The sequence below is a fragment of the Arcicella sp. GW821-FHT09D11 genome (assembly GCF_059416265.1).
In genome coordinates this window covers 1-57671 of the sequence record NZ_JBWKOV010000003.1, presented here as the reverse complement: position 1 = coordinate 57671, position 57671 = coordinate 1, and the positions used below count along the sequence as shown (strand labels likewise).

Genomic DNA, 57671 nt, shown 5'->3' with positions numbered 1-57671 from the left:
GAAGTGTATACGTTTTTTTTAGTTATGCCCATGCTCGTCTTTAATATTGCTCTCGGTTTTTGAATAGCCCAAGCGTTAGCACGTATTAATTCGCTCTGTCGGGTTTGTTCAAAACAGGTATTTTATTCCAAATTTTTAATCTTAAAAAGTTTATGAAATTTAAAAACTACTTATGTTTATTATTGCTGAGTATGTGTACTCTTTCTGTCTTTGGGCAGTCGACAGAGATACGAGGAAAAGTAATTGATGCTAATTCAAATGTACCTATATCAGGGGTTTCCATCAAGGTAAAGAACTCTACAAAAGGTACAACTACCAATGCAACAGGAGAATACCAAATCAACGCAACGCCCAATGATATTTTAATTTTTAGCTTTATTGGGTACAAGCCTCTTGAAAAAGCAGTGGGTAATACTACTTTGGTGAATGTGAAATTAGAAGAAGACATCAAAGATTTGAATGAGGTGGTTGTGATTGGTTATGGTACACAAAAGAAAAGTGTTGTGACAGGTGCCATTTCTAGCGTAAAAGCGAAAGACCTTGAAAATGTTCCAAGTGGACGTATCGAAACGGCTCTTCAAGGACGTGTATCTGGTGTAACGATTGCTGCCAATGCTGGTCAGCCAGGTTCTGCTTCTACGGTTCGTGTACGTGGACTTACTACTTTTGATACTTACGGAGGAAACAACCCTCTTTGGGTAATCGATGGTGTAATTATCGATAATGGCGGTATTGGTTTTATCAACCAGTCAGACATTGAATCAATTGAAGTATTGAAAGATGCTGCTTCATTGGCAATTTATGGTGCTAGAGCAGCCTCAGGCGTAATCTTGGTATCAACAAAAAGAGGAAAGTCGGGTAAACTAAGCGTGAATTATACAGGTTTTGTGGGTTCTTCAGAGCCAGCTAAGCAGTTAAAATTATTGAATGCTTCGGAATATGGACTTATTATGAATGAAAAGTCTGTTGCTGCTGGTGGAAGTGTACTTTTCCCTAATCCCTCATCATTAGGAACAGGAACAGATTGGCAAGCGGCTATTTTTAATAACAGTGCTAAGCGTTCAAACCATGAGTTGAGTATTAGCGGTGGAAATGATGTATCAAGCTTTTTCCTTTCAGCAGGCACTCAAAGCCAAGAAGGGATTGTGTTAAAAGACATTTCTTCATACAGAAGAGATAACATTCGTCTGAATTCAAACCATAAGCTATCTAAATATATTTCAATAGGTCAAACCTTGGCATACTCTCACCAAAAAACGGTTGGTTTAGGTAATACCAACAGTGAATTTGGTGGCCCTTTGAGTTCGGCAATCAATTTAGACCCTATCACTCCTTTAGTTGTAACAGACCCAACAGCGACAGCTTCAACAATTTATACGACGAACCCAGTATTGAGAGACAGCGAAGGTAGACCTTACGGAATATCTTCAATTGTAGGTCAGGAAATGACAAACCCAATTGCTTATCAGCAAGTAAGACTAGGCAATTTTGATTCGTCTGATGATTTTGTCGGAAATGCTTTTCTTGAAGTTACGCCAGTTTCAAACTTGAAATTTAAAAGTACGATTGGTGCAAAACTTTCTTATTGGGGAGGCGACTTTTTTACACCAAAATACTATTTAAGTGCTACTTCGGGTGCAATAAAGAATACTTTTAGCCGAGGAACGAATAATGGCTTAGGCTGGAATGTTGAAAATACAGTGATGTATAATAAAAAAGTTAGCAGTCATAACATCGGTGTTTTGTTAGGTCAAGGGCTTTATATTGATAACATTACTACAGGGACAAGCATCACTTATTCTGATTTACCAGTGAATACTTATCCTGATGCTTCATTTAACTTTTCATTGCCAGCAGCCCAAAGAACGGGTAGTGCGTATACAGGAACCGAACACCGTGTAACATCTTTATTTGGTCGTTTGACATATGATTTCAACGAAAAATATTTGTTCACAGGTATTATTCGTAGAGACGGTTCATCAAGATTTGGAGGTAATAACAAATACGGTATATTCCCTTCATTCTCTGCTGGTTGGGTCGTTTCAAACGAAAATTTCTGGAAAGAAGATGGTATCGTTAAAACGTTGAAAATCAGAAGTGGATATGGTGTAACAGGTAATGATGCCATTCTAAACTTTGGTTATTTATCTACTATTGTTGGTGGTAGAAACTATACTTATGGAACAGGCGGAGTAGATATTATCACAGGCTTTAGCCCAAGTGCTCCTTCAAACCCAGATTTGAAATGGGAAGAAACAGCACAAACTAACATTGGTATCGATGCTACGTTGTTGAATAACCTTACGTTGACATTAGAGGTTTACCGCAAAAAGACTTCTGGAATTTTGCAAACCATTACTTTACCAGGTTATGTAGGTGCAACAAGTAGCCCTGTGGGTAACGTGGCTGATATGGAAAACAAAGGTATTGAACTTGAACTTGGCTATAGAAAACGCTTTGGTGATTTCAATTTTGCTGCCAATGGTAATGTTTCTTACTTGAAAAATGAAGTTACTTTCTTAGGAAATGGTATTTCATTTATTACGTCGGGTGCTGCTGGTTTTCAATCAATGGGGTCGATAACCCGTACACAAGTTGGTCAACCATATAATTCATTTTTCGGATTCCAAACGGCTGGCATATTCCAGAACGCTGCTGAAGTGAGCGCCTACAAAAATGCAGAAGGCAACGTAATTCAGCCAAATGCAAAACCTGGTGATTTCAGATGGGTTGATACAGATGGAAACGGGACGATTAATGATGATGATAAGAAATTTCTTGGAAGTGGATTACCTAAATATACCATCGGCTTAACTGTCAATATGGATTATAAAGGCTTTGATTGTATGATTTTCGCGCAAGCTTCAGGTGGCAACAAAGTTTTCCAAGGACTTCGTCGCTTAGATATTCTTAATGCAAACTACCAAACACAAGTTTTAAACCGCTGGACAGGAGAGGGGACATCTAACAGTTACCCAAGATTAACCAATAATGATACAAACGGAAACTTTGGAAAGCCTTCTGATTTCTATTTAGAAGATGGTGATTTTGTAAGATTCAAAATTATTCAATTGGGTTATACCCTTCCTAGTAGCATTACTAATAAAATTGGAGCACAAAAATTAAGATTATTCTTAACAGCAGAAAACCTCCTGACAATTACAAAATATACTGGTTATGACCCAGAAATTGGAGGTAATGTTTTTGGTATCGACAGAGGATATTATCCTCAGGCCCGCTCAATCCAATTTGGTCTTAATTTAAAATTTTAATGTAAAAATTATCAAAGATGAAAAGTAATAAATTCAAATATTCTCTTATCGCAATAGCAACCTCTGTACTTGCTTCTTGTAGCTCAAGCTATTTAGAAGTACTTCCGAAAGGCAGTAGCTTAGAAGCAAGTTATTATACCAATCAATCTGAAGCATTTGCAGGATTGGTGGCAGTGTATGATGTCATGAGAAAAAACTCTGGTGGTTTTGAAAACATGATTACCATGCTGAATGCTGGTTCAGATGACCACGTAGCAGGGGGTGGTAGTGCTACAGATGGACTAGGTTTGCAAACATTTTCAAACTATACGCTTAGCCCAACAACTATCCCAGCTAGTTTTTGGAGCGACTATTATCAAGGCGTTTTTAGAGCCAACTTTTTGCTATCAAAATTACCTACTATCCCAATGGATGCGTCGTTAAAGGCACGATACGTAGGCGAGGCACAAGCATTAAGAGCCTTGTATTATTTCAATTTGGTGAGAATGTTTAAAAATATTCCACTTATTACTACGCCGCTTCCTTCGTCTGAAATTTACAATGTTGTTCAGGCTGACCGTGCTGCGGTGTATACACAAATTGAAAAAGATTTGAATGATGCCATTGCCGTATTGCCTACTACTGTTCCTGCTGCCGATGCTGGACGATTGACAAAAGGTGCGGCTCAAGCTTTATTGGGAAAAGTGTATTTGTACGATAACAAATTGACGGAAGCAGCCGCACAATTAGCTATCGTTAACGGAACACCGGGAGGAACGAATCCTTATGGATACAAATTGCTTAGTAATTTTGCTGATTTGTGGGTTTTCGCAAATAAGTTCAATACTGAATCTATTTTAGAGGTTGCGCATACAAGTGCAAGTAATGCAGGTTGGGGTAACTGGGGTGCTGGTACTGACGAAGGAAATAGCGTAGTACAAATGGTTGGTCCAAGAACCTTGACTCGTCCAGCGGGTTCTACTGCACCAGCCTATTATTCAGGTGGTTGGGCATTCAATCCTATCACACAAGATTTATACGATGCTTTGAAAGATGACCCTAGATTTGCCGCTACTATTTTGGATGCTAAGGCCTTGAAAGCGGCTAAACAAATCAGTTATATCTCTGCTTATCAGGATACTGGCTATTTTATCAATAAGTTTATGCCAAAGCAATCTGACGTTTCTACAGGTTTAGGGAATGTTGAGCTGAACTTTAGACAAAATTCATATATTATCAGACTTGCAGATAGCTATTTGATGGAAGCAGAGGCTTTAGGCGGAACAGGTGCAAGAGCTCAAGCATTATTAGATGCTGTTCGCTCAAGAGTTGGATTGCCTTCTATCCCAGTTTCGTTAAATGCTATTGCTAACGAACGTCGCTTAGAACTTGCTTGCGAAGGACACCGTTGGTTTGATTTAGTAAGAACTGGCAAAGCAGCTACTGTTTTAGCGAGCAGAGGTTTCAAGGCTGGTAAAAACGAAGTATTCCCAATTCCTTTCAAAGAATTAGAAAATACTAAAATCAAACAAAATCCTAATTACTAATAATTAAGAGGTTGTCTCAAAAAAGATAAACCAAATATTCTTTATTTTAAAACCTCACCCACAGCCCCTCTCTGAAGGAGAGGGGAGCTTTAAGTCCCATGGTTTGCTCCCCTTCTCTGAAGGAGAAGGGGCTGGGGGATGAGGTTTTGGGAAGACTATTATTGGGTGAACTTCCATTTGAAACATCATCAACTATTATCACTGCCAAGTCGATTCGTTTTACAGAATCGATTTGGCAGTATATCTCTTCACTTGTCTCAGACAATTATCCCAGAAATATGCGCGCTGTTTTTCAATCTGTTATTTTATTCATGATTTGGGCATGCAATGGCAAATCGCTCAATCCTACTATTACGCCACAACAACCTGTGGTTACTACGCCAGTAACACAAAATAATCCAGTACTGAGTTATTGGCTTACTACCTCTGACCAATCTGTTTTGTTACAAAAACAAGACGATGTACAATTCTTAAAAAGTGTTAGCACTAATCCAACCATCGAGGTGGATACTACGCAGGAGTTCCAGAGTATTGATGGATTTGGCTTTACCTTAACAGGCGGAAGTGCGAAATTAATTGGGCTTTTGAATGCTACGGATAGAAATAATTTATTAAACGAATTGTTTGGCAAGGATGCTAAATCAATAGGCATTAGTTATTTAAGAATAAGCGTTGGTGCTTCTGACTTAGACGAAAAAGTATTTAGCTATAACGATTTAGCAACTGGCGAGAAAGATGAAAGCCTTGCTAAATTCAGCTTAGCACCTGATAAAGAATACCTTATCCCCATCTTAAAAGAGATTATCAAAATTAATCCTTCTATTAAAATTATGGGAAGTCCATGGTCGGCACCAGTTTGGATGAAGACCAACGGGAAATCTATCGGAGGAAATTTGTCGCCAGAGTATTACCAAGTTTATGCAAAATATTTAGCGAAATATATTGTGGAAATGAAGAAGGAAGGCATAACGATTGATGCCTTAACGCTTCAAAACGAACCTCAGCACGGAGGTAATAATCCGAGTATGGTAATGAGTTCTTCAGACCAAGCTAATTTTGTAAAGAATAATTTAGGCCCGCTTTTCCGTACTGAAAACATTAAAACTAAAATTGTGGTTTGGGACCATAATTGTGATAATCCAGATTACCCAATAAATGTCTTAAACGATATTGATGCTAATCAATACATCGATGGTTCGGCATTTCACCTTTATGCAGGAGACATCAGTGCGCTTTCAAAAGTACAGACACTTCATCCCAATAAAAACCTGTATTTTACTGAACAATGGACATCATCAAAAGGAGCTTTCGCGGGAGACTTACAATGGCATATCAAAAATGTAATCATTGGTTCAGTAAAAAACTGGAGTAAGGTTGCCTTGGAATGGAATTTGGCGAATGATGCTAGTTTTCAGCCCCATACGCCTGGAGGATGTACGGAATGCAAAGGCGCATTAACGATTACTGGCTCAAGCATTACCCGTAATGTGAGTTATTATATCGTAGGTCACGCTTCAAAATTTGTACCTACTGGTTCAAAAAGAATCCAGAGTACTACTAACAGTAATTTACCCAATGCGGCTTTTATGACACCTTCTGGCAAGAAAGTCGTGATTATTGAAAATGACAAAACAGTAGCTGTTGATATTAATGTTAAACAATCAGACAAACTAGCTACGGTTTCTTTACCTGCTGGTGCTGTTGCAACCATTGTTTGGTAAGATTATGCAAAGAGTAATCAAACCGATTGATTTTTAAAAGAAGACAATAAATGAGGAAAATATTAATAATCGCGTTTTTTCAATTAATAAGTTTTTATACTTTTTCTCAAAAGTATTTGTCTGAAATACAGGCATTTGAGAAAAAAGATTCGATTGATATGCCTCCAATGGGCAAAATCGTTTTAGCGGGAAGTTCAACGTTTCGCCTTTGGACTACCTACAAAGAAGATTTAAAAGAGTTCCCTGTAATTAATAGGGGCTTTGGTGGGTCACAGATGAGCGATTTAAACTTTTTCTTGGAGAGAATCGTGACCAAATACAAACCGAAAATAGTGTTGGTTTACGAAGGAGATAATGATTTGAGTGCAGGCGAAAGTCCGGATTCTATTTTCAGGGAATTTAAGGAGTTTGTCCAGAAAGTAAAAACACAATTGCCTAATACTAAAATCGGTTTTTGTTCTGCTCGCCCTAGTTTGGCAAGAACTCATCTGTTAGACAAACAGAAAGCCTTGAACGAAGCAGTAAAGCAATTTTGTAAGAAGAACAAGAATGTTTATTTCTTAGATATTCAAAAAGCATTTTATTTGCCCAATGGTGAGCTCATGACCGATATTTTTGTAGCAGACAAACTGCACATGAATGCGAAAGGATATGAAATTTGGGCGGAGGAAACCCGAAAGTTTTTACGAAAACATTATAAGTAGAGTGGTATTTGAGGCTTTCTATTAGCCGTTGACTTAAGTCAACGGCTAATAGAAAGCCTTTGAAATTATTTTCTTAAAAAATGTTAATTCTCTCTAACATTCCTTTTCAACACATATTTAAAAGCCGTACCGCTTAAAATATAACCAGACGTAGTAGCTGTTGAAAATACTTTATAATTTACATTCATCAGTCCGCTAGCGCCTAAGTCTTGGGCTTGTGCCACCATTCTAGCTAAGATTGCTTCTTTTTCTTGTTGATCATTTCCTCTTTTCAGCATTCTTCCTTTGTACTCCTGATTGGCTGTCAATGGAAATTCCTCCGAAATGGTCAATTTCTCCATTTCTTCAAAGTTTTCTTTAGGCTTTTCATCACCCTGCAATACGTCAATAGCATATTTGTCAGGAATTTTGAAGCCTAAACCTGTATGTTGGTCATAACCACCACTTTGGTAGTTGGGACTATAGTAAGAAGTAGGCTGAAAGGTTTTGGTTGGCTGACAATTAGTCAATAAAAATGTCAAACAAACAAAACCTAGCGTTAACTTAGTCCACTTAGATACTTTCTGAATCATAAATTAATACCTTTTCCCAAAGATGTTTACAATCATCTATAAACTTTAGATGGAGGGGATGTACTTGATATTCGTCGTGTCCTGCTTCATCATCGAAAACCGTTAGTTCGCAAAAATCATAACTACGGTCAATTACTGGACGGTCTGTAGCAGCAGGAGGACCTACACTAAACGTTTTAATACTTTCGATATTGCCAAGAGACTTTACGCCCTCTACGAATTTTTGACGGTCAGCTTCTGACAAGTCTTTCTTTAACCAAAAATTTACTACGTGAACAAACATAAGTGATTTTAATTTTGAGTAAAAATAAGATTTAGTAACCCTAAAAGTGAATAAATTATAAATTATCTTTTTCTAAAATAACAGTCATTCTTTCGCGTAGCTCATCAGATGCCTTCATTAATGGCAAACGAACATCTGAGCCACTGATTCCTTTCAATTCAAGGATTTTCTTAACACCCACTGGATTACCTTCTTCATATAAAAGAGGGTCAATTGCTAAGAAATGCCCTAAAAGCTTACGAGCAGTCGCGAAATCACCATCCAAAGCAGCATGAATCATCGTAGTGAATTGAGCAGGAATAGCATTCGCAATTACCGACATAACGCCTACGCCTCCGCAAGCAATAATAGGTACAGCCTGCACATCGTCGCCAGAGATTAATAAAAAGTCTTCAGGCTTGTCTTTATAAATTTCCATGCATTGTTCGATGATACAAGATGCCTCTTTCACACCAATAATGTTTGGATGTTCTGCTAATTTCAACGTAGTTGTAGCCGACATATTAATCCCCGAACGCCCAGGAATATTGTACATGATCACTGGCACTGGCGAGGCATCAGCAATGGCTGAATAATGAGCAATCACTCCACGAGCCCCCGGTTTATTATAATATGGACATACAGAAAGGATCGCATCTATACCAGCAAAATCAGTAGCTTGAATGGCCTTGATTACCTCTGGGGTATTATTTCCACCAAGCCCATACACGATTGGCAAATTCTTTGAATTATGCTCCTTGATAAATTCTAATATTGCTATCTTCTCTTTTGTGCTTGTTGTAGCAGACTCTCCTGTGGTTCCTTGTACTACCAAGTAATCTACACCACCGTCGCTTACGTGTTGTACTAATCTTTTTAACCCTTCATAATCAATACTTCCATCTTCAAACATTGGGGTTACTAAAGCTGGAGCTACGCCGTGGAATTTTGGTCTCATTTTTGGATTTTTTACGATTATACAATCGTCTATATTTAAAAAATTATTGGTCTGTGTGGTAATTTGAAAATTTGAAAGTGTGATAATTTGAAAATGAGGAATGTTTATTAATAAATAGTCAATGGATTAATTAATAAAAAATCTCAAATCTCATAGCTTACTGCTCACCATCTCTAAAAACTCATCTTCCGAAATAATTTGAACACCCAATTTCTGGGCTTTCTGCAATTTTGAAGGACCAGCTTCTGAACCAGCTACTAGAAAATTCAATTTTCCAGAAACACCGCTTAATACTTTTCCACCATTTGCTTCAATTTTTATCTTCAAATCATCCCGTTCGAAATGTTGAAAAGTTCCCGAAATTACAAAAGTTTTTCCTTCTAAACTGTTCCCTTCCACAACAATTTCGGTAGTTTCATGGATAAATTGTAAACCTGCGGCTTGTAAACGCGCAATATACCGCTGATTATCCTCGTCTTGGAAGAACGCCACAACACTTTGTGCGATTCTATCTCCAATCTCAGGAACCTGCAAAAGCTCTTCATAACTAGCCTTAGTGATGGCATCAATGTTATTAAAATACACTGCCAACTTTTCCGCCACTGTCGCACCCACAAAGCGGATGCCGATACCAAACAGTACTTGTTTAAAAGGAATTTCCTTTGATTTTTCAACACCCGAAAGAATATTATTAATAGATTTTTCCTTGAAACCATCTAAATTGGCTAAATCTTCTTTCGTTAAATCATACAAATCAGCTGGACTTTTGATGATGCCTTTCTGATAAAACAAATCGATAGATTCAGTTCCTAAGTTTTCAATATTCAAGGCCTTCCGTTGAATAAAATGCTCTATCTTCCCTTTAATTTGCGGAGGGCAACCTTTTTCATTCGGGCAATAATGATTAGCCTCTCCGTCTTTTCTCACTAACGGCGTACCGCATTCTGGGCAAGTAGTAGGAAACTGTACTTTCTCAAAATCCAAAGCTCTTTTACTAACATCAACACCTGTAATCTTAGGAATAATTTCTCCACCCTTTTCTACAAAGAGTGTATCACCAATGTGTAAATCTAGTCGCTCTATTTCATTTGCATTATGAATACTCGCACGTTTTACCACTGTCCCTGCCAATAATACAGGCTTTAAATTAGCAACGGGCGTAACGTTCCCCGTTCTACCAACCTGATAACTTACGGATTCTAACGTTGTCGAAGCCGACTCTGATTTGTATTTATAAGCAATAGCCCAGCGCGGAGATTTAGCCGTGTAGCCTAATGTTTCTCGTTGAGCAAAAGAGTTTATTTTAATAACAATACCATCTGTATTGAGGGGTAAATCAAAGCGTGCTTTATCCCAACGTTCTATAAAGGCAAATACTTCTTGAATATTACTGCATTTTTTCCATGTAGGTGAAACATTGAATCCTGCACTTGTCATCCAATGCAGACTTTCTTCATGGCTTTTAAAAACCTCGTCATAGGCCAAAAATTGATAGAGATAGCAATCCATTTTTCTTTTGGCTACTACCGAAGAATCTTGCATTTTAAACGTCCCAGAGGCCGCATTTCTTGGGTTCGCTAAAAGGGCTTCGCCAATATCCTCTCGTTCTTTGTTCAACGATTCAAAAGAAGTTAAAGGCATAAAACCTTCGCCTCGCACCTCAAAAACAGCAGGCATATTTTCAGCCTTTACGCTAAGGGGTAAAGTACGAAGGGTTTTGATATTTGAAGTAATATCGTCGCCTCTTACACCATCTCCACGGGTAACACCTCTTACTAATTTGCCATTTTCATACCAAACAGAAAGCGCCACGCCATCGAATTTTAATTCACAAATATATTCATAAGGCTCGTTGTCAAGTCCTTTTCTTACTCTTTCATCAAAATCAATCAGTTCTCCCTCATTATAGGTATTGCCCAATGAAAGCATCGGGAAACGGTGAGTTACTGCTTCAAATTCTTTAGAAATAGCTCCACCCACACGGTGCGTAGGAGAGTCGTTACGAACAAAATCAGGAAACGCTTTTTCTAAAGACTGTAATTTTTCAAGAAGTTTATCAAATTCAAAATCAGATACTTCTGAATCGGCAGTGACGTAATATCGATAGTTCAGTTCATTCAACCTGTCTGTTAATTGGTTGATTTCTTCCTGTGGGTTCATTCAAATAAGCTTTTAAAAATTTACCGAATTTACCGCCAAAATATAAGTTATTTTAAATTTTCGAACTAAAATTATCTTTTTTGTTCATCAATGTTTCCAAGGCTTTTTGCTTTTGTCTTTGTGTCTGAGTAGAATAAGTGGTAATTTTGCCATGAAGATTTCAAGAAATTAATAAATTTACTCTTCTGATGACAAATACTTCTAAATCGTTTACTATTGTTCAACTATTTATTCTTATTAGTATTCTTTCGACTGCATTAGTTTTACGAGTAATAAATCTTGATAAACACGGAATTTTTTTTGATGAAAAAGCATCGCTATTAGTAAGTCAGGGAATAGCGATAGAAGGAAGCACACAAAAAAACTGTTTTGCAACACCCGGAAAAACAACTTTTACGCCTAAAGAATTTTGGGCAGAAAAAGGAATACAAGATTACTTTGAAGCCAACAGACGAAGCGATATTGGCAATAGCCCTGCCTATTATGTCGTATTGCATCAGTGGACAAAACTTTTTGGATTGAGCGATTTCTCAATTCGCTTTCTTTCGGTAGTGTGGGGACTAGCCACCATATTATTATTAGCTTTTTTTGTAAAGGAGCATTTTAAGCAAACTGCCTTAGCATTGATTTGTGCCGCTTTGATGGCAATAGAACCCTTTTTTATTGCTACTAGTCAACAAGCACGAAACTACTCAATGAGTTTTTTCTTTACTTTATTGGCTACACACATTTTCTTGAAAATTATTCAACGGGAAGAAAAAGGAGTGAGCCCTATTAAGTTATACCTGTTTTATGGTTTACTATCAGGCATTTGTTTATTGTCTCATTTCCTCACGGCTACAGTTTTTATAGCGCATGGATTGTATGTGTTAATCTATGTTAGGAGACTAAAACCTTGGCTTTTCTTGCCCTTGAGTTTATTGATTGGCTTTGCCCTTTTTGGTTATTGGATTACTTATGGCGGAGGCGATTACACGTTTAGAACACTAGCCTATCAGGCAAAGGTATATTATCAAGAAGCCAGATTAGTGCCTAATCCACATGCAGGAACGATTGACCCTGCTACGCCCAAGAATGTGTTTAAGAAAGCATTGCCCATTTTTACAGATTTGTTCATTATCAGCAATGGTTTAACAAGCAAACTTGTGGGTTTCAAAAATATATTGATAGCCATCTTGATAGCTGGCTTTTCGATATTTTCAATCAGAAAATTCACCTTGAGTGGAGACAAAAAATGGTTGTGGTTTGTTATTATAGCAAATATCGTTTCGTTTTTTGTGTATACCATTGCAAAGTTTCAATATTTAGAACTAATCAACTGTATTATAATAGCATACCTGTTCTTTCATAATTTGAATAATAAAACAGCAGGATATGCTAAGCAACTATTGGTGTTTTTAGCAATTTTGGGCTTTTTCCCAAGCATTTTTTTAGTACTTGTTTCATTTAAGAATGGACATACTTTTGGACTAACCCAGCGTTATTCGGGTTTCTCGTTTCCTTATACCATTATATTTGTAGGCATAGCACTTTCACAAGTAAAATGGCGTTTAAAGCCCTTGAATATTTTTATTGGTGTGGTGCTGTTATCTCATTTATTTTTTGTGGGTCAAACCATCAAAGATTTACTGAACGATGTATCTATTAAATATAATTATAGAGTAGTAGCCAGAGATAAAAATCCTTATCCTGTAATAGCAAAATCGCTAGAAGAACGTTATCAAACAGGAGATACTATTTTGTATCCCTCTTTTATCGAAACAGTGTATGTGGCTGATACGATTGGTAAAGTAGAAGGACAGTCGAATGCTGATGCTCAATATGTAAATATGTATTTGCCAAAAGATGCGGAATACATCCAAAAAATTAATACTAAAGAACGAAATAAAATAATCTTAAAGAAAAAAGACGGACGTTTGATTGAAATTTTTGATTTAAAAGAAAAAACGTACCGCTATTAATGCATGAATAATATTTTAATTGCCCCTTCGTTGCTTGCAGCAGACTTTGCAAATCTCCAGAGAGATATTGAAATGATAAATGCCTCTGAGGCTGATTGGTTCCACGTTGATGTAATGGACGGACACTTTGTGCCGAACATTTCTTTTGGAATGCCCGTTATCGAAGCCATTAATCGCCATGCTACCAAGCCACTGGACGTACATTTGATGATTGAAAAACCAGAGCGTTATCTGGCTGAATTCAAACGATTAGGTGCTGAAAATATTACTGTTCATTATGAAGCCTGTACTCATTTGCATCGTACTATTCAACAAATCAAAGACTTAGGGTGCTTGGCTGGTGTCGTATTGAACCCTGCTACGCCAGTATCAGTATTAGAAGAAATCTTGCCAGACTGCGAAATGGTACTGTTGATGTCGGTAAATCCTGGTTATGGTGGTCAAAAATTTATTGAAGCTACCTATGATAAAGTACGTAAACTTCGTAGAATGATTGAAGAAAAAGGCTTAAAAACTATCATTGAAATTGACGGTGGCGTAAACCAAGAAACGGGACAGAAATTGGTAGATGCAGGAGCCGATGCGCTAGTGGCAGGTAGCTATGTTTTTGGTGCGCAAGACCCACTGCAAACGATAGCTAATCTTAAAAAAATCAAATAATAGGTTGGTTTAAAGTGGAAATTTTAGAAAGAGTAATAATAAAAAACAATTTTCGTTTAAATTTATCAGTTAAAATCATAATCGCTTTATTAAACCATTGATAATGAGAATATTCTTTTTGTTATTATTCTTTCTCATTTCCTTTATTGCTACTGCCCAAAAAACCTTTTGGGCTAGTAAAGTAGTTGCTTTTTCTTCTGAGTATTCAGATGCAAAAACTACTAAAGAGAATCGTGCTATACAAGCTTTAGGAAAGCCAAGCAAATTACCTCAAGTAGGCATTTCAGCCTGTGCTTGGCAACCTCTCACGCAAAATAATACCCAAGAAGAGTTCCTGATTGTAAGTTTTGATACCCTTATGCCCATTCAGCAAGTGGCTATAGCTGAGAATTATGGACAGGGAAGTATTATTCGTGTGGAAGCTTTTGATGAGTTTGATATCCTAAAAACTTTATGGACCAATAGAAGCTCACCAAGTAATGAAATTGGTAAAATGCTGAATTTGGTACTGTCAAAACCTACTCCTTATAAAGTCAGAAGCATTAAAGTAGTGCTGAACACTACCCGCACAAAAGGATGGACTCAAATAGATGCGATTGGTATTTCACAAGCAACTACCCCCATTAGGGCAGTGGTGAATGTGGCTAAAAATTTACCCGCAGCCGTTCTCAAAGAAAATCTGGGTAGTAATATCAATTCAGCTTATCGTGAAATTGCCCCTGTGATTTCGCCCGATGGCAAAACGCTATATTATACCCGATGGGAACATCCCGAAAACTTAGGGAAAGATAAAAACCAAGACATTTGGTATTCAGAACTACAGAACGATAGAAAATGGAGTATGGCTCGTCCGATGGCTGCTCCAATCAATAATACCGAGCACAATGCTATTTGTGCCATTTCGCCTGATGGAAAAACCATTCTATTGAATAATGTTTACTTAAAAGATGGTTCAATGTTGAAAGGCGTATCAATGTCTACCAAAAATGATAGAGGTTGGGATTTTCCGAAAGCCTTGGCTATTAAAAACTTTAATAATAAATCTGATTACGCCGAATATAGCTTTTCGCCCAATGGCAGGGTCTTGATTCTAACAGGACAATTCAAAGAAACCAATGGAGGGAAAGACATCTATTTGTCGTTTCAACAACCAGATGGCACTTGGTCTGAGCCAGTTAATGCAGGAAAAGTAATTAATACTGCTGAAGACGAAGGCACACCATTTATTGCTGCAGATGGCAAGACCCTATATTATTCAACAAGGGGTTTGAGTGGCTATGGAAGCAGTGATATTTTTGTGACACGCCGTTTGGATGACACTTGGCTGAAATGGTCGGAGCCAGAAAATTTAGGTGCGGGGATTAATACGCCTGAATGGGATGGATATTTTTCCGTTTCAGCCTTAGGAGATTACGCCTATTATAGCTCTCAAGAAAATTCTATTGGCGATGAAGATATTTTTAAATTTAAAGTGCCTGAGTCAATTAAGCCCGAAACCGTTATTCAATTAACGGGTGGCGTATATAATTTTGCAGATAGAAAACTCATTGATGCTAAAATAAAGGTTCAGTCGTTGACCGATGCAGATACTGTTTGTGTTTCCTTCGACCCACAAACGGGCGACTATAAATTGATGTTACCTGCCAAAAAAACGTACTCTATTTCTGCTTCCAAAAAAGGATTTATGCCATTCTCTGAAATATTAGATTTTTCAAAGGAGAATACATTTAAAGAAATAAAAAAGAATATTTTCTTATTACCAATTGAAGCTGGACAAAGAATGACGCTGAATAGTGTATTTTTTGAACAGAGTAAATTTGATATTTTGCCTAACTCATATCCTGAACTTGATAGAATAGTAGTAGTAATGAAAGAAAACCCTACGATGGAAATCATGTTGGAAGGGCATACCGACAACCAAGGTGATTGGAATGCCAACCTAACGTTATCCAAACAAAGGGTAGATGAAGTAAAAAAATACTTGGCTAATAAAGGCGTAGATATGAAACGCATCCAGACACAAGGGTACGGCTCTACTCGTCCAGTAGCAAGTAATAATTCAGAAGAAAAAAGGAAATTTAATAGAAGAGTAGAGTTTATGATTGTTAAGAACTAAGAAATCTCTACACAGTTGAATAAAATCTCTTTTCATTAGTAATTACTAATGAAAAGAGATTTTATTCTTTACAATGGTTTTAAAAAGCCTTTTTTGCTCAAAAGTGTTTTATATTGCTATATTATTTTAACAAATTGAAATTGTTTTTGTTTTTGGAAGAGAATAAATAAGGTTTTCATGAGAGGTAAAGGTTTGACCATATTTTTGTTTTTATATTCTTTTTCATTCAGTATTAATGCCCAACAAGTGTTTTGGGCTAGTAAAGTATTGGCGTTTTCATCAGAGAATACTATCCCTTTTCAGCCTTCTGCTAATAAGGCTATTCAAGTATTAGGCAAACCCAATGTTTTGCCACAGTTTGTGGCCAGTGGCTTAGCTTGGCAACCTGCCAAAAAACCACAGGTAGGTCAGGAATATATCAAAGTAAGTTTTGATACATTGATGGCCATTCAGCAAATATGTATTGCAAGGAGTTTTGGAGACGCACCCATTTCAAAAATAATTGGCTTTGATTCTTTGATGAAAGAACACTTATTGTATGTACAGAATAGTACGACTGGAGTGCATGAAAAAGGGCAGATTTTTGATATTTTTTTGCCTGAGAAAACTTCTTTTAAAGTGCATGCCATCAGTGTATTTGTAGACAGTAAAGACATTAACGACCAACCTCAATTAGATGCCATTGGTATCTCTGAATCTGCTAAGCCCATTCAAGTAAAAATTAACATTGCGGAGGATGCTCCCAAGGAGATAGTGAGGACTAACCTTGGCAAAGGGGTGAATTCAAGGCATCAGGAATTTGCTCCTGTGATTTCAAGTGATGGCAAAACCCTCTATTTTACCAGAAACTATGTCAGCTTCTTTGGTAAACCAAAAGACCAAGATGTATATTTCAGTAATATAGATAAAAATGAGAAATGGACAAAAGCACAGAATATAGGCTTGCCGATTAATACAAAGGACAAAAATGCTATTTTGGCTATTTCTACTGATGGCACAGAAATTTTGTTGATGAATAAATACCATGAAAATGGAAAGCTTTCTTCGGGAATATCTCATTCGTTGAAAACGGCTGAAGGTTGGGCTTTTCCTGAGGAGGTAAAAATAGATAATTTCTACAACCAAAGTCCCAATGCCGAGTTTACGGTATCATCCGATGGAAGAATCATGGTAATGTCTATTCAACGAAAGAATACAGTCGGAAAAAGAGATTTGTATGTTTCTTTCAAGAAAATTGATAATACTTGGACTGAACCAAAAAGCTTAGGAAAAAAGATAAACAGTATCGAACATGAAATGACGCCCTTTATTGCGGCAGATACCAAGACCTTGTATTTTTCTACACGTGGGTTACCGGGATATGGCGATAACGATATTTTTAAAAGTAAGCGATTGGATGATACTTGGACAAACTGGACAGAACCCGAAAATCTGGGTGCTGGCGTGAACACACCTTACTGGGACGGATATTTTACCTTGCCAGCATCAGGGGAATATGCTTATGTATGTTCATTTAATGGAAGTAATAAGGAAGATATTTTTAAATTAACCTTACCCAAAACAGTACAGCCAGACCCCGTAGCACTATTCACGGGCAGGGTGTTGACGAGTACCGACAAACAGCCTGTGACGGCTAGCATTGCGATGATTCCAAGGAATAAACTGCTAAAAAAAGAAGAGAAAGTATATGAGCCAGCCAACGGAAACTTCAAATTTGTGTTGCCTTTGAATGAAATAATAGATTTTATACCCAATGCGAGTGGCTATTTAGCCATTAATGAAACAATAGATTTGACAAAGGCAACTTCATACCAAGAAATCAAAAAAGACTTGTATTTATTGCCATTGGAAGTGGGAAACAAGGGTGTATTGAATAGCCTGACATTTGAACAAGGAGAAGCAAAATTACTACCTTCGGCCATGAAAGAATTAGATAAAATCGTTCAGGCAATGATAGAGATACCGACCTTAGAAGTGCTATTTGAAGGACATACCGATAATCAAGGTGACTTTCAGTTGAATTTACAATTATCAGAAAGCAGGGTGGCAGAAGTAAAGAAATACATCACTAGCAAGGGGATTTCAGCCAATAGAATTACTACGAAAGGATGGGGGCAAACTCGCCCAATTGCTAGTAATGCTACCGAAGAACGGCGTCGTTTAAATAGGAGAGTAGAATTTACGATAACCAAGAAATAATGTATTTCTTTGGGTATGCTTAAAAAACCAGCTATTTTTGTGTAAACTTCGTCTGATTTTTTTTAGATTAAAGTTTATACAGCTAAATACTCAAAGGGTTCTAATGACAACTATCATCAATAATAGCGTTGAATTATTACAAGACTTCAAGAAAATGCAGGGGAGTCTTCGGCTGAAAATTTTAAAAATGTATTTCAATGCGAATGCTGGTCATATTGGTTGTTCGCTTTCTTGTATAGACTTAATGATTGCATCATTAATGTCTCATAAAGAAGAAAATGAAACATTTATTCTTTCAAAAGGCCATGCCGCCGCCGCCCTTTATGCCTGTTTGCATGAAATCGGTGATATTTCAGACGAGAAGCTAGAGAGTTATTATAAAAACGGTACAGACCTCCCAGCACATCCAGCCCCTAATAAAGTAAAAGGAATTCCTTTTGCTACAGGTTCTTTAGGGCATGGTTTCCCCATTGCTACAGGAATAGCGCAAGCGAATAAGATATTAGAAAACAATGACTTTACTTATGTGTTGATGTCGGATGGTGAAACCAATGAAGGCACAACATGGGAAGCAGGACATTATGCTGTGGCTAATCAGTTGGATAATCTAATCGTAATGATTGACAAAAACGGGCTACAAGGTTTTGGGAATACCAATGCGGTGCTAGGCGTTTCGGCTGATGCTGAAAAATGGAAATCAATAGGTTTTGATGTCATAGATTGCGACGGGCATGATGTTGAAATGCTTTATCAAAAGATTGATTATTTAAAGAATCGTAAAAATGGACTTCCCAAAGTGATAATTGCCAATACTGTGAAAGGAAAGGGAGTATCGTATATGGAAAATAAATTGGAATGGCATTATTTACCCATGAATGCTGAGCAATACCAAAGTGCTCAAGAGGAAATTCAGACCAAGTATTTTGATTAGTATCATATTACCCAACTATATACAAACTTATTATTTCAAAGAAATTTCTTGGAAATTGAAAATTATTAATAAATGACCTACTCGGTAAAAGAAAAAATTCTAGCCCTTAAAGGACCAATTTTTGTTTATGGTGCAAGTGGATTTATTGGAGCCAATCTATTCAACGAAATTTTTAAACTTAGAAATGACTGTTATGCCTTAACACACGGTGCACAGAAAGCTTGGCGTTTGAAGTTATTGAATGTGCCAGCAGCAAATATCGTTCATTGTGATATTGTTTCTAATTATTCTATTCAAGAAGTATTTAATATCTATAAACCTAAAACAATATTCAATTTAGCTGCTTACGGGGCTTACTCTAAACAAAATAATGTAGGGCTTACCTACGAAACCAACGTAATTGGTACGGTTAATTTATTAGAAAATTTAACCTCTGATATGGTTTATATTCATGCGGGGAGTAGCTCGGAATATGGCTTTAATTGTACCGCACCCAAAGAAAGTGACGCTTTAGAGCCCAACAGTCATTATTCTGTATCAAAAATTTCTGCGGCGTATGCTATTCAGTTTTATGCGAATGTTTTTCAGAAAAATGCCATCAATTTAAGGCTATACTCTATTTATGGAGATTGGGAAGAGCCCGATAGACTCGTGCCAAAATTGATTGAACAAATCAGGTTTGGAAAACTCCCTAATTTCGTTTCACCAGAAATTTCTAGAGACTTTGTTTATATCACAGACTGTTTGGAGGCTTTCCTAGACGGAGCCTTGAAAATGTCTGCTGATATCAGAGGCAAATCATATAATATTGCTAGTAGTATCAAAACAACTATTGGAGATTTAGTTGAAATCTCAAGAAAAGAGTTTGACATCCTTGAAGAGCCATCATGGGGAAGCATGGAAAAACGCCAGTGGGATTTAGCAGAGTGGTATGGTGACCCTACAGAAGCTGAAAAAGATTTAGGCTGGACGGCTAAAACCCCTCTGAACGTAGGTTTGCGTAAATACTTTGAATGGCAAGAGATTATCAAATACGAAGAAAGAGTATTACCAGCCTTTCAAAACCCGTATTTGAACCCTGTCATTACAGCAATTATCGCTTGTTATAGAGATGCGGAGGCTATTCCATTTATGTATGAGCGATTGGTGAAAACCTTTAATGAAATGAAGGTTCGCTATGAAATCATCTTTGTAAACGACTGTTCGCCTGATAATACTGAAGAAGTATTGGAGGGAATCTGTAATAAAGACCCTAATGTAATAGGTATTACGCATTCAAGAAACTTTGGTTCACAGGCTGCGTTTTTGTCAGGGATGGAAATATCAACGGGTGATGCTGTAGTACTAATGGATGGCGATTTGCAAGACCCCCCTGAGGTAATTCCGAATTTTTATGAAAAATGGACTAAAGGGTATGAAGTAACCTATGGTGTAAGGGTACAACGTGAAATGCCAGATTGGTTACATTTCTTTTATAAGACCTTCTACAGAATCTTTAAAAATATGTCTTACATCAATATCCCAAATGATGCAGGCGATTTTTCAATGATTGACCGTAAAGTGGTAAAAGAATTAGTCAACTTGCCTGAAACAGAACAATTCCTGAGAGGTTTAAGGGCATGGGTAGGCTTCAAACAAATAGGGGTGGATTATATTCGTCCTGAAAGAATGTTTGGTGTATCCACCAACAACTGGCGTAAGAATATCTGGTGGGCCAAAAAAGCGATTTTCTCTTTTAGTTTTGTGCCATTAGAAATCATGTCTTATGGAGGAGTAATCATGACTTTGCTATCTATCTTAGGGATTATTTGGCAGATATTAGCAAAATATATATTCTTTCCAGATACTCCCTCAGGTATTTCTACAGTGATTGTTTTAGTAATGTTTTTCGGAGGAATCAACCTGCTTGGCATAAGTTTTTTAGGAGAATACATTGCTAAGATTTTTGAAGAGACCAAGAAAAGACCAAAATTCATCAGAACTCGTGTGCGCAAAGGGGTAAAAAGGTACAATACTTCAGAAGAAATAAAGAGACTAGTAGAAGAACAAAGAAAATAATTAAGCAATTGAACAAATTGCTTTATCTATAATGAGAAGAGAATTTTCAGATGCCATAGAAAAGATAGCCCTCGAGGACGAGAAAGTGGTGTTTATTACAGGTGATTTGGGGTATAATGCTTTAGAAAACCTACAAAAAACGATGGGCAAACGTTTTATCAATGCTGGAGTAGCTGAACAAAATATGGTTGGTCTGGCAGCGGGAATGGCTTACAAAGGCTTCAAGGTTTTTTGTTATTCAATCGCTCCTTTTGTAGTATACCGTTGTTGGGAGCAATTTAGAAATGATGTTTGCTTGCATAATTTACCCGTATTTTTAGTAGGTAATGGCGGAGGATATGGCTACGGAATAATGGGAAGTAGCCACCATGCTATTGAAGATTTGGCAGGACTAAGTAGCTTGCAAAATGTAAAATGTTGGATTCCTGCATTTTCAGACGAAGTAGAGCCTTTTGTAAATCAGATTATTTCTGAAGGTCGCCCTGCCTATTTGCGTTTGGGAGCTGGGAAACAGACACCCTCACTAGAAAAAGATTTTGATTCAATAAAATTATTGGCAAAGCCAAACAATGCTAAGGCAAGTATTGTTGCATTAGGACCAATAGTGGGGAATGTCATCAAGGTGTTGCAAAACGAGGACTTCAAAGATAAGTTTAACCTATTTACGGCCTATCAATTACCCTTAAAGATAGATACAGAAGCTTTTAACATCCTACAAGAAGCCAAAAATGTACTTGTGGTGGAAGAACACGTAAGTATTGGCGGATTAGCACAACAGCTTTCGATTCAGTTGTTAGAAAAAGGCATTTCATTGAACAAATTTATTAGCCTACGGGCACAAGGATATCCTGATGGCGTTTATGGAGACCAAGGTTTCCATCAGGCTCAATCTGGACTAGACGAAAAAAATATTGCTGAAAAGCTTAGATTACTATTAGCTTAATTGCATGATGCTTGAAGGTGAGTGGTCACTCACAAGTCAGAACTCTTACTTAATATGTCAGAAATAAAAAAAGAAACATATTTTTCTCAACTCGATGGTATTCGTTTTTTGGCAGTTATGTTGGTTTTAGTTGACCATTGGATGGCAGAAAGAAATCCCCTTCCATTGGGGCATCTTGGTGTAACGATGTTTTTTGTGTTAAGTGGGTTTTTGATTACCAGAATTTTAATACAAAGTAAATTAAAAGACGACCGAACAGGACGAAGCCATTGGTTTTCTGTAAAACAATTTATCATTAGACGGAGCATCAGAATTTTCCCTATTTATTTTCTGTCAATCTTTGCTTTATATTATTTTAATATTCCCCCAGTTCGTGAAACATTGGTTTGGTGCCTGACTTACAGCACCAATTTATATATTGCTATCAATCAACATTGGATGGGTACGATAGACCACCTGTGGTCATTGGCAGTAGAAGAGCAGTATTATCTTGTGTTTCCTTATCTGATACTTTTTCTACCGACGCGTCATTACCTGAAATTATTGATGATAATGATTGTTATCTCTATTGCCATTCGGTTATGGCTGTACTTCAATGGAACACCTTGGTTAGTGCAATATGTGCTGATGCCTACTGCCCTTGATTGTTTTGGTTTGGGAGGATTGATGGCATACTATTTTACGTTCAAAAAGAATGAAGTGTTTGATAAATTAGCCAATACTAAGTTTATCGTACTTAGCTTTATTGCTTATGCTATCTGTGTAGGATTAATCATCTTTCAACAAAAGGCAACAGGAGAGGTAGAGAATTTTGGGAAGGTAGTAGCTGAACGTTTTTTGGGAGCAACTTTCTGTTTTTTCCTGATTGCCAAAGCAATTGCTGAATATAAAGGCTTTTTGAAATGGTTTTTTGAACATCCTGTCATACAATACTTAGGACGCATAAGTTATGGTATTTATTTATACCACAACTTTGTTTACAACTTTTATCATACTCCTCAGACAAGTATTGTATTGAGAGGTCTTCACAAAATTCAAAGAATTTTTCCATTGTTTACTCTCAATATAGGTTTTGAATTCCTATATTTTTTAGGAATAACAGTTTTTATTGCAACATTATCTTGGTTCATTATCGAGAAGCCCATTAACCATTTAAAGAAATATTTTACCTATTAAGCACAAAAAATCAAGTTGTTAACGATAAAGTATTGTTCTAAAATCGGTTTTGTACCGATGTTTCGATATTTTTGTAGTTTGAACGCTAGCCCTAATTTTCAATCCTATGCTTTTTTTGCTTTTATAAATCAATTTATTAAATCTATTTTTACCGAAATACTGAATGAGTATCAAATTAGCCATCGTCATGCCTGCCTACAATGAACAAGATTGTATGGCTGAAGTAGTTAAAATCTGGTCGGATCTTTTAGATAGTGAATTTGCGTTAGAAGAAACTAGGCTTATCGTGGTAAATGACGGTTCAAAAGATAATACTGGTGCAATTTTAGATGGATTGCAACCACTATATCCTAAACTTATTGTTGTTCATCAAAAAAATGGAGGACATGGTAATGCAGTAGTGCATGCCTATCGCAAAGCTGTTGAATTAGAGGCCGAATATGTATTCCAAACTGATTCGGACGACCAATTCATTCCTCAAGATTTAAAATTACTTTGGGAAAAACGTCATCAATCTGCTTTTATCTTAGGGCATAGAGAAGTAAGACACGACGACCCTTTCAGATTATTCATCACCCGTATCTTAAGATATAGTATGTTTGTAGTGTATGGTACTTTTATCATGGACTCTAACATTCCTTTTAGATTAATCAAGGGTGATTTCCTCAAGAAATTGTTGTCTCAATTGCCTAATCCTGTCCCTTTTGCTCCGAATATTTTTCTGGCAATTATGGCAAAAAAGGCTGGACAAGAATTATTCAATATTCCGATAGTGCATAAAGAAAGAGCTACGGGCGAGGTATCTATCCGAAAAATGAAGCTGTTAAAAGTGTGCTGGCAATCATTCAATGAATTATTGAATTTCAGGCTTACTTTAAATAATAATATCAAAAACTTAAAATAGAACCAACAGGACAACGATGAAAGAATATGATTTTGTGATAGTTGGTGCTGGATTGTTTGGTGCTGTGTTTGCTCATGAAGCTAACAAAAGAGGTAAGAAATGTCTGGTAATAGATAAAAGGCCACATTTAGGAGGCAATATATATTGTGAAGAAGTAGAAGGCATCAATGTTCATAAATATGGAGCCCATATTTTCCATACCAATGATAAAGCTATTTGGGACTATGTAAACTCATTTGTTGAATTTAACAGATACACCAATTCTCCATTGGCCAATTTTGAAGGTGAATTATTTAATTTACCCTTCAATATGAATACTTTTTATCAATTATGGAAAGTAAAAACACCTGAGGAGGCACAGAATAAAATCAATGAACAGGTAAAGGCTTCGGGCATTACTGACCCACAGAATCTTGAAGAACAAGCAATCTCTCTGGTCGGAACCGATATTTATCATAAATTGATTAAAGGTTATACCGAAAAACAATGGGGAAGAAAGGCTACTGAACTTCCTGCATTTATCATTAAAAGATTACCGCTTAGATTTACCTTTGATAATAATTATTTCAACGATAAATATCAGGGTATTCCGATTGGTGGGTATAATAAACTTACTGAAGGTTTATTGAAAGATATTGAGGTAAGAACATCAACTGATTATTTCGAAAATCAAGAAGCATTTAAGGAAATTGCTGATAAAATTGTTTTTACGGGTCATATCGACGAATATTATGGTTATTGTTTTGGTAAATTAGAGTACAGAAGCTTGCGTTTTGATAATGAGGTAGTTAATCAAGAAAATTATCAAGGTAATGCCGTGGTAAATTATACCGAAGCTCATATTCCTTACACAAGGGTTATTGAACATAAGCATTTTGAATTTGGGAAACAGCCCAAAACGGTTATTACCAAAGAATATCCATGTGAATGGACTTCAGGTATGGAGGCTTATTATCCAATTAATGATGATAAGAATACTGAGATGTTCAAACGTTATCGTACATTAGCTTCTGAAGAAAAAGATGTGATTTTTGGTGGTCGCTTGGCTGAATATAAATATTATGATATGCACCAAGTGGTGGCGTCTGCATTAGTGAGAGTAAAAACAGTTTTTGGATAAATCTTTTTATCCATTAAAATGATAACATTATGAAAAATAAGGTAATACTTTTCCTTGCAATAGCCATTTTAGGAATTGGTAGTTATCTTTTTTTTCAAAAGAAAAATCCTTATTTAAGTACCCTAAAACGATTTGTTCCTGATAATACATTGCTATTATTAGAAACCAATGAACTTTCTGGCTATCCTGAGTCAATCGTTTTTGCTGAAATTCCTTTGCTTTCTCGGGTTGAAAACCAGTTTAGTTTATTGAAGAAAATGGGTCTTTCAACAGATGAAGTAAAAGACTTATTGAAAGGTAAAATGCTATATTTTGCTTTGTTGCCTGAAGTAAAAGCAGACTTGAATTATATTACTTATCTGCCTCTTACCCAAAATGATGCTGTTTTAGTCAATAAGATCTCCAAGCTTCAAGAAAATATCTCTGGTAGTAGAATCATTTATCATACCACCCGTGGCTATAGAATCGCAGAAGTAATAGATTCTACCACAAAATCAGTCCTGTCGTTTATCATCCAAAATGATATTTTGATTTTTAGTTCGTCAAGTATCTTGATTGAAGAATCTATCTTGCCAAGCGAAAATACTTGGATTAAAGAAATATCCAATGTGCTCAGCATTAATAAGGATGTAGCAACCACGGCTACGCATTTGAATAAGGATGCGATAAGTAAATTTATCAATAAAATATCTATCCATAAAGATAAAGGCGCCACGCAGTTTACTAAGTTGTTCTCTGATTATTTCTCTGGTTTTGAATCTGACAAATCTATTATTAGTGCAATAGGCAACAGCCCCAATGATAATTTTTTTGAGGGGCAAACTCCTAAAAAGATAGAGACCTTGAGCATGATTCCGAATACTTCATCATTTTTGTTGCATATACCGATAGACAATCAAACAAATTTTGAAGAAAATCTTAAAAAGTATTTTAACGACCATAAAGAATTAAATACCTTAAGGAATACCGTAAAGGCAGCATTCAAAGTTAATTATAGTGATATTTATCAAAACTTGGAAAGCGGGATAGTGTTTACAGGCTTTGATGAAGGCGATGAGAAATTCAACGGGAAAGCATTAATCCTAAGAAATAATAAGCTGTTAGATATCTTAAAAAATACCTCTGTTGAAGTATCTAAAGAGAAAAATGCTAATGTAGTAAGTGTTGAATACGGTGGTTATTCCATAAAATCTTTAGGTATCAGAGAATTTCCAAGCATGCTTTTTGGGGAATATTTTGCAGGCTTTGAGGAATGCTATTTTACAGAATATAAAAACAATGTCATCCTGACTAATAGCTTATCGGCTATGCAAAGCTATTTACTTACTTTGAGCAAAGGCGATGTTTGGAGTAATTCATCCAAGAATCAGGCGCTTATTAAAAAGTGTAGACCTGCCAACTTGACGCTCATTACAGAAACTAATAAAGCATTGCTAGGCTTTAATAAGTCATTGGTAAATGCATGGTCTAGTAAATTTGCTGAGAATGAAAGCGTTTTAAATCGTATTCAAGTATGTATTTTTGAAATCAATCAGCAAAAAACTTCGCTTCGGTTTTTTAAAAATTTGTCTTTATCACAGCCATCTAAAAAATATTCAAATAAATGGTTAAAACTATCAAGTATTAAGATAGACTCAGCAGCAAAACCATTTTATATAATCAATCCTTCCACTAAAAAACAAGAGGTATTTGTGCAGGATGATGATAATGAAATTCATTATATCAAAGGAAGCAAAACTGTTTGGTCATATCAGTTAGCTGGCAAATTAGTAGGGGAGATAAAAAATGTAAAAATATTGCCCACTGCCCAACAGCAGTTATTATTGGCTTGTCCTACAAAAATCTATCTACTTACTAAAAATGCAGAAGGTTTTGAGGTACATCCCATTACCAATAATACAGGCACTAGGGTGAGTGATTTTATTCTTTTTGATAAAGAAACAGATAGAAAGTTCAATACAACACTTTTTACTGCCAATGCAGCGTCTTTTAAAATAGATAAATCTTCGCTTAGTTTAAAGCTTCATTATAAGCCTGTGAGTGGACTACAATATATTTTACCTATCTCTACGGTTATTCTAAGAGGCGTTGAATATGCTATTTTGTTAGATAAAAAAGGAAAACTTACATTACAAGACGCTGATGGAAATGTGCCTAATGGTTTTCCGCTTGCTCTAAACCGTACTTTCAATGGGCCAGCGATATTAGAAGGTTCTGGAGAGAAGATTTCAATAAAAGCCCTGAGCGAAAATGGAGAATTGTTTAGTGTAAATTTATCTGGAAAAATTATTGAGAAAAAACAGTTGTTAAGACCTAGTATTGAGATTAAATTCTTTTTATGTGCCGACCAACGCAATGCCGATTGGGTAATTATGAAAACGGATGGAAAAGATGTAGTAGTGCTTGATAAAACAGAAAGTGAAATATTTACCATTAAAGAAGAAACTTATGGCGTAAAACGGTTGAAATATTATAATCTAGGCATTGGAGGAAAATACTTTGCTTTGACTAACAGTTATACAAGCTATCGTTTTTTTGATGAAAATGGGAGTTACGTAGGAGGAATGCCGCTGGTTTCTACGTCTTATCCAGTACTTACTTATTCAGAATCGTATCAAAAATTAATCATTGATATCACAACGCCTACTGCTTTTGAAAATTGGTCGGTGAAACTTCGTTAATATGCTTTTTAATTCTATTCATTTTTTAATTTTCTTTATCATCGTTACGCTTGGCTACTGGTCTTTGGGTTGGAATGGGCGTTGGAGATTACTGCTTTTTGCAAGTTGTTATTTCTACATGGTTTTTCAACCTATCTATATTTTAATCCTGTTTTTTACCATCATTATTGATTATTTCGCTGGGATTTATATAGAACAATCAAAGGGACATAGTAGGAAAATCCTCCTGATTGTCAGTTTGATTTCCAACATTGGCATCTTGGCCATTTTTAAATATTACAACTTTTTTAATACTAATATTACCCATCTCTTACATTTTATTCATGTAAGAAACCCCGCACCTTACCTCAAAATTCTGTTACCCATTGGGCTATCTTTCCATACCTTTCAGGCAATGAGCTATACCATAGAAGTGTATAGAGGCAACCAGAAAGCAGAAAGACATTTTGGGATTTATGCCCTCTATGTGATGTTTTATCCACAGTTGGTAGCCGGCCCCATCGAAAGACCCCAGAATGTGATTCATCAATTTTATGAAAAGCATCAGTATAATTGGGAGAAAGTAAAAAGTGGACTCATGATGATGGCTTGGGGATTGTTTAAAAAAGTGGTAATTGCCGACCGACTGGCTATGGTGGTCGATGCTGCGTATGGCAATCCTATGGAGAAAAATGGGCTATCGCTTTTAGTCGCTACTTTCTTTTATACCTTTCAGATTTATTGCGATTTCTCTGGTTATTCTGAAATTGCTTTGGGTTCTGCCAGAGTAATGGGCTTTGAATTGATGGAGAACTTTAAAAGTCCCTATTTTTCAAAATCTATTTCAGAATTTTGGCGTAGATGGCATATTTCACTTTCTACGTGGTTTCGTGACTATTTGTATATTCCTTTGGGTGGAAACCGTGTAGCCGAATGGCGAAAATATTTCAATCAATTTGTGGTTTTTATGGTGAGTGGTTTGTGGCACGGTGCTCAGTGGACATTTGTCATTTGGGGTTCTCTACACGGACTATACTTGGTGATAGCTGCTTTTAGAAATAAATATTTCCCTAAATTAACTTTGCCCCAAAATACGTTAGGGAAAGGCATCAACTTGATTACAACCTTTATATTAGTGATGTTGGCATGGGTTTTCTTTAGAGCAAAAAATATGACGGATGCCTTGTTGATTCTAAAGAGAATATCTTTTTCTTCGCCAAATGATTTATTACAAACGCCCTTAAATAACGTCGAAATGCTATTTTCGTTGGGGTTGATTATATTATTACTTTGGAAAGAATTGAGGTATTTTTATATCAATACACAAAGCAATATCAAGTTTTATAGTTTGGTATCAGTCTTGATGATTTTGGTGTATTACTTTGGAGTGTTCAATACCAATAATTTTATCTATTTTCAATTTTAAAGAGGCTGTCGGCTATCAGTCATCGGCTTTCGGTTTTTTTAGCTATCGGACTTTGGCTTTCAGAAGTCAGCTTTTATTAATCCGATAACTTTAAGAGGGCTTTCGGATTTCGGCAGTCGGCTTTCGTTTTTTTTTAGCTATCGGACTTTGGCTTTCAGAAGTCAGCTTTTATTAATCCGATAACTGAACGCTGACGACCGACATCCGAAACCCAAAAGCTGAAATCCGATATCCGATTACCGAAAGCTGACATCCGACATCCGAAAGCTTCATTCCTATGTTAAAAAGTATTTTAAAATATTCAGTACTCATTTTGTCCATATTTTTGTGGCTACAAGCTTACTTTCCAGCTATTTACATGAGTACCAAACTGTTTCCAGACGATTATCGGTTTGGTGATTTGTACCGCCTTTCATATTTGCCTGAGTTTAAAGAAAAAGCAGAAAATTGTCATGAAAATACACAAGCTTTAAACAACGATACTTCCAACGTACATTTGTATATTATTGGAGATAGCTTTTCAGAGGAAGCGAGAGTCAATAAAACAGATTTTAATGTTGGTAAATACACCTACATCCATTGGGCAAAAAATACCTATATTCATTTAGATAGCACTAAAAGGAATATTTTGATTTTGGAATCAGTAGAAAGGTCAGCCAAAGAACATCTCTCAAAAGATGTAGATAATTTCAGTTGTGAAACACCTGTAGGAAATGTTGAAGAACCACACTTAAGTTTTCGTCAAAAAGTAATTAGTGGCTGGGAAAAAGTATCCGCTGTAATATTTCCTCCCGGTACAGAAGAACGTCTAGAACATACCTTGTTTAATTATGATATATTTCTGTGGTTCAGAGAATTGAAAGCTAAAATGAATTTGGTTTTCTTTGATAGGATAGAACCTAAAGTGATATTATCATCAGATAAACAGCATTTATTTTATATGGAGGAGGCCGATAGTACCCACGGGCGTTCTGCTTTTTTCCCTGTTACCGATGCCATGATTGATACCTTTGTTACTCATGCTAACAATAGTAAAGAAAAATATTTGAAGGCAGGCTTTGATGAAGTGTATCTATCCATTATTCCCAACAAAGTAAGTGTACAATCGCCCGAATTAGGGAAATACAATCATTTAATAGAGCGTATTCAAAGCAATCCAGCTTTGAATGTTCCTATTATCGATACTTATGGAATTTTCAGAAAATCACCTGAAAAGTATTATCTAAAAAGTGATACGCATTGGAATTGTACGGGCAGAAATGTTTGGTTAGGCATTATCAACAAACAGATTATAGGAAAAGGCAAAAAATAAAGAGCCAGCTTTCGCTGACCCTCATCTAGCGGGATAATTAAAAGTGGTATTGCTCAATTACAACAATGTAATAAAGCTTTTGATAACAGCACCCAAACGAACGGCATCAAATATACGCTGCTCTGTAGCACCGTGAGATTTTACTGACGCTTCGTGCGAAGTAACACACATTTCACAACCATTGATGGCTGAAATAACTAAGCTTAATAATTCAAAGAATTCTTTACCAAGGACAGGGTTCATCATGATTGACATTCTGACACCTGCTGGAATATTATTGTAAGTTTCTTTATCCATAAAATGGCGGAAACGATACAATACGTTATTAGCATTCATTAAAGATACGCAAGCAGCAACCTCTAAAAGCTCTTTTTCTTCTGCTCCTTTGTTTTTTGCAAGCTCTTCCAAAGCAGTAACCAAAGTGCCTGATTTTTCGTTGATAGCTACTGATAACGCTAACAAAACGGCTTCTTTCTCTTTCAAAGTCTGTGCTTTCAAAGCGTTAGAAACATTGATTTTAAGGTCTTTGATATAACGGTGGTCGGCTGAATTTAAGCGATCAAGGAAAAGGCTTTCAAATGTTGAAGGAAGGTTTACTTCTGCCAACAAATTATTTTTAGTTTCACTAACTGTTCCGAACATGATTTTAATTTGAAGAGTTGAAAATTAAGAGGCTTTAAATAAATAAAGCCTCTTAATTAGGAAATTAAACTGATAAAGTTTCTTCGCCTTGTTTCCAGTTACAAGGACAAAGTTCGTCTGTCTGAAGTGCATCTAAAACTCTTAATACTTCGTCAACGTTACGGCCAACTGATAAATCGTTAGCACATACCCAACGGATAATTCCTTGTGGGTCAACGATATAAGTAACACGGTAAGCGATTTTTTCGTTTGCTTCTAAAATACCTAATTCTTCAGCTAAAGATTTAGAAGTATCAGCTAACATAGGGAATTTTAATCCACGAAGATCGTCATGATTGTTTCTCCAAGCTAAGTGAACGAATTCTGAATCTGTAGAAGCACCGATTAATACAGCATCACGATCAGAGAAATCGTCGTATTTTGCATTGAAAGCAGCAATTTCAGTAGGACAAACAAAAGTGAAATCTTTTGGCCACCAGAACATCACTAACCACTTGTCAGCATTCTTGTGATCTTCTGAAGTGATATCGTAAAATTCTTTTCCTTTTTCAAGAGAAACTACTGCTGTTTTTTGGAATTTTGGGAATGTTGAGCCTAATGATAACATGATTTTTTTGTTTTCTGTTTAAATAAAATATTGAAATTGTACAATTTTTAGTTCTTTTAGAAAGAAATTAAGTATTACTGCATTTAAAAAGTAATATTTCTTTTTCTTTTACAAAGTTGCTCACTAATCTCTTTGTAAACAAATTGATAATATTGATATTTACATAGATATTCCTTATAACTTCTTTTAATAACATGACTATTACACAATTAGAATATGTAATTGCCGTTGAGAATCATAGAAATTTTGTGCAAGCTGCTGATAGTTGTTTTGTAACTCAACCAACTTTGAGCATGCAAATTCAAAAATTGGAGGACGAATTGGGTGTGAAAATATTTGATAGGAGTCGCCAACCAGTAGTAACTACCCAAATTGGCTTAGAAATTATTCAGCAGGCTCGTATTACTATTGCTGAATTTTATAAAATCAAAGATGCCGTAAATTCTGGAAAGCATGACGTAACTGGCGAAGTCCGTTTGGGTGTTATTCCTACCATTGCTCCTTATCTATTACCTCTTTTTCTAGCTAATTTTCTTGAAAAATACCCGAATGTTGAATTAAAGATTAAAGAACTTACTACCGACAGAATTGTACATGGCTTAAAGAATGATGATTTTGATTTGGGTTTAATCGCTACGCCTCTCCAACAGCCCAATATTGTAGAATATCCTATCTTTTATGAAGAGTTAGTTTTATATGTATCAAAAGAAAATGCGATTTATCAGAAAAAATATGCACTTTCGGAAGATATTAATCCAAAGGAATTATGGCTTTTGGAAGAAGGACACTGTTTGCGTTCTCAGATTGAGAATTTATGTGAATTAAAGCGTAAATCTATCGGAAGAAATCAATTTGAATATCAGGCTGGTAGCTTGGAGACACTTCGCAAGATGGTGGAAAGAAATCAAGGTATCACTATCTTACCTGAACTGGCAACCATGGATTTTGATGATGAAAGATTAAAATTAATACGTCATTTTAAATCACCCGCACCTGTCAGAGAAGTAAGTTTGGTAGCACACAAAAATTTTGCAAAATTAGGCATCCTAAAAGCCCTAAAAGAATGTATCTTAGCAGCCCTCCCAAAAGAATTGACTGTGGAAAAGAAAAGGAATATCGTGGAGGTAGGTTAGAATTCTTAGATATTAGATAAAAGACAATAGACATAAGTAAAATATTTAATCTTTCTTCTCAATATTTAAGAATCTTTTATATTACATTCAAAACCTGATACTGTATTTAGCATCTAATGTCTAATATCTTGTATCTTACTACTAAATCAATCAACAAACAACAATGAAATTCATTATTACCTTATGCTTATGCACCCTAAGCTTTTTAGGATTTTCGCAGTTATTTCAACCTAAAAAAGCATATACTCGACAAGACTCGCTCAGAGGAAGCATTACCCCCGAAAGAGCTTGGTGGAATCTTCAATATTATCACCTCAGTGTAAAAGTTCAGCCCAACGATAGTACTATTTCTGGGAATAATCTGATTACCTATAAAGTATTAAAGCCCGCGCAGGTAATACAGATTGATTTACAAAATCCGATGCAAATCACAAAGGTAGTTCAAGATGGACAATCATTAAAATATAAAAGAGAAGGGAATGCTTTCTTTGTTGAATTACAAAAAAAGCAAGTGACAGGCAAAACAGAATCTATCACCGTATTTTATGAAGGTAAGCCAAGAGTTGCTCGTCGTCCACCTTGGGATGGAGGGTTTTCTTGGAAGAAAGATTCAGAGGGCAAATGGTTTATTACCACATCGTGCCAAGGTTTAGGCGCTAGCGTTTGGTGGCCATGCAAAGACCACATGTATGATGAAGCCGATAGTATGCTGATTTCTATTACTGTGCCTAAAGGCTTACAGGATATTTCAAACGGACGATTATTGAAAGTAGTAGATAATCCTGACGAAACGAGTACTTTCGATTGGTTTGTTGCTAATCCAATCAATAACTATGGCGTAAATATTAACATCGGGAATTACGTACATTTCTCAGAAAAGTATAAAGGACTAAAAGGCGATTTAGATTGTAACTATTATGTGTTGCCAGAGGACCTTGAAAAAGCCAAAGTACAATTCAAACAAGTGCCTATGATGCTCAAAGCCTTTGAACATTGGTTTGGACCATATCCATTTTATGAAGACGGTTATAAATTAGTACAAGTATCCTATTTAGGCATGGAGCACCAAAGTTCTGTTACCTACGGTAATCATTTCACTAATGGCTATTTAGGGAGAGATTTATCAGGAACAGGCTGGGGGCTGAAATGGGATTTTATTATTATTCATGAGTCAGGACATGAATGGTTTGCTAATAATATTACGGATAAAGACATTGCTGATATGTGGATTCATGAAAGCTTTACGAATTATTCAGAAAACCTTTTTACTGAATATTATTACGGCAAAGAAGCAGGAGCGACTTATGTGAAGGGATGTAGAAAACTAATTGGCAACAAAGAACCCATTATTGGTGATTATGAAGTAAATCAGGGAGGTTCTGGAGATATGTATTACAAAGGAGGAAATATGTTGCATACTATCCGTCAGGTTATTGATAATGATGAAAAATGGAGACAAATTTTGGTAGGGCTGAACAAAGCTTTTTATCACCAGACAGTAGATACCAAGCAAATAGAGAGCTACATTACCAAAAAATCAGGGATTAATTTAAGTAAAGTTTTTGACCAATACCTTAGAAATACCGAAATTCCAACTTTGGAATATAAAGTAGAGAATGGAGCGGTATCCTATCGCTGGACTACCTGTATTGATGGTTTTAATATGCCCATAAAAATAGAAAATGCTACAGGTAAGTATCAATTTATTCAGCCAACTACAACGTGGAAAAGCATGAAAGGAATTAAAGACATAAAAATTGATGATAACTTTTATGTGTATTTGAAGAAGGTATAAACGTAAAACTCTTTTCATCATCCTTCAAACTAAGCCTCCGTCTTCCCAATATAACGAAGCAAGCAAGCTTTATCACTAGCGAGGGACTTAAGTCCCTCGCTAGTGATAAGATTATCAAATACTTATGGATATGTATTGGTAATCAATAGGACTTTAGTCACCAGCTAATAGAAATGTTTGAAATGTCAATACCTCATCTCAATTAAAATCTATTCTTTAATTCTTCTAATAAACATCCTTTTCAACGAATCCGTAAATCTTTTATCGGTAGGATATTTTCTATCAGGGGTAATATTATTAAAAATAATAGCCACTAGAAAGAGAATAAGACAACCTGAAAGCACAGGCGATAAAACATAAAAATAGCCTAAGCCTTTAATTTTATCAGACCCAATCACGGCTAATAATGCCGTTGCTCCGCCCGGAGGATGAAGCGTTTTGGTGATTTGCATCATCACGATAGCACTAGAAACAGCCAGAGGAGCTGTGAGCCAAAGAATATTAGGAAGCAGTTGATAAATAGTTACCCCGATAATCGCTGAAATCAAATGTCCACCAATAAGATTACGTGGCTGTGCTAAGGGACTTTGGATAGCACCAAAAATCAACACACTCGATGCTCCGAATGAACCTATCAAAAAAATGTTGTCATCTGAAGTAAGTTGAAAGGTTTGTAAAAATGAGATGAGTCCAATCCCAATAAAAGCACCAATAAATGACCAGAAATTTTCTTTGTAATCGACTAACGTTTCTTTGTAGATAATGTACCTTGAAATTCTTAAATTTCGTTTTAATTTTTGTCTAACCATTCGTCCATTCTTAATTCTTAGCCTAAGATAGCTTGATAGTTGTGAATTGTTTTTTGGGTTTTGTTTCTTATTTACGAATCAAAATTAGTACATAAAAATGATTTTATAATTAATTTTGTAGGTATTAATACTTATAAAACTCTAAATATTAGACAAGGCCTTTCATTAATAGGTTCAATTTCTAAGAATTAAATGCTAGTATTCCTTCTTATTTCTCAAAGCAACTTTTACTAAATTTTCTTTTACCTTAAATTGTACAATTGCTGTAACTAACTCATTGGGTATTTCCTCGTTGAAACGAAAATGAATGGTTCCTTTAGCAGTCTCATAGTCATCCAATACTGTTTTAAACGCTTCAATGGCAGAAGCACCTGGGTAAAAGCCTATATGGTTTTTATAAGCAGCAAAATGGGCTAATTTCCCATGAAGTTTAAAAATAGGAATATCATAACTGATTCCTTCTTCAGCATTAGGTGTAGCTTCGGCTATTATTATCCTAAGGGTTTGTAGCTGTTCTTGTATCTTCAAAGGGAAACCAGCGATGTAATCATCAATGGTATTGATTTTAATGGTCGAGTTTTTCATAGATTGTTCTGATTACTGGTTTTTATCTAACATATTAATTTTCAAGAAAATTTAACATAAAAAAAGCCTTTATCCATCACGGATAAAGGCTTTTTTATGAATGAATTGAAGAAAATTAATTTCCCACAATGAATACAGCATTTCCAAACAATAATTTACCATTTTGCCAGAAGCCTCTGAAAATAGGGTCGTTAGCTAAGTAAACAATTTGTCCACGACCAAAATCTTGTGTCCCAAAAATCATGGAGTTTTTAAGCTTTTCTTGTGCTTTTACACCTACATAACCCGCTATTAAATCTTTGGTTTTAGTTACACCCACGTTCCAACCATCCGTTAAATATTGGAAATCAGTTGTTTCTAATACCAAGCTATAATAGTTTTTATCGTACCCAAAAGCCAATGGATTGGTATTGTCCATCGAAAGTTTGTAAATACTTCCCGGTGTTTCTTCTGAAACAGATTCTCTTTCAGCATTGCCAAAAACCTTTAATTTAGCCGCTTCGTTTTCCTTTTCTTTATCCTTTTTCTTATCCTCTTCTTTGTGTTTCAAATCAAAGCCATCTTTGCCAGCCAAAGCATTCAACGCGCCTTGTATCGCAATTAATTTACCACCAGCACGCACCCAGTCTTTTACTTTACTTAAGTTTTTATCATCTAAAATTTTGTTGTATCGGCCATCTGCCAAAATCAACACATCATATTTAGATAAATCAACGGTTCCCATCGTATTTTCACCAATAATCGTAGCAGGGTATTCAAGTTGTTTATCAAAGAAATGCCACGTACCACCAAAACCAGTAGCAGAAACACCTTCTCCTGAAACAATAGCCACTCTTGGTGGTGCTAAATATGATACATTGTCTGAGCCAAAATCTGACCCTTTAGTAGACATACCTGTAGACACCGAATAAAGATTTACTTGAAACTTGTCAGCTTCTGTTCTTACAATTTTATCGAAAGAATCGCCTAAGCGTTCGTTTCCTGTACGAGTAATGACCAAAGTACCTTCGTTATACGTTTGGTTTTCAATTTCAAACGGTTTGGCTGCTGAACGAACTTTGATACCTTTTTTCAACAAAGAAGCCAGTAATTTCAACTCGCTGAATGCTTGCCATTTTACAATATAAGCATACGGTTTTTCTATTTTTGACGTAGCAGGTACAAACTGAGGCTTTGGTGCTGGCGTAATTTTATCTTTTACAGCAAAAGCACTTAAGCCATACGCATAGGGTAACGACCATGACGTAATGTCGTAAGTGACAGAATCTTCAACCATTGTTTTAGGTTCTAACAAAATCTTTAAGAACGTAGAACGAGGTTGGAATAGGTTAATGACAATATCATCAGGGTCGATGGCAAAACCTACATTTTTATCATCCTGATAGCTATAACCTGCCGCCACTAACGATTTTCCCGCAATACCATATTGGAAGTTCTCACGGTCTAGATAATTCAAAAATTCACGTGTTCTGCTTTCGTTGCCTTTTGTTTTGAATACAAATGATTTGTATTGACCTACTGGCGTTTTTTGAGCATTATCGAAGAACTTGATAAATTCAGTAACCGTTTTGTCTGCATTGGCTGAAATGGCTTCTAAACAAGAAAACGAAGTACTTAAGTGGTGGTCGATTCTTTGTTTTAAAGTAAGCGTATCGCCATCTCTTTTAGTAACGCCTAAACCACCTCTACCGCCTCCGCCTTGTTCGTAAGTCATACCAAAGGCACCGTTATAAGTTGGGTAAGTATCACCATAAGAAGGATATAGTAAGTCAAAACGTTCTTTTGAGAAATACAACCATCCATTTTTATCAAAATCACGTTTGTTGTAATCTCCCAGAATTTTCTGGAATTCTCTTTGCCAGCTAGTAATGTCTTCGTGATATGGTTTGGCAGAAGGAGAAAAGTAATAAGGATTTTCTACACCTTGCTCATGAAAATCAGCATGAAGGTGTGGCATCCATTGGCGGTACACTGCCATTCTTTCTTGTGATTCTTTTTGTGTTTGCCAAGCCCAGTCACGGTTCAAATCGAATAAATAGTGATTGAAACGTCCACCTGGCCAAGGTTCAGCATGTTCAATTGCAGCAGGATTTGGATTATACACCGCACCTACTTTTTGATTATAGAAATTTACATAACGGTCGTATCCATCAGGGTTAATACTAGGGTCTAGGATAACCACAGTATTGGCCAAAATAGCTTTTGAACGCTCGTTACTAGGGTTCATCAACTCGTATAAGGTAAATGGAGCAGTACTTGTTCCGCATGATTCATTACCATGTACGTTAAAACTCAACCAAGCGATAGCAGGTTGTTTTTTAGTAGGCTTTCCTTCCAACAAACCAATTGACTTTAAGTTATTGGTTCTGATTTCCTCTAACTGTGCAAAATTTTCAGTCGATGCTAAAATGGCCATCATCAATGGGCGACCTTCGTTGGTTGAACCATACTGAATCAATTTAACCTGATTTGGATTTTGGCGAGCTACATATTCGTAATAACTCACTACCTGATGATGTCTTAGAAAGCGTTCGCCTTTTTTAAAGTTCAGAAACTCTTCGGGAGATTGGAGCTTGCTTTGTGCTGATGCACAGATACTTAATAGCAAAAATGCGTAAAGTAATAGATTTTTGGGCATGACTTTGAGTTTTGATGAATAGATTCAAACCAAAAATAGAAATAAAAAACTTCCTAAAAAATCAATTGTCCTTTTTTTCGCAACAAGATTTTTGTGGTACGGGGTCATAGCCACTACCACCCCAAGGGTGGCAAGATGAAAAACGTTTGATACCTAAACGAAAGCCTTTTGAAAATCCCCAGATTTGAATAGCTTCAATCATATATTGTGAACAAGTTGGTGTATAACGACAAGCATTCGGGAAAAAAGGCGAAATGAGTCCTTGATATACACGCACAAAAACAATAAGGATTTTACTAGGGATATTGGCCATTGGGTTGAATGTTTTCTCAAAGGTAAACATCCTTTTTCAAATGCTAAAAAACCAAAACAGTGTTGGCTTCGTATATCTGCTAAGATTTCCTCCTAAAATGCTCAAATGATAGGGGTTTAAACTAACGATTTTATTAATAAACGAACATATTCACTAATACACACTCCATTTAGGTTAATTACTTATTTTATATTACTGCAAAGCCCTGAGAAAATATTCTCGGGGTTTTTTGTGTTCAATGTCATTCCATTAAAGTAAGTAATTATCACGTAAAATAATAAGTATCATCAGAATGAGTAAAGTTTGATGTTTCGTTGTGTTTTTAAGGATGAAATATAAATTAGTTTTATATTGCTTTAATATCCAAAACAGCTCAACTATTTATCCGTATGAAAAAAAGAACATTTTTAAAAACATCGTCAATTATGGTAGGAGGAATCGTGCTTTCTCGCTTAGTAGCTTGTAAGTCAGAACCAAAAACGCATCTGAAAAACTGGGCTGAAAACTTAGAATACAGTACCGAAAATGTCTATTATCCCAAAAATGTAGAAGAAATACAAGAAATTGTAAAGAAGTGCGATAGCCTAAAAGCGTTAGGGTCGCGTCATTCCTTTAATACGATTGCTGATAGTAGCGAGAATCAGATTTCCTTAAAAGAGTTAAATAAAGTAGTATCCTTAGATAAAAAAGCAAATACGGTTACGGTAGAAGGTGGTATAAAATATGGAGAGTTAGCCCCTTATTTAGAAGAAAACGGCTATGCCTTACACAATTTGGCTTCCTTACCCCACATTTCAGTAGTGGGAGCTTGTGCTACTGCTACGCATGGCTCAGGCGTAAAAAATGGAAACTTATCTACTGCCGTTACTGCCTTTGAATTTGTAAATGCCGAGGGAGAAATAATCAACCTTTCAAAAGAAAAAGATGGCGAAAAGTTTAATGGTGCCGTAGTGGGGCTAGGAGCGTTGGGAGTAATCACTAAAATTACCTTGGCATTGCAACCGAGTTTTAAAATGAAGCAGGTAGTTTATCGAAACCTGCCAATGAGTGCTTTAGAAAAGAACTTCGAGACCATCATGTCTAGTGGCTATAGTGTTAGCTTGTTTACCGACTGGAAGAATAAAAATATTAATGAAGTATGGGTAAAAAGTAAAGTAGAAGAAGGCGACACGACGGAAATTCCAGCAGAATTATTTGGCGCAAAATTAGCGACACAAAACCTACATCCGATAGAAGAAATTTCGGCAGAAAACTGCACAGAACAATTGGGTATACCGGGCGTATGGTATGAACGAATGCCGCATTTTAAAATGGGTTTTACGCCAAGTGCAGGAAAAGAATTACAGTCGGAATACTTTGTCCCTATCGAACACGCTTATAAAGCCATGATGGCGATAGAGAAACTACACGAAAAAGTTAGTCCGCATATTTTTATCTCAGAAATTCGTGCTATTCAGGCAGATGATTTATGGATGAGCCCTTGTTACAAACAAACGTGTGTAGCGATACATACTACTTGGAAACAAGAAGTGGATGTAGTTATGGGCATCCTTCCGCTTTTTGAAGAACAATTAGCACCTTTTAATGCCCGTCCACATTGGGCAAAACTCTTTACAATGGACGCAACGGTTTTGCAAGGTCGAATCGGAAAGTTAAATGACTTTAAGGCATTGGTAAAAGAATACGACCCAAAAGGTAAGTTTCAAAATGAGTTTTTGAAGAAGAATCTTTTTAACAGCTAATGCCGTAAAATGAAACCATAATTCATTTTTCTGAATTTTATCCAAACCAAGAATGCATAGGCTGCGTATATCTGCTAAAATTTCCACATAAAACTATTAGTAGATATGCACTCAAATAAATTTAGACTGTTACTGACAGCCTCCGCTTTTGCTTTGGGTTTCAGTATGTTTTCCTGCAAGGATGACAACGAAAACGTGCCAGCGGTTATTAAACCAGACCAGACGTTCTACGTATTAGCAGATGGTAAGCAATTGATGAAGGTAAATGCCATGAATTCAGAAACGGTTACTGCTACCATCACTATTTCAGGTTTGTTAGCGAGCGATGCTTTGGTATCCATAGATTTCCGCCCTGCTACGGGGGAATTGTATGGCGTAAGTACCATGAATAGAATTTACGTAATTAACCAAGAAACAGGGACTGCCAGAGTAATAGGTACTACTGCACTAAACCCTGTAATCAATGGTACAGCAGTGGGTCTAGACTTTAACCCAACAGTAGATAGAATCAGATTGGTAACCAATACAGGTCAAAATTTGCGGTTGCATCCAGAAACAGGGGCAGTTGCAGCTACTGACGGCAACATCAATGGCGGTGCTAGTCCAGTGATTGAATCAGTGGCTTATACTAACAATATGGCTGGTGCCAGTAGCACGATTTTGTATGACATTGATTCAAAATCTGATAAATTATACAAACAAGACCCTCCTAATAATGGTACTTTAGTTGAAGTAGGTGCTTTAGGCATAGACATAAGTGCTTCGGCAGGTTTTGATATTAATCCAGCAGGTGATGTAGCCCTTACGGCTGTAATGGTTTCGGGTAAATGGGAACTTCATCAAGTAGATATTACAACAGGGAAACTAACAAAATTAGGCAATTTGCCAGCTGGAAATATCAGTGGTTTGGCTATTCCAACCTCACCAGTTGCTTATGCAGTGGATGAAAGTAATAATTTAATGGTCTTCAATTATACGAATATTGGTACACCCGTTTCAAAAGCAATTACGGGTTTGCAAACAGGCGAAAGTATTGTAGGAATAGATTTCCGTCCAGTTACGGGGCAATTATATGCTTTGGGTAGTACCAGTAGATTGTATGTATTAAATACTTCGTCGGGAGTTGCCACAGTAGTTGGTACAGCACCATTTGCTACTACTTTAGCTGGAACATCCTTTGGCTTTGATTTTAATCCTACCGTAGATAGAATCCGTTGTATCAGTAATACAGGGCAAAACTTACGTTTACATCCAGAAACTGGAGTAATTGCAGCAGTAGATGGTGCTTTGAATCCGGGTACACCGTCTATAACAGCCTCTGCCTATACCAATAATTTTGCAGGAGCTACCTCAACGGTTTTGTTTAATATTGATAATGTAACGGATAAATTATACAAACAAGACCCCCCAAATAATGGTACATTGGTTGAAGTTGGAGCTTTGGGGATTAATGTTGAAACTGTTGGAGGATTTGATATTAGTAGTAGAGGAGGAATGGCTTATGCAGCCTTGAAGGTTGGTGATAAATCTTCTATTTACACCATAAATCTTACAACAGGAACAGCTACAAAATTAGCAGATTTACCTAACACAGTACGTGCCTTTACGGTAGGAATAGGTTTTTAATATTTGGTATAGTTTATAATTATGCAAAACCCCAAGGGATTTCTTCTTGGGGTTTTTTGTGTTGATAGCAATTAATCACAGGTACTGTATCAACCATTCTCTAGCTTCTATATCATTTGAAAATGACTTCATCGGAATAGCAGGTTTCTTAAATTTGAAAAGAATATTCATGATAAATTGAGCCAACCCTGCTTTAGAAACCATCGCCATGGCTTTATAAACATTAGGCAATTGCTCAGTAGAAAACTGACGAGTAGCTTTATCAGGTATAGGAGAATCACACAGATAAATTAATAATGGAACAGTCTTATTATTCGTGATAGATTTAACCAAAGCAATATTTTCCGTAATGTTTTGAACCGTCCTTTTAATACTCTGAAGTCATCTTGACTTTTAGACAGTATTATGTAAAAATAAAAAAGGTTGCTGATATTTGTTTTGCGAACCATACCAAAGCAACCTTTTTATGTACTACGTACTGAGCAAAGATATAATAGAATCAGAAATAATTTGTCATTTACCTCTAAGAAAACGAGGATTTAAGCCCCAAGCACCAACTTGTGAAATCATTAATTGTATTCTTTACAAGCTCAAAACGGGTATTCAATGGCACTTATTACCTGTTGAGAGTTTATTCAGCACACATGTTCTTCACTATAAAACTGTTTTTGGGCATTATCGTCGATGGTGCAAAGAGGGAGTTTGGCAAAAATGCTGGATAGAACTATTGAAAAAATATAAGTCTTCCTTCGACCTTTCAATGGTAAATTTGGATGGAAGCCATTCGTCATGTATTCGTGGCGGCGAAGAAGTTGGCTATCAGGGACGAAAGAAGCGTAAAACAACAAATGCGCTTTATTTGACTGATAAACAAGGACTTGTATTAGCCATGTCAACGCCAGTTTCAGGTAATCACAATGATTTATTTAACATTGAGAACACTTTTGAAGAACTAACTACGATATTAGAGGATGCTACTATTTCAGTTGATGGGTTATTTATGAATGCTGACGCTGGGCGGTTCGCCGATGCGATTTGATTCGGAAAGTTTACATCAACTCTGTCATCAAAAACAAATTATCGCCAATATAGCCACTAATAAAAGGAACTCCACTGACGATAACTGGTCTCGCATCACTGACGAAGAACTCTACAAAGAAAGATATTCTATTGAAAGAACTAACGCATGAATAGATAGTTACAGGTCTCTGTTAAATCGCTTCGACACAACACTTTCAAGTTGGATGGGATTTAACTTTATAGCATTTATCATTATAGCAATCAAGAAAATAAAAAAGTCAAGATGACTTCTCTTTGAATACGAATACAAAATACCGTCGCTGTCTAGATAATAGTCCGCGATTTCACCTTTTATGAGTTCAGTGTTGGGAGGAGGAAGCATAATGTTATTTATCGAATTTAATCTTTATTGCCAACGTTCAGCTTAGATTTAGCTTTGTCAACTTTTCAAAAGTTGACAAAGCTCCAGACCGATATCTATACATCATTCCAAATCAATCACCTGTTTCCCCGCTACCAAAGAAATCGTTTTCCCATTCCAAACAAATTTCCCAGAAAGGTTAGGAGGGAGGATTACTTCGCCTTGTATACCTGTTTTGCCTTTGCGGTTTAGCTTTACAGCAATGTCTCCGTTAGGATGTGGCATTTTGCCTGAGATGTTTTCTAATGTTCCTAAAGAAGGTTGGATGCGTACTTCTTCAAAGCCTGGGGCATCGGGCATGATTCCGCAAATGGTTGCTAGAAAATCATAATTAGGCGATGCCGACCAAGCATGACAGTCGGAGCGAGTAGGGTCGGCTTGTTCTGCAAAAGTGGTTAAACCAATCTTGAGCATATCTCGCCACGGCGTTAATGTACTATAATACAAAGAAGCACTTCCCGACTTTTTGAGGGCTTGTGTTAAATAAAAACGGAAATAGAAAGTAGCTTGCGTTAAACTTGGGTCATTTAAAATCTTGTCCATAATAGCCTTTTCGTTAGCGCGTGGCACAGCGTTGGCAAGGATAGCAAAGATATTTCCATGCTGACTAAAAGCCTTTTTATCAGGCGTGTCAGCTACTTCATTTTTGGTAGCATCCCAACATTGTTCGTAGCTTGATTTCGATAGTAAATCTGCCAATGTACGATAGTAAATGGCTTTTTCTTTCTCTCCATAAGTATCAAAAATGGCAGCGGCTTGTCGCAATGTATAGGCATACTGAAAACTGATAATTGATGAATTTCCATCTGTTGCTCCATCAGGAATACCGCCAATATCCGAAACTGCATTCCATTTCCAAGGCTTAGCCCAATCTACAAACGACCACCAGTTCATCGCTCCCAGCATATTTTTTTGAGGATCTATTTTTCTTTCATACCAACCCAACACTTTTTCTATATTCGGCAAAAGCGTTTTCATAAAGGCATCATCCTTACGATGCATCCAATAATCATAAGCTATAGATACCCAAAACAACGAGAAAGTCGGAATGATTTGAGGAGTATTACAGGGATAACGGCTTTGGGTTAAGCCTTCTGATGTCATAGAATTATTGAAATCTGTCAGGGCTTTACGCATCAGACGGTCGTCGCCAGAAACATATAATGATATTAAGGCTTGGATTCGGGTATCGCCCGTATATTGTAATTGTTCATAATAAGGGCAATCAAAATAGCTTTCGCCTGCACACAAACGTGCCGTTTGCCAGCCTACTTTCCAGATGTCTTGTAGGCTTGGGTCATTGCTAGTAAAGTTGGCTTTTTCCTCAAAAGGATAGCCCGTTTTTAATCCATAAAAATCATCGATTGCTAAAGGTTGTTCTTTGGTGACAATCGTAATTTCTATGTAGCGATAGGTTCTAAACCAAAGGGGTTTGAAACTTCTTTTGGCTTGCCCATCTGGATGAAAAATATCTTGGATACCTATGATTCTTTTGCCCTCAATCTCATTTCTGTTTCCTTTCACCCATTTATCATCAATCAAAGCCTCGGCATAAGTAAAAGTAATGTCCGCCGATTTTCCTCCACTTACTATGATTTCAGGATAGGCAACGGTTTCAAATGTTTGGTCTAATAAAATAGTGGTTTTGCTATTAGCAGGAATTGTTAATGAGCCTTTCCCTTTCAACCAATTATCATGCATGGTGATGGTTTTTGTACTCTCGAACCTCCGAATAGTATTAATATTTTGATGAATTTCCTCCATTTGTGGAATAGTCCGAGGGACTAAATACCATTCTGCTCCTGAACCTGTACCCGAAATATAACCATGTTCTAGGGTTCTGGCTGATAGCCACTGACTATCATCAAATGATGGTTTTTCCCAATTGCTTGGAAACTTCGTGGCATCTACTTCTTCGCCACAGCCTACTACAATATAAGTACGTAATTTTGAACCTTCTACAGGGATAGGTTTATAAGCTTGATTTTGCAATACCTTCCAACTGTTATTGGTATTCGCAATGCTTTCCAGTTCAGTATTTCCTTGAATGATAAATCCCGTTTTATTACTCATCTGTGCAGCAGGCATATATTCGCCAAAATTCCAGACGATAGCAGCAATAGTATTTTTTCCTTGCGTTAGGTATTGTGCAATATCAAAAGTCTCAAAATTCCAGTGCATCAAATCGCTTCGGGCAGGGCCAGCGCCAATAAAATGCCCATTGACAAACAGTCGATAGCGATTATCACCAGAAACATTGATGATAAACTGACTAGGCTTTTGTGATAAATCGAAGTTTTTACGAAAATGATAGACGCCAAAATCTTTAAGACTTACCTGTTGTGGTGCTATCCAATTGGCCTGCCAACGATGATTTAATACCTTGGGACTTGCTTGTTGTGCTGAAAGTGGAAGGGTGAAAATTAAAGAGATGAGCAACGCTTGCAGTACTTTCATTGTTGTTTTTGATTGATTGTGGATAATGAAACTAAAATACGGATTTAGCTTAATATTCCTTGCCTGTTTTTACATGTTATGTTTAAATCATTTGTTATTAGTTGTTGACATAAGTCCTATTAATTATCTATATATCTATAAGTGTATGATTATCTTAATTTTATCTCTAGCGAGGGAATTAATTCCCTCGCTAGAGATAAGGATTGAAAGCTAGCTTCGTGATGTTGGTGTCACGACGCTTGGTTTGAAGAATGATTTAACTTATTTGTTATGAGTGATAGAAAAGACTTTTATACCTCATAAAACCCCAGTTTCTTGAGGTATAGAAGAAAAAATATTACGCAGTACTAGTTGGAAGTAGGTAGTATTTAAAAAATAAAGGCTCTTCCCGATAACAGAAAGAGCCTTTATTTCAATCAAAAAATACTACTTCGTCCCATATTTCTCAGCATATTTTTTGTACAAACGTTTTTGTTTGTCGTCCAAATCTACCTTGCGACCTTGAATAAATGCTTGTTCTACTTTCGCAGTACGCATATCCAATACATCACCAGCAGATACAATCAAAGTAGCGTGTTTGCCTACTTCTAAAGTACCCACTAATTTATCAATCCCTAAGATTTTTGCATTATTGGCAGTGATAAGTTTTAATGCATCTTCTTTGTCCATACCATGTCCTGCTACTGTACCAGCCACGAAAGGTAAATTACGTGTTCTCCAGTTCAGACCAATGTAAGCTAACCCTACCAAAACTCCTTTTTGCTGTAATAACTGAGGCAATTTATAAGGCAAATCAGTGTCATCGTCTACTTTATTAGGCAAACGGTGTGTTGTACCAACGATAACAGGTACATTGTTTTCTTTCAAGAAATCAGCCGCTAACAATGATTCTTCACCACCAATAATAACGATTTTCTTTACACCTTTTGCTTTAGCAAATTGTACGGCTTCGATTATTTCCTTACCATAGTCAGCAGAGATGTATAGATTTTTTGAACCATCAAAAAGACCTTTCATCGCTTCCATCTTTACATTAATTACCGCAGGACTTTTAATTTGTGCATAAGCAATCGCATCATCAAATGTTTTATCTAATTCTCTTAACAACTCATCTCTTTTATCGTTCTTTTTTGTAGTGGCTGTAAAAGTAGAGAAATCAAATTCACGTTTGAAATAACCAATCCAATTTACATGCACACCATCATCTTTCTTCAAAACGGCATCTTCCCAGTTCCAACCATCTAATTGCATAATAGAAGACATCCCCGTGATAACATCACCTTGTGGTGTTGCTTGTGTCAATAAAACGCCGTTACTTCTTACCGTAGGAATCAATTCTGAATCTGTATTATAAGCCACCAACGCACGAACGTGTGGGTTGATTGGCCCAATCTCAGCTTGGTCGTCAGTAGCGCGTACTGCTTCAATTTCAATCATTCCTAACTGATTAGCAGGAGAAATCAACCCTGGATAAACGCTTTTGCCTGCCACATCAATCACTTCAGTATTAGCTTTGTTGAAAGACGTACTAGCATCACCAATGGCTGTGATGATTCCTTTATCAAAAACGATTACACCGTTTTGAATTACTTTTCCTGCAGCCGTATGAATCGTAGCTCCTGTCAGGGCGATAGCTTTGGTTTGGGGTGAACCTGCAGCTTGGTTTTGGGCAAACATAGTATTTGCCAACAATAAGCAAACTATGCTATATATGTATTTTATGTTTTTCATTGTCTGTTCTTTTGAAAAAATGTTTTAAGTCAAGTCTATGAGTTCATGAGTTTAAAGTTTATGAGTAAATGCTAAAAATGATTTTAATCACTCATTCACCACTCACTCAATCACAACTATTAATCATGGTCATGACCTTCAGCTTGCGAAACGCCAGTTTCTTTAAATGCTCCAGTTTCTTCCGTTAAATCACCTTCAGAATTACAAACAAATAATCTTGGTCTTCTCACTTCTGGTTTCACAGTAGGAGCACCTCCTGCTTTAGCGTTCAACATCTTCTGCGTAATACGATTGCGTTCAGCAGCGATTTGCAAACGCAATTCTTTGTCTTTTTCAAGGTCGAAATACGTAGCACCGTCGATGATTACTTTTTCTGGTTTAGCATAAACCGACAATGGGTTGTTGTTCCATAATACTACGTCAGCATCTTTTCCAACTTTGATACTTCCCAAACGATTATCTAAATGCAACATTTTAGCAGGGTTCAACGTAACCATTTTCCAAGCTTGCTCTTCTGTCATACCGCCATACATCACTGTTTTGGCAGCCTCTTGGTTCAAACGACGAGCCATTTCTGCATCATCCGAGTTAATAGACGTATTGATACCTACTTTCGTCATCAAGGCAGCATTAAAAGGAATCGCTTCTTTTACTTCCATTTTATAAGCCCACCAGTCAGAGAACGTAGAAGCATTCGCACCGTGTGCTTTCATTTTATCAGCTACTTTATATCCTTCCAAAATGTGTGTGAAAGTATTTACTTTAAAGCCTAATGAATCGGCAACTTTCATCAACATGTTGATTTCAGACTGTACATACGAGTGACAAGTGATAAATCTTTTCTTGTTCAAAATCTCAACTAAGGCATCTAATTCTAAATCACGTTTTACAGGTGCAAGACTAGCATTTGCCGCCGCTGCTTTCGTTGCTTTTTCGTATTCTTTTGCTCTCAAGAAAGCATCCATCATGATTTGCTCAACGCCCATACGTGTTTGTGGGAAACGGATTCTAGCACGGTCGCCCCAGTTGGCTTGTTTTACGTTTTCACCTAAAGCGAACTTGATAAAACCATCAGCATTTGGAATTTTTAAGGCATCTGGTGCTTCGCCCCATTTCAATTTGATAATCGCAGATTGTCCCCCGATTGAGTTAGCCGAGCCATGTAACAACTGAGAAGAAGTAACTCCACCCGCTAACTGGCGGTAGATATTAATGTCTTCTGAATTGATAACATCTTCCATTCTTACTTCAGATGTAACTGATTGCGTTCCTTCGTTTACCGATAACAACGCAATGTGCGAGTGTTCGTCAAAAATACCGTTGGTTAAGTGTTTACCAGTACCATCAATTACTTTTGCACCGCTTTCCGAAAGGTTTTTACCTACTTTCGCAATCTTACCATTTTGTAATAAAACGTCTGTATTAGCAATAATACCTTCTTTCTCGTTTGTCCAAACGGTGGCGTTTTTCACTAAAATGGTTTCCACTTTTGGTTTGTCTTCTGTACCGTAGCTAGTGAAAGGATATGATAATTTTCCGATTACTGGAACTACTTTTTTAGCACTATCAACTTTAGCAGGCGTTTCTTTTAATGCTTCTTTAAAAGTAGCCACAAACGCAACTGCTTGTCCGTTAGCATCTAGTCCATCTCCTTTAAAATTCTTTCCATCAAAATAAGTACTGATACGTGTATCACCTTTATCTTTTTTAGGGTCTAGTTTGAACGTCAACGTAAAGTTTTCGCCTGTTCTAGTTACTTTAGGCGTCACTTTGATTGAATCTGTTACTACAATCTGGAAATCAGGTTTGTCAATTTTACCTGTTACATTCAATTTCATTCCACCTTTGTTACCAACTGTCAAGTCATAGTTCGCACGCACGTCGATGATGTTCATATTTGAAACCACATAACGCTTACCTTTTACCCAGTTTTCATAAATTACGTTACCGTCTTTGAAAAGATTATCAGAAGTAATCAAGAAATTGGCCAACATACCTGCTTTCAATGAACCTACCAAGTTATCCACCTTCATCAACTGTGCAGGTGTTGAAGTAATGGCTGATAATGCTACTTTTTCATCTAAACCATATTCAATGGCTTTGCGGAGGTTAGCGAAAAAATCCGCTTTCGACTTTAAGTTAGATGTTGTAAAAACAAAATTTACTCCTGCTTTCGATAAAAGACTAGCATTGGCAGGTGCCATCTCCCAGTGTTTCATTTCAGCTAACGAAACCACCGAAGCATCATAAGGGTCTTCAACATCTGGCGTAGTTGGGTAGTTTAATGGTAAAATCAACGTAGCACCTGTTGCCTTTACTTCATCAAGGCGTTGGTACTCGTCGCCCATCCCTTTGATAATGTACTGTACACCGAATTCTTTAGCAATTTTATTAGCACGTAATATTCCTAATTTATCGCCTACTTCAAATACCTGTGGAATACCTTGATTGGCATTAAAAGCATCTAAAGAAATATTGAACTCAACTTTGTTTTTTGATTTCTTAAACCAGTCTGCATCAAGGTACGTCTGGCGAAGTAATGCTACCGACCCCATCATTGAGTTGGGATAATCTTGGGTAGAAGTACCCTTAGAGAAAGAATAATGAGCCGAAACTTTACTTTTCAATAAAGCATCTTGATCGCGACCGTCACCCAACATAACAAATGCTGACGTTCCTCTTACGATTCCGTCCTGAACATGACTAACTGCTGAGCCAAATCCTGCTTTACGTAGTTCGTCAGCAGCAGGAGCGTTGATTGAAAAAACACTAGCAGCATCTACTTCTGGTAAAACTGCTTGATTCCAGTTATAAGCACCTTTTTTCTTTGATTCAAACTGAGGGTCAGCTCTAAAACCTCTTCCGCCTTCATTTTTAATTTCTGGTAATCCATAATTTGAATATGCCTCTACTAAGGAAGGATAAATTCTTTTTCCTTTCAAATCTGTCACGGTGGTTCCACTAGGAATAACGATTCCTTTGCCAACAGCTTCAATCACTGAACCACGAATTAATAAGGTTGCTCCCTCAATAGTAGTATTAGCGTCTACCACAATTGTTGCGTTGGTGAAGGCAAAAAGGTTTAGTCTTTCGTCCTGCACACCGTTGCGAGGAGAGAATTGTGTTTGAGCATGAACTATTGACCCCAACAGTAATATGTTAATGAGGGTAATAAAAAGTTTTTTCATGTTTGGTTGATTTTTGTTTGTGATAAAAATAATAAGCTCTAAAAATAGGCTCAAAATTAGAAATATCCTATTTCGCTTTTAATTTTTCGCTTAAAGAATATTTTACAGCGATTAATGGATTAGAAAAGTGATAATGGCTAACGTATAGAACTATAAATTTTAATGATGTCAATCTTTTTTAATAAAAGTTTTGCTGTAAACGTTTCCGTAAACGTTTACGGAAAAATATTCAAAAAAAACCTTGAAAAGTGATATTTATTTAATATATCTTTAAGAGAAAATTATACAGATACTCTTATTTTATCTATGATAACTACAAAAAAACTAATCGACGAGGTTGCATTATGGAATGAATTTAGGGCAGGAGACCACGCTGCTTTTTCTTCAATTTATCATAACTATGTTAGTCTATTGTACAATTACAGTACAAGTATTACTGCAGATCGTGAATTAATTAAGGATTGCTTGCACGACTTATTTGTAGAATTGTGGAAAAATCACCGAAATTTAGGTGAAACAACTTCTATTCGTTATTACTTAATGGCTTCTATCAAAAGAAAATTGGTACGCCATTTGGAAACACAACAACGCCATTTTCAACATCAAGAAGCTTATTATCTTGAAAACCCAGATTTTATTACTTCTCATGAAAACCGTTTGGTTGCTTTTGAAGAAGAACAAACTTTTAGTGATACCCTAGCGGAGTCATTCAAGTATTTAACTAAACGTCAGCGTGAAGCCATCTCTTTGAAATTTTTTCATGATATGGATACCGACCAGATATCTAGCATGATGAGGATTAACCCGCAGTCGGTTTACAACCTTATTTTTGGAGCATTAAAGATTTTAAAAGAACACATTGCCATTGAAAGACTCGCTGTAGCATGATATAAATCTACTTTTCTTATAAAGAGCCAAAATCACTCGATTTTGGCTCTTTTTTTTGTTAAATATTAGATGTGTTCAATTTTTAAAAAAAATAATAATAATTGAGTAGAAAACCGATTAAGCAAGCTTTTGCTCATAATACAAGTTTTACTTAAAATATTTATAAAATTGTTTGAGCAGAGGTTTACAAAGTATAAAGATTTTATGTCTGAAGATTTTTTATCAGACAGTTGCTTTATTGAATGGGTACAATCAGAAAATCATGAAGTAGATAAAGAATTTTGGCAAGCATTTTTAGAACGTTACCCACAAAAGCAACAAGAAATCGAACTAGCAAAGTCAATCCTGCATCGAAATGAAGACGAAAGCTTGTCGAAAGATGAGATAGCATCAATCTGGAATCGTATCAATTTATCCATTTCAATAATTAATTAATTCAATCAAATTTATTTACTAACTATCACAATTTAAAAAAAATCAAAAACACATGAGTATGAAATCTCTACTTAAATTAAGAAGTAATGTAGGTTGGGCAGTTTGTTTACTGTTCTTATCGATTACATTTACTGGTTTTGGTCAAGATCGAACAATTACTGGTAAAGTTATCTCGGCAGACGACGGTCAGGCCGTGCCAGGAGTAACAATTGCAGTGAAAGGAACAAGCAGAGGAACAACAACGGATGCTAGTGGGGTGTATAAAATTGCTGTGGGTGCTAATACAACTTTGATTTTCTCTGCAATCGGTTTCAATACCCAAGAAGCCGTTGTAAACAACCGTTCTATCGTTGATATCAAGCTTTCTTCAGACATCAAATCAATCGACGAAGTTGTTGTTGTAGGGTATGGTACACAAAAGAAAAGCCAATTAACAGGGGCTATTTCACAGGTATCAGCCAAGCAAATTTCTGAAATGCCTATCACCAACTTAGGTCAGGCATTACAAGGAAGAACTGCTGGGGTCGATGTGTCACAGTCGGGTTCAAAACCAGGTACAACGCCTAAAATCTTGATTCGTGGTCGCCGTTCATTCAATGCAGGTAACGACCCTCTATACGTAGTAGATGGTATTCCATTATCAGCAGGTTATGAAGATATGAACCCAAATGATATTCAATCACTTGAGGTATTGAAAGATGCAACCGCTACGGCTATCTATGGTGCTAGAGGGGCGAATGGTGTAGTATTGGTAACAACTAAAAGAGGAGCAGTAAAAGGCAAAACTACTGTAACGTATGATATGTACGTTGGTCAGTCGGAAGCATTGAATAAAATGAGACTTTTCAATGGTCCTGAGTTTGCGGAATATGTTAGAGAGTCTTACCGTGCTACGGGTATTTACAGAAATGCAGCAGGTAATATTGTTCCAACGGGGCAGTCGGACCCAGTAGCTGATTCAAAAGTTGCGGTATTAGGTGGTGACCCTAACGTAGTAGCTGGTTTGGCAGAAGGAAGAAGTACTGATTATCAAGATTTAATCCTTAGAAAAGGCTTCCAACAAAACCATACGATTGGTATTCAAGGAGGAAGTGAAAAAACACAATTCTATATTTCTGCTGGATATTTCTTGGATAAAGGTATTACGGAAGGGTTAGATTATACTAGAACAACATTGCGTGCCAATATCGACCATGAAATCACTAAATCAGTGAAAATCGGGTTGTCATCATACATGATGTTCAGTAATAGAAATGGTGAAAACTTAAACCCTTATAGTTTCACAATCCAGCAAAACCCACTGGGTGCTGCCTATAAAGCTGACGGAAGTATCAACTTCGCACCAACAAATGATGCCTTGTTGACCAACCCTTTAGCTGAGATTGTGCCGGGTGCGCAAGTAGATAATACTAAAAAATACAGAATCTTTAATAGTATTTATGCTGAAGTGAAAATCTTGGACGGTTTAAAATACCGTGTAAACTTCGGTCCAGATTTTACATTATCTCGTTGGGGTAGATTCATTGGTGGACAAACTAACGCAAGAAAAGGCGGAGATGCACAAGCAAGTGATGAGAGCCGTTTTGGATTCAACTGGACGCTTGAAAACATCTTGAATTATTCAAAAACTTATGGGAAACACAATTTGAATGTAACATTGCTTCAATCAATCCAGAGAGACCGTTATGAAGTATTTAATGCTAGCGTTCAAGGTGTTCCTGCTGAAACTCAACAATTTTATAATTTAGGTAATGCTGGTACTGTTGTGGGTGTAGGTAGTGGTTTAACTGAATGGACGATTAACTCTTTCATGGGTCGTGTTAACTACGATTACAACGATAAATATTTAGTTACACTTACGTTGCGTCGTGATGGTTCAAGCCGTTTTGGTGTGAATACAAAATATGGTAACTTTCCAGGAGTAGCTTTAGGTTGGAATATGAGCAACGAGCCTTTTATGAAGGATATTCAATGGTTAGATCTTCTTAAAGTAAGAGCAGGCTATGGTGCAGTAGGTAACCAAGGGGTGGCGCCATACCAAACCCAAGGTTTGTTAGGAAGAACAACTTATGCTTGGGATAATACGGGTGCTTTTGGATATCGTCCAAGTACTATTGGTAACCCTGATTTAAGATGGGAAAACTCAGCGACCACTAACATTGGTCTAGATTTCAGTTTCTGGAAAGGAAAAGTACAAGGTTCGTTAGAATTGTACCAAACTAATACAACAGATTTATTATTGTCTGACCAACTACCAGGCTCAATCGGTTTTGGTGCTGTAACACGTAACGTTGGTGAAACGAGAAACAGAGGTATTGAATTAGGATTGACAACAGTGAATGTTAATACAGCAGGTGGATTTAAATGGACAACTGATTTCCAGTTTACTAGAAATAAAGAAGCAATCGTTTCACTTTATAATGGAGCTGTAGATGATGTTGGTAACAAATGGTTCATTGGTCAGCCACTTAACTCTTTCTACGACTACAAAAAAGTAGGAATCTGGCAGGTTAGCGAAGCAGAACAAGCTGCTAAATTCTATCCTGGTGACAAAGGAAATGCATTAGGTGCAGGTGTTGGTCAAGTTAAAGTACAAGATACAAATGGTGATGGCGTAATCAATGCTTCAGATAGAGTATTGTTAGGTTCAGATGTTCCTGATTTCTCTGCTGGTTTAACAAACCGTTTTACGTATAAAAACTTCGACTTGTCGTTCTTCTTCTTTGGTCGTTTCGGACAAATGATTGTGAGTGGTTTCCACCAAGACAACAATGCATTGGCTGGTCGTTACCAACAAATCAAAGTTGACTACTGGACACCAAACAATCCAAATGCAGAATTCCCTCGTCCATTTAGTACACAAGAATTCCCACAATATAATACTACTTTAATTTATTTTGATGGGTCGTTTATCAAGTTAAGAAACATCAACTTTGGGTACACTTTCAAAGATGGCATTGCTAAGAAGTTAGGTATGGAATCGTTGAGACTTTTCTCAAGTATTCAACAACCATTCATTTGGTCAAAATTCATTTCAAAATACAATGGAGTTGACCCAGAAACATCAGGAACTTCAATCAACAATAGTATTACGCCAGCAACGAAAGTAATTACAGTAGGTATTAACGTAAAATTTTAAGCACAACATTACTGACGAGGTACTGTATAGTGCCTACAACATGTAGCTAAAGAAGTTTTAAAAAACATTAAATGACAAAAAGATGAATATCAAATATATATATAAACATGCAAGGATCTTAGGTATTGCCGCTTTAATGCTTTCTGCGCAATCTTGTTCTGATTTATTGGATGAAAAAGTGGTTTCTGGTATTGGTAATGACTACATGAATACTCCAAAAGGTTTTGAAGATGGAGTAAATGCAGCATATTCAACCCTTAGATACTATTATGGTACACAACAAGGTTTAACTATGACTGAGTATGGTACTGATATTTACGCTACAGGAGCCGATGGAGGTTATAAAGGATTCCACTTTTATGATACTCAGCTTAACCCAACCGTAGATTATATTGGAAATACTTGGGATGAACTTTATCGTGGTATCAACACTTGTAATGCCATCATTGGTAGAGCGCCAGCTTCAACATTAGCCGATGCTACTAAAAAAATAAGAGTAGCTGAAGCTAAATTCTTGAGAGCACAATATTATTTCATTTTGTTTCAACAGTGGGGTGGCGTTGATTTGAGATTAACAGAAACGTTGGCTCCATCTAAAACAACAAAAAGAGCTACTGAAGCTGAAATGTATACTGCGATTATCAAAGACTTTACCGAGGCGATTGTAGATTTACCTAATACTTCTACTCAATACGGAAGAGCAATAAAACCAGCGGCTGAAATGGCTTTGGCAAAAGTTTACTTGGCAAAAGCATATTCTGCACAAAAAGCTGCTGATGATTTTTCTAAAGCTGCCACGTTGTGTTCTAGTGTAGTAACTAACTACGGATTTAAATTATTAGACGATTTTGCAAGCGTGTTTGATGAAAATAATCAGAGAAATACTGAAATCGTTTTTGCCGTACAATATACATCAGACCTTTTGACCAACTTGACCAATAATACAGGTTCGGTGAATGGTGGTAACAACCTTCACTTGCTTTATGGTATGCAGTATGACGTACAAGCAGGTATGCAACGTGATATCGCGAATGGTCGTCCATTTAAGCGTTTACGTCCGACCACCTATTGTACAGATGTTGTATTTGGCGAAAGAGTAAACGATTCACGTTATAAGAAAACGTTTAAGGATACTTGGTATTCAAATAAGCCAGGAACGTATAGTACAGCATTTGATGATTCAAAAGCAACTGTGACTTTTGCAGCTGGTGATACTGCGATTTTTATTCCTGGTTATGAAATGACAAAGGCTGAGAGAGCTACGAAAAAGTATCAGGTATTAGTGCCAAGCAAATATTCTGAAGCATTGTTCCCTACATTACGTAAGTTCTTTGATACAAAGCGCCCTGATATGACTTACGAATCTGGTAGCCGTGATTTCTTTGTATTCAGATTAGCAGATACTTACTTGATGCTTGCAGAAGCACAGCTGGGTGCGGGTAACAAACAAGCTGCAACAGATGCCATTAATATGGTTCGTCGCCGCGCGGCATTCCCAGGTAAACAAGCAGCTATGGAAGTTACAAGTGCTCAAATGAACTTTGACCTTGTCGTTGAAGAAAGAGCGAGAGAATTAGTAGGTGAGCAAACTCGTTGGTTAGATTTAAAACGTTGGGGTAATTTCGTTGAGCGTGTACAAAAGTACAACCCTCAAGCTGCTGCTAACGTAAAACCTATTCACTTAGTTCGTCCAATTCCTCAAACTCAAATTGACCGTTCAGAAGGTGGAAATTCAGGGTTTGCACAAAATCCAGGGTATTAATTTATTAAAAGCTTGATTATAACAAACATGAGTCATCCCGAATTTTGGGTATGACTTGACAAATAAAAACCTCCTTGTTTATTTTGTGAATTACGACAA

At 36.6% G+C, this 57671-nt stretch carries 40 protein-coding genes and 1 pseudogene; 26 read left to right on the top strand and 15 right to left on the bottom strand.

Going from position 1 to position 57671, the window contains the following annotated elements; all coding sequences use genetic code 11:
• The first annotated feature begins 152 nt into the window (after nucleotides 1-152).
• The 4 genes from AC07N0_RS10390 to AC07N0_RS10375 all read left to right on the top strand — a co-directional run bounded on the left by AC07N0_RS10390 (nucleotide 153) and on the right by AC07N0_RS10375 (nucleotide 7223).
• Entirely contained in the window at nucleotides 153-3272 is a 3120-nt protein-coding gene (locus tag AC07N0_RS10390; RefSeq protein WP_494589129.1) for a SusC/RagA family TonB-linked outer membrane protein, read from the top strand.
• A gap of 17 nt (nucleotides 3273-3289) precedes the next feature.
• Nucleotides 3290-4798: a RagB/SusD family nutrient uptake outer membrane protein gene (locus tag AC07N0_RS10385; protein ID WP_494589128.1), complete on the top strand. Its 1509-nt coding sequence runs from the start codon at nucleotides 3290-3292 to the stop codon at nucleotides 4796-4798.
• Between the two features lie 98 nt (nucleotides 4799-4896).
• Nucleotides 4897-6519, top strand: coding sequence for a glycoside hydrolase family 30 protein (locus AC07N0_RS10380; protein WP_494589127.1), 1623 nt, complete (start codon nucleotides 4897-4899; stop codon nucleotides 6517-6519).
• Between the two features lie 116 nt (nucleotides 6520-6635).
• Nucleotides 6636-7223 carry a GDSL-type esterase/lipase family protein gene (locus AC07N0_RS10375; RefSeq protein WP_494589126.1) on the top strand — a complete coding sequence of 196 codons (588 nt, stop codon included), beginning with the start codon at nucleotides 6636-6638 and terminating at the stop codon, nucleotides 7221-7223.
• 83 nt (nucleotides 7224-7306) lie between these two features.
• Here the strand turns inward: AC07N0_RS10375 and AC07N0_RS10370 are convergent, their stop codons facing one another.
• The 4 genes from AC07N0_RS10370 to ligA form a co-directional block, all read right to left on the bottom strand.
• Nucleotides 7307-7795 (bottom strand): hypothetical protein, encoded by a 489-nt coding sequence (locus AC07N0_RS10370; RefSeq protein WP_492799607.1) that lies wholly within the window; start codon nucleotides 7793-7795, stop codon nucleotides 7307-7309.
• Nucleotides 7776-8078, bottom strand: coding sequence for a Dabb family protein (locus tag AC07N0_RS10365; protein ID WP_492799606.1), 303 nt, complete (start codon nucleotides 8076-8078; stop codon nucleotides 7776-7778). The genes AC07N0_RS10370 and AC07N0_RS10365 overlap by 20 nt, the downstream gene beginning before the upstream one ends.
• 55 nt (nucleotides 8079-8133) lie before the next feature.
• The gene (dapA, locus tag AC07N0_RS10360; protein WP_494589125.1) at nucleotides 8134-9015 is read right to left on the bottom strand and encodes a 4-hydroxy-tetrahydrodipicolinate synthase; all 882 of its coding nucleotides are present in this window, start codon (nucleotides 9013-9015) and stop codon (nucleotides 8134-8136) included.
• 150 nt (nucleotides 9016-9165) lie between these two features.
• On the bottom strand, nucleotides 9166-11175 hold the full coding sequence (gene ligA, locus AC07N0_RS10355) for an NAD-dependent DNA ligase LigA (protein WP_494589124.1): 2010 nt from the start codon (nucleotides 11173-11175) through the stop codon (nucleotides 9166-9168).
• A gap of 188 nt (nucleotides 11176-11363) precedes the next feature.
• Here ligA and AC07N0_RS10350 point away from each other — a divergent pair, with 188 nt between their 5' ends.
• From AC07N0_RS10350 to AC07N0_RS10295, 12 genes are all read left to right on the top strand, one after another.
• Nucleotides 11364-13136 (top strand): glycosyltransferase family 39 protein, encoded by a 1773-nt coding sequence (locus tag AC07N0_RS10350; protein WP_494589123.1) that lies wholly within the window; start codon nucleotides 11364-11366, stop codon nucleotides 13134-13136.
• A 3-nt stretch (nucleotides 13137-13139) separates the two neighbouring features.
• Nucleotides 13140-13796, top strand: coding sequence for a ribulose-phosphate 3-epimerase (gene rpe, locus AC07N0_RS10345; protein WP_494589122.1), 657 nt, complete (start codon nucleotides 13140-13142; stop codon nucleotides 13794-13796).
• A gap of 103 nt (nucleotides 13797-13899) precedes the next feature.
• Nucleotides 13900-15912: an OmpA family protein gene (locus tag AC07N0_RS10340; protein ID WP_494589121.1), complete on the top strand. Its 2013-nt coding sequence runs from the start codon at nucleotides 13900-13902 to the stop codon at nucleotides 15910-15912.
• A gap of 177 nt (nucleotides 15913-16089) precedes the next feature.
• Complete coding sequence (locus AC07N0_RS10335; RefSeq protein ID WP_494589120.1) at nucleotides 16090-18111, top strand: OmpA family protein; 2022 nt, start codon at nucleotides 16090-16092, stop codon at nucleotides 18109-18111.
• Between the two features lie 103 nt (nucleotides 18112-18214).
• A complete protein-coding gene (locus AC07N0_RS10330) occupies nucleotides 18215-19042 on the top strand; it encodes a transketolase (protein WP_494589119.1) in 828 nt (275 codons plus the stop codon).
• Between the two features lie 72 nt (nucleotides 19043-19114).
• Nucleotides 19115-21100, top strand: coding sequence for an NAD-dependent epimerase/dehydratase family protein (locus AC07N0_RS10325; RefSeq protein ID WP_494589118.1), 1986 nt, complete (start codon nucleotides 19115-19117; stop codon nucleotides 21098-21100).
• Nucleotides 21101-21131: 31 nt separating this feature from the next.
• Nucleotides 21132-22043: a transketolase family protein gene (locus tag AC07N0_RS10320; protein WP_494589117.1), complete on the top strand. Its 912-nt coding sequence runs from the start codon at nucleotides 21132-21134 to the stop codon at nucleotides 22041-22043.
• 54 nt (nucleotides 22044-22097) lie between these two features.
• Complete coding sequence (locus AC07N0_RS10315; RefSeq protein ID WP_494589116.1) at nucleotides 22098-23219, top strand: acyltransferase family protein; 1122 nt, start codon at nucleotides 22098-22100, stop codon at nucleotides 23217-23219.
• Nucleotides 23220-23382: 163 nt separating this feature from the next.
• Nucleotides 23383-24123 carry a glycosyltransferase family 2 protein gene (locus tag AC07N0_RS10310; protein ID WP_494589115.1) on the top strand — a complete coding sequence of 247 codons (741 nt, stop codon included), beginning with the start codon at nucleotides 23383-23385 and terminating at the stop codon, nucleotides 24121-24123.
• A gap of 16 nt (nucleotides 24124-24139) precedes the next feature.
• Complete coding sequence (gene glf, locus AC07N0_RS10305) at nucleotides 24140-25243, top strand: UDP-galactopyranose mutase (RefSeq protein WP_494589114.1); 1104 nt, start codon at nucleotides 24140-24142, stop codon at nucleotides 25241-25243.
• 29 nt (nucleotides 25244-25272) lie between these two features.
• Nucleotides 25273-27924, top strand: coding sequence for a hypothetical protein (locus tag AC07N0_RS10300; RefSeq protein ID WP_494589113.1), 2652 nt, complete (start codon nucleotides 25273-25275; stop codon nucleotides 27922-27924).
• Nucleotide 27925: 1 nt separating this feature from the next.
• Nucleotides 27926-29329 carry an MBOAT family O-acyltransferase gene (locus AC07N0_RS10295; RefSeq protein ID WP_494589112.1) on the top strand — a complete coding sequence of 468 codons (1404 nt, stop codon included), beginning with the start codon at nucleotides 27926-27928 and terminating at the stop codon, nucleotides 29327-29329.
• 171 nt (nucleotides 29330-29500) lie between these two features.
• Here the strand turns inward: AC07N0_RS10295 and AC07N0_RS10290 are convergent, their stop codons facing one another.
• Complete coding sequence (locus tag AC07N0_RS10290; protein ID WP_494589111.1) at nucleotides 29501-29641, bottom strand: hypothetical protein; 141 nt, start codon at nucleotides 29639-29641, stop codon at nucleotides 29501-29503.
• Between the two features lie 46 nt (nucleotides 29642-29687).
• On the opposite strand from AC07N0_RS10290, the gene AC07N0_RS10285 reads away from it, so the two are divergent.
• On the top strand, nucleotides 29688-30641 hold the full coding sequence (locus AC07N0_RS10285; protein WP_494589110.1) for a hypothetical protein: 954 nt from the start codon (nucleotides 29688-29690) through the stop codon (nucleotides 30639-30641).
• Between the two features lie 57 nt (nucleotides 30642-30698).
• Here AC07N0_RS10285 and AC07N0_RS10280 read toward each other — a convergent pair whose 3' ends face one another.
• Together AC07N0_RS10280 and AC07N0_RS10275 are read right to left on the bottom strand one after the other, a co-directional pair.
• Nucleotides 30699-31283: a carboxymuconolactone decarboxylase family protein gene (locus AC07N0_RS10280; RefSeq protein WP_494589109.1), complete on the bottom strand. Its 585-nt coding sequence runs from the start codon at nucleotides 31281-31283 to the stop codon at nucleotides 30699-30701.
• A 64-nt stretch (nucleotides 31284-31347) separates the two neighbouring features.
• Nucleotides 31348-31890, bottom strand: a complete 543-nt coding sequence (locus AC07N0_RS10275) for a peroxiredoxin (RefSeq protein ID WP_494589108.1) — start codon at nucleotides 31888-31890, stop codon at nucleotides 31348-31350.
• A 194-nt stretch (nucleotides 31891-32084) separates the two neighbouring features.
• Between AC07N0_RS10275 and AC07N0_RS10270 the strand changes: the two genes are divergently transcribed.
• Both AC07N0_RS10270 and AC07N0_RS10265 read left to right on the top strand, forming a co-directional pair.
• Nucleotides 32085-33023, top strand: a complete 939-nt coding sequence (locus tag AC07N0_RS10270) for a hydrogen peroxide-inducible genes activator (protein ID WP_492799589.1) — start codon at nucleotides 32085-32087, stop codon at nucleotides 33021-33023.
• Nucleotides 33024-33186: 163 nt separating this feature from the next.
• The gene (locus AC07N0_RS10265) at nucleotides 33187-34818 is read left to right on the top strand and encodes a M1 family metallopeptidase (RefSeq protein WP_494589107.1); all 1632 of its coding nucleotides are present in this window, start codon (nucleotides 33187-33189) and stop codon (nucleotides 34816-34818) included.
• 209 nt (nucleotides 34819-35027) lie between these two features.
• Here the strand turns inward: AC07N0_RS10265 and AC07N0_RS10260 are convergent, their stop codons facing one another.
• From AC07N0_RS10260 to yidD, 4 genes are all read right to left on the bottom strand, one after another.
• The gene (locus AC07N0_RS10260; RefSeq protein ID WP_494589106.1) at nucleotides 35028-35627 is read right to left on the bottom strand and encodes an HPP family protein; all 600 of its coding nucleotides are present in this window, start codon (nucleotides 35625-35627) and stop codon (nucleotides 35028-35030) included.
• Nucleotides 35628-35822: 195 nt separating this feature from the next.
• Nucleotides 35823-36212: an iron chaperone gene (locus AC07N0_RS10255; RefSeq protein ID WP_494589105.1), complete on the bottom strand. Its 390-nt coding sequence runs from the start codon at nucleotides 36210-36212 to the stop codon at nucleotides 35823-35825.
• Between the two features lie 115 nt (nucleotides 36213-36327).
• Nucleotides 36328-38850 (bottom strand): M14 family metallopeptidase, encoded by a 2523-nt coding sequence (locus tag AC07N0_RS10250; RefSeq protein ID WP_494589104.1) that lies wholly within the window; start codon nucleotides 38848-38850, stop codon nucleotides 36328-36330.
• A 61-nt stretch (nucleotides 38851-38911) separates the two neighbouring features.
• Nucleotides 38912-39163 (bottom strand): membrane protein insertion efficiency factor YidD, encoded by a 252-nt coding sequence (gene yidD, locus AC07N0_RS10245; RefSeq protein ID WP_494589103.1) that lies wholly within the window; start codon nucleotides 39161-39163, stop codon nucleotides 38912-38914.
• Nucleotides 39164-39552: 389 nt separating this feature from the next.
• Here yidD and AC07N0_RS10240 point away from each other — a divergent pair, with 389 nt between their 5' ends.
• Both AC07N0_RS10240 and AC07N0_RS10235 read left to right on the top strand, forming a co-directional pair.
• The gene (locus tag AC07N0_RS10240) at nucleotides 39553-40905 is read left to right on the top strand and encodes an FAD-binding protein (protein ID WP_494589102.1); all 1353 of its coding nucleotides are present in this window, start codon (nucleotides 39553-39555) and stop codon (nucleotides 40903-40905) included.
• A gap of 105 nt (nucleotides 40906-41010) precedes the next feature.
• A complete protein-coding gene (locus AC07N0_RS10235) occupies nucleotides 41011-42531 on the top strand; it encodes a DUF4394 domain-containing protein (protein WP_494589101.1) in 1521 nt (506 codons plus the stop codon).
• Between the two features lie 75 nt (nucleotides 42532-42606).
• Here the strand turns inward: AC07N0_RS10235 and AC07N0_RS10230 are convergent, their stop codons facing one another.
• Nucleotides 42607-42882 carry a DUF7793 family protein gene (locus AC07N0_RS10230; protein ID WP_494589468.1) on the bottom strand — a complete coding sequence of 92 codons (276 nt, stop codon included), beginning with the start codon at nucleotides 42880-42882 and terminating at the stop codon, nucleotides 42607-42609.
• A 115-nt stretch (nucleotides 42883-42997) separates the two neighbouring features.
• Here AC07N0_RS10230 and AC07N0_RS10225 point away from each other — a divergent pair.
• Nucleotides 42998-43838: pseudogene (locus AC07N0_RS10225) on the top strand (transposase).
• Between the two features lie 197 nt (nucleotides 43839-44035).
• Here AC07N0_RS10225 and AC07N0_RS10220 read toward each other — a convergent pair.
• From AC07N0_RS10220 to AC07N0_RS10210, 3 genes are all read right to left on the bottom strand, one after another.
• Complete coding sequence (locus tag AC07N0_RS10220) at nucleotides 44036-46429, bottom strand: alpha-L-rhamnosidase-related protein (protein ID WP_494589100.1); 2394 nt, start codon at nucleotides 46427-46429, stop codon at nucleotides 44036-44038.
• Nucleotides 46430-46855: 426 nt separating this feature from the next.
• Complete coding sequence (locus AC07N0_RS10215) at nucleotides 46856-48160, bottom strand: amidohydrolase family protein (RefSeq protein ID WP_494589099.1); 1305 nt, start codon at nucleotides 48158-48160, stop codon at nucleotides 46856-46858.
• 119 nt (nucleotides 48161-48279) lie between these two features.
• Complete coding sequence (locus AC07N0_RS10210) at nucleotides 48280-51348, bottom strand: amidohydrolase family protein (protein WP_494589098.1); 3069 nt, start codon at nucleotides 51346-51348, stop codon at nucleotides 48280-48282.
• Between the two features lie 306 nt (nucleotides 51349-51654).
• On the opposite strand from AC07N0_RS10210, the gene AC07N0_RS10205 reads away from it, so the two are divergent.
• The 4 genes from AC07N0_RS10205 (at nucleotide 51655) to AC07N0_RS10190 (ending at nucleotide 57572) form a co-directional block, all read left to right on the top strand.
• Complete coding sequence (locus AC07N0_RS10205) at nucleotides 51655-52236, top strand: RNA polymerase sigma factor (RefSeq protein WP_492799577.1); 582 nt, start codon at nucleotides 51655-51657, stop codon at nucleotides 52234-52236.
• Between the two features lie 204 nt (nucleotides 52237-52440).
• Nucleotides 52441-52671 (top strand): hypothetical protein, encoded by a 231-nt coding sequence (locus tag AC07N0_RS10200; RefSeq protein ID WP_492799576.1) that lies wholly within the window; start codon nucleotides 52441-52443, stop codon nucleotides 52669-52671.
• Between the two features lie 58 nt (nucleotides 52672-52729).
• Nucleotides 52730-55810 (top strand): SusC/RagA family TonB-linked outer membrane protein, encoded by a 3081-nt coding sequence (locus AC07N0_RS10195; RefSeq protein ID WP_494589097.1) that lies wholly within the window; start codon nucleotides 52730-52732, stop codon nucleotides 55808-55810.
• 82 nt (nucleotides 55811-55892) lie between these two features.
• Nucleotides 55893-57572 carry a RagB/SusD family nutrient uptake outer membrane protein gene (locus tag AC07N0_RS10190; protein ID WP_494589096.1) on the top strand — a complete coding sequence of 560 codons (1680 nt, stop codon included), beginning with the start codon at nucleotides 55893-55895 and terminating at the stop codon, nucleotides 57570-57572.
• Nucleotides 57573-57671 lie beyond the last annotated feature (99 nt).

Bases quoted from the DNA above. Each gene is read 5' to 3' on its own strand.
- AC07N0_RS10275 (WP_494589108.1), bottom strand. From the start codon at position 31,890: ATGTTATCATTAGGCTCAACATTCCCAAAATTCCAAAAAACAGCAGTA.
- glf (WP_494589114.1), top strand. From the start codon at position 24,140: ATGAAAGAATATGATTTTGTGATAGTTGGTGCTGGATTGTTTGGTGCT.
- AC07N0_RS10235 (WP_494589101.1), top strand. From the start codon at position 41,011: ATGCACTCAAATAAATTTAGACTGTTACTGACAGCCTCCGCTTTTGCT.
- AC07N0_RS10320 (WP_494589117.1), top strand. From the start codon at position 21,132: ATGAGAAGAGAATTTTCAGATGCCATAGAAAAGATAGCCCTCGAGGAC.
- AC07N0_RS10280 (WP_494589109.1), bottom strand. From the start codon at position 31,283: ATGTTCGGAACAGTTAGTGAAACTAAAAATAATTTGTTGGCAGAAGTA.
- AC07N0_RS10260 (WP_494589106.1), bottom strand. From the start codon at position 35,627: ATGGTTAGACAAAAATTAAAACGAAATTTAAGAATTTCAAGGTACATT.
- AC07N0_RS10195 (WP_494589097.1), top strand. From the start codon at position 52,730: ATGAAATCTCTACTTAAATTAAGAAGTAATGTAGGTTGGGCAGTTTGT.
- AC07N0_RS10365 (WP_492799606.1), bottom strand. From the start codon at position 8,078: ATGTTTGTTCACGTAGTAAATTTTTGGTTAAAGAAAGACTTGTCAGAA.
- AC07N0_RS10325 (WP_494589118.1), top strand. From the start codon at position 19,115: ATGACCTACTCGGTAAAAGAAAAAATTCTAGCCCTTAAAGGACCAATT.
- AC07N0_RS10200 (WP_492799576.1), top strand. From the start codon at position 52,441: ATGTCTGAAGATTTTTTATCAGACAGTTGCTTTATTGAATGGGTACAA.
- AC07N0_RS10210 (WP_494589098.1), bottom strand. From the start codon at position 51,348: ATGAAAAAACTTTTTATTACCCTCATTAACATATTACTGTTGGGGTCA.
- AC07N0_RS10350 (WP_494589123.1), top strand. From the start codon at position 11,364: ATGACAAATACTTCTAAATCGTTTACTATTGTTCAACTATTTATTCTT.
- AC07N0_RS10290 (WP_494589111.1), bottom strand. From the start codon at position 29,641: ATGAGTACTGAATATTTTAAAATACTTTTTAACATAGGAATGAAGCTT.
- AC07N0_RS10240 (WP_494589102.1), top strand. From the start codon at position 39,553: ATGAAAAAAAGAACATTTTTAAAAACATCGTCAATTATGGTAGGAGGA.
- AC07N0_RS10330 (WP_494589119.1), top strand. From the start codon at position 18,215: ATGACAACTATCATCAATAATAGCGTTGAATTATTACAAGACTTCAAG.
- AC07N0_RS10220 (WP_494589100.1), bottom strand. From the start codon at position 46,429: ATGAAAGTACTGCAAGCGTTGCTCATCTCTTTAATTTTCACCCTTCCA.
- AC07N0_RS10300 (WP_494589113.1), top strand. From the start codon at position 25,273: ATGAAAAATAAGGTAATACTTTTCCTTGCAATAGCCATTTTAGGAATT.
- AC07N0_RS10310 (WP_494589115.1), top strand. From the start codon at position 23,383: ATGAGTATCAAATTAGCCATCGTCATGCCTGCCTACAATGAACAAGAT.
- yidD (WP_494589103.1), bottom strand. From the start codon at position 39,163: ATGGCCAATATCCCTAGTAAAATCCTTATTGTTTTTGTGCGTGTATAT.
- dapA (WP_494589125.1), bottom strand. From the start codon at position 9,015: ATGAGACCAAAATTCCACGGCGTAGCTCCAGCTTTAGTAACCCCAATG.
- AC07N0_RS10205 (WP_492799577.1), top strand. From the start codon at position 51,655: ATGATAACTACAAAAAAACTAATCGACGAGGTTGCATTATGGAATGAA.
- rpe (WP_494589122.1), top strand. From the start codon at position 13,140: ATGAATAATATTTTAATTGCCCCTTCGTTGCTTGCAGCAGACTTTGCA.
- AC07N0_RS10385 (WP_494589128.1), top strand. From the start codon at position 3,290: ATGAAAAGTAATAAATTCAAATATTCTCTTATCGCAATAGCAACCTCT.
- AC07N0_RS10255 (WP_494589105.1), bottom strand. From the start codon at position 36,212: ATGAAAAACTCGACCATTAAAATCAATACCATTGATGATTACATCGCT.
- AC07N0_RS10315 (WP_494589116.1), top strand. From the start codon at position 22,098: ATGTCAGAAATAAAAAAAGAAACATATTTTTCTCAACTCGATGGTATT.
- AC07N0_RS10215 (WP_494589099.1), bottom strand. From the start codon at position 48,160: ATGAAAAACATAAAATACATATATAGCATAGTTTGCTTATTGTTGGCA.
- AC07N0_RS10265 (WP_494589107.1), top strand. From the start codon at position 33,187: ATGAAATTCATTATTACCTTATGCTTATGCACCCTAAGCTTTTTAGGA.
- AC07N0_RS10390 (WP_494589129.1), top strand. From the start codon at position 153: ATGAAATTTAAAAACTACTTATGTTTATTATTGCTGAGTATGTGTACT.
- AC07N0_RS10335 (WP_494589120.1), top strand. From the start codon at position 16,090: ATGAGAGGTAAAGGTTTGACCATATTTTTGTTTTTATATTCTTTTTCA.
- ligA (WP_494589124.1), bottom strand. From the start codon at position 11,175: ATGAACCCACAGGAAGAAATCAACCAATTAACAGACAGGTTGAATGAA.
- AC07N0_RS10190 (WP_494589096.1), top strand. From the start codon at position 55,893: ATGAATATCAAATATATATATAAACATGCAAGGATCTTAGGTATTGCC.
- AC07N0_RS10270 (WP_492799589.1), top strand. From the start codon at position 32,085: ATGACTATTACACAATTAGAATATGTAATTGCCGTTGAGAATCATAGA.
- AC07N0_RS10250 (WP_494589104.1), bottom strand. From the start codon at position 38,850: ATGCCCAAAAATCTATTACTTTACGCATTTTTGCTATTAAGTATCTGT.
- AC07N0_RS10340 (WP_494589121.1), top strand. From the start codon at position 13,900: ATGAGAATATTCTTTTTGTTATTATTCTTTCTCATTTCCTTTATTGCT.
- AC07N0_RS10295 (WP_494589112.1), top strand. From the start codon at position 27,926: ATGCTTTTTAATTCTATTCATTTTTTAATTTTCTTTATCATCGTTACG.
- AC07N0_RS10380 (WP_494589127.1), top strand. From the start codon at position 4,897: ATGGTTTGCTCCCCTTCTCTGAAGGAGAAGGGGCTGGGGGATGAGGTT.
- AC07N0_RS10285 (WP_494589110.1), top strand. From the start codon at position 29,688: ATGAGTACCAAACTGTTTCCAGACGATTATCGGTTTGGTGATTTGTAC.
- AC07N0_RS10370 (WP_492799607.1), bottom strand. From the start codon at position 7,795: ATGATTCAGAAAGTATCTAAGTGGACTAAGTTAACGCTAGGTTTTGTT.